Source organism: Enterococcus innesii, assembly GCF_022846515.1.
In the GTDB taxonomy this organism is placed as follows: Bacteria; Bacillota; Bacilli; order Lactobacillales; family Enterococcaceae; genus Enterococcus_D; species Enterococcus_D innesii.
Window position 1 is genome coordinate 581,717 of sequence record NZ_AP025635.1, and the last position, 57,671, is coordinate 639,387.

A 57,671-nucleotide genomic window follows, 5' to 3' on the forward strand; every position below is an offset into this window, starting at 1 on the left:
AGTAAAGCAAGAAAAACTGCGTGCCTTATTTGCCGCTATTACCAAGAAATTTCCTGACCTTGTCCCAGTCATTAAGTGGAATCAGCCGATGTTCACCGCCCATGAGACCTTTATTATCGGTTTCAGCGTTTCAAAACCGCATTTTTCTGTCTCCCCTGAAACCAAGTGTCTTGAACAGTTTACCGATGCCATCGAAAAAGCTGGCTACAGCCATACGGATAACATTTTTCGCATCAAGTGGACTGAGCCAATCGATCAAGCATTGATTGAGAACATGATCGCTTTCAATCTGAAAGACAAAGCGGAGATGACCCGTTTTTGGCGCTGAGCCAATCAAGCCCTCGTAAAAGAAGAGCAACCAAAAAAATCCGCAGAAGCCTGTTCGCTTCTGCGGATTTTCTGACTATTATAAGCCTAATTCTGGTGCCGGATCAAAGAATCCTGACCATAAGCTTGTTGACATCCCTAAATGTAGATGGACGCCGGTTGAATTCCCTGTCGTTCCCATACCGCCAACATATTGTCTGGCAGAGACACTTTGCCCGACCGAAACAGCCGGCAATGTACTAAAGTGCATATAGTAGCTGTAAACGCCATTGGCATGTTTGATGATCACATAGTTACCAGTTGACGGACCATAGCCCGCTTCGACGACTTCGCCGGCTTGGATCGCATAAATCGGCGTTCCGGTACCACCAGTAAAGTCGATGCCATTATGTTGATTTCCTGATGCCCCTGTTGGATCTGTGCGATACCCAAAGCGACTCGAAATATGAACCGAATCGACTGGCATTTGCCATCCACCTGTGCTTGCCTGTTCTTTTGGCTCAGATGCTTGCTCCACAGGTGCAGGAGTAGCTGCCGTTTTTTCTGGCGCCACCGATGTTTCTGGCGCCACTGCGGCTTCCGTCTTCGGTTGTGCCGCTGCCACGGCTGCTTGTTGAACGGCAGAATTTTCAGCAGCTTCAGCTGATTGGGCTTCTGCTGCTTGTTGGCGTTTTGCTGCTTCTTCTGCTTCTTTGCGCGCTTGTGCTTCTTGTGCTTCTTGCTCAGCCAGTTGCTTCAACGCTGCTTCTCGTTGCCGTTTTGCTTCTGCCTGATCTGCTTCTAATTGGTCTTTTTTCTCTTCTTCGGTGTTCAACGCCAGGGCAAGGTCGGCTAGTGCAACTTCTTGATTCAATTTGACATCAGCTAATTCCGCTTGTTTTCCTTGCAATGCGTTTGACTGCTCTTCGATCGCAACCAATTGTTCCTGTAACTTTTTTTCCAATTTCTGACTCGTTGCGATATCTTCTTGCTGTTGTTCGACGATGCTGTTGCTGGCATTCATGATCGTTACTGAAGCGATCGCCCGTTGAATGGCTTCTCCGATGGATTCAGCATCAACGATTTTTTGGAACAAACGATTGGAAGGTTCCGACGTTTGAATGTCGCGCGCTTGATTCGCCAGTACCTCTGTGCGCTTGATGATTTTTTCTTCAAGGAGTTGGATCTCTTGTGCCAAGGCATTGACTTCTTCTTCCGTCGTCGTTTTCTTTTGTAGGATTGCTTGGATTTCTCCTTCAATCGATTGAATCTCTGCCTCTGTGGAACGTTTCAGTGATTCTAATGAGGTGGATTCATTTTTTATGTCATTGATTTTTTCATTTTGCTGCTGGATCTTCTGATCAAAGCTGTCTGCGGATACCGTCACGACAGGCAGCGTCAGCAAAACAAGTGAACTTGCAACCAAAAGTGTCTTTTTCATTTTTTCTCCTTAACTAGATGTGTCTTATCGCTTTCTCTAGCATACCGAAAGATTTCATTCTTGGGGTTGTTTTCACACAAATAACATCTGGCTGCAAGAAATTGACATCTAGCTGAAACAAAATTGTTAGAATATTTCAACGAAAAAGATTGCTTTTCTTCGTCATTTAACCTTCGTTACTTATCAAGCGGTTCGTCTCCTGACCGATTGCCTACGAAAGTGCCGCGATTTGCAGCAATCAATACTGGACCTATGCTATACTGAATAAAAACGGAGGTTCTCATGATACAACAAGTGACCCAATTTACTGATTCTGAATTAGAAACCATCGCCCAGATTTGGCTGCAAAGTAATTTGGATGCCCATGACTTTATTTCGGCTGCCCATTGGCAAGATAACTATGACTTTGTGAAAAAAGCCTTTGCCGATGCCCTTATCTACACCTATTCGGTGGATGATCAGCCCGTCGGCTTCATCGGGATGTTGGATGAGTATATCGCTGGTATTTTCGTTTTGAAAAACTATCGTAGTCACGGCATTGGCAAGCAGCTTTTACAAAAAGTACAAACAGAACACGAGAAGCTGACTCTAAATGTCTACCAAAAAAATACAGCTGCTATTGCGTTTTATCTCAAAAACGGCTTTGCCATCGTTTCTGAACAACTGGATTCTGATACCTATGAAATCGAAAACACCATGGAGTGGCATCGTTGATGCTGCTCTTTTTCCCTATTTTTTTCTACCTGTTAGTTAACGAACCCTTTGGCATCTTAAAAAAATTCTACCGATCAAATAATAAATTTAGAACACATATACAAATTTTGAATGAGTGAAATGATTGCTTGCTTTCTTCTTCATGCAGCCCCTTGTCCACTTAGATTTCCACCGACTGCAATCCTTTTTATTCTAATAACATAAAGCAGTAGACTCTGTGCTGATTGAAGTGATTCATGTAAATAGCCTCCTCCTAAAGTTTAGGAAGAGGCTATTTACAGTTGAAACGAATTTATTCAGAAGGTTCTGCTGGATACTCCCGCAAGCGATACCCGACGCCGATCTCAGTGATCAAATATTCTGGCTGCAGTGTATTGGTTTCGATTTTCTTGCGAATATTTGAAATATTGACTCGTAAGGTTTGTGCATCCGCTGCAAAAGGTCCCCAGACTTCACTGGTCAGGGTATCGTAAGTGACGACTTTGCCTAAATTCTTGAACATTACTGCCATGATACGGTATTCGTTTTTGGTCAAATGGATCTCATTTTGATTCTTGTACAGGATTTTCTTCTCAAAATCGATCGTTAACTCCTTGTTTACGAGAATCGGGCTGCTGCTAAAGGCAGCTGACTCCTTGTGCCGCAATGCCGTGCGGATACGGGCAAATAATTCATTGGTACTGAAGGGCTTTGTTACATAATCATCGGCACCGAGGTCTAATGCTTGCACTTTGTCTTGTTCATCTTTGCGGGCAGAGATCACGATGATCGGTGTGTTCATGCGCTTACGAATGATTTTCAACAGCTCCATACCATCAATGTCCGGTAAGCCCAGATCCAGCAAGATGAAGTCGATAGTTTCTTCCTGCAAGAGCATCAATGCCTCCATGCCCGTGCCAACTGACGTAAAGTTGTAGTGTTCTCTTTGCAAGACGACCTCCATAAAATCAACGATATTCGAATCATCTTCAATCAATAAAAAATGTCGCTGCATGCTCTTCCTCCTTACTGCTTTAAATAAATACGAAAGATGGTACTGCCGGCTTTCGTTTCGATTGCTAATTTGCCTTCATGGGCATGGATGATGGTTTTGACGATACTCAATCCGATGCCTAGTCCATTTTTGGAATCCACCGGCACTTCGGTGTCATTAGTCAAATTCGCTTGGATTTTTTGGTATTGCCCTAAGGGGATCTCCCCTTGGTTTTCGATTTCAATGACTACTTCTTGCTCCTGAAAAACTCGCAAGAAAATCGGTGTATCGGCGGTTCCATGGCGTACGCCATTTTCAATCAGATTAAACAAAGCTTGTTCGATCAAGATTGGATCGACTTTGACAAAAATCAGCTGATCGGGCATCTTCGCGATGATTTTTTGTTGCGGATAGACTTTTTTCAGGTGCGTCAAAACCGCTTCGATAATTTCTTCAATCGGTTCTTCACTGCGCTTGACCGCCATATTTGTCAAGTTGATGCGGGTCACCGACAGTAAGTTTTCGACCATGCGGATCAACCACTGGGATTCACTTTGGATATCCCCTAGCAGTTTTTGTTTCGTTTCCATTTTGATCACGCCTTCGGTTTCACTCAATGTTTCGGCTATACCGGAAATCGTCGTCAGTGGCGTCCGCAAGTCATGAGAAACCGCACGCAGTAGGTTGCTGCGGACTTTTTCCCGTTCGTTTTCTAATTGAATCTGTTCTTTCTCACTCGCCAGAGAGACTTGTTCCAACACGGTCGCGATTTGGGTGATCACAAGGCGCAAGTAATTCAATTGACTATTGGCCAACTGATGCTCCTCGTTGCGTTCTACCCCAAGGGCGCCTAGTGGTTTACCGTTTAAAACGATCGGCAAGTAAAATCCATTGGCACCAATCAGAGTATCTGTGCCGCGACCAGCTTCTTTTTGATTTTTCACGACCCAAAAAGCGACGGCTTTCTCATCCTTGCCAGTCAGTTGAGACAGTGTTTCTCTTGATGAATGCAGACTTCTTAAATGACCTTCTCTGTCATATAACGCCACTTCTCGCTGGAGTAAGCGTGCCAAATAGGTGGTCGTACTTTCATAGATTTCTTGCTCATTCCGTGTTTCCATGTATTGTTTGTTCAGTTCATACAATATCTCCATTTGATGCTCTTTTTCCTTGGCATTTTCTGCTTGGGTCTTCAATCGAACCATCAAGTTACTGATCATCAAGGCAACGATCAGCATGATCACTAATGTGATTGGATAGCCTGCTTTATAGACCGTCAAGGAATACAAAGGTTCGACAAAGAACCAGTTGTAAGAAAGGACACTAATGATCGATGCCATGGCACTCCATAGATAGCCACTCGTGTAACGGGCCACTAAGAGAACAAAAAAGATATAAACCAGCATCAAATTCTGATCGCCGAAATGTAAGTACTGCATGCCTTCTGTCACTATGGTGGCGAGCATGATCAGCCCAAAGGTCAAGGTGAAATCTCGACCACCGCCTTCAAATAATTGCGAAAACGTCAGCCGTGGTCGCTGCATTTTTTCTTTAAAAGGAATCAAATGGATCTCAATATCATCAAGGCGCCGAATCAAGCGGTCTTCTAAATCCTCGACAAACAATTTTTGGAACCACTTCTGAGAAACCTGTTTCCCCATGATAATGTCACTGGCACCCGTCATTTTGGCATACTCTACGATGGTCTCAAAACTGTCATCCGCTTCGATGTTGATGACTTCTGCTCCCAAACGCTCTGCCAATGGCACCTCGGTAGGTGTATCATCTAACGATCGAACTTGGATAACCGTCCATTCGGCACCCACTCCTTGGGCTAAGCGGGCGGTCCAACGAATGCATTTCTCTGCCATTTTCGGCAAGCGATCATCAATGATGGTCAAAAGCTTGCTTTGGACTCGTTTTCGACCGCCGTTCATTTGATTGATATGATTGGAAGCTTTTTGGATCGCTAATCCCCGCAGATGATCAAGTTTTTCTGGCGTAAAAAAGTTTTTTAGCGCTCGTTTGGCATTTTCGTCGGCATAGATTTTTCCTTGTTCTAATCGATCGATCAGTTCGTCTGGTTCAACATCCACCACCCGCAAGCTGGCGTGCTGGAAAAAGGTGTCAGGGACCGTTTCTCTGACTTCCACTTCCGTGACCTTTTCCACGATATCATTCAGACTTTCGATATGCTGGACATTGATGGTCGTGTAGACGGTGATTCCTGCATTCAGTAATTCATCGACATCTTGGTAACGTTTTTTGTTTCGCGCACCAATGGGATTGGTATGTGCCAACTCATCGATCAAGACGATATCTGGTTTTAGTTGGATCAGTCGATCGATATCTGGCTCATAAAGGGTCAATTGCTTGTGCTGGTATTGCTTTAATGGTACTTGTGGTAACCCTTCAAGCAATCGATTGGTATCGGGACGTTTGTGGGGTTCGATATAGCCGATCACCACATTTTTGCCCATGAGTAAACACTCATGGGCTTCTGTTAACATCGTATAGGTTTTTCCAACACCGGCAGCAAAACCGAAAAATACCCGTAGCTTGCCACGTTTAGGTCCAAAGCCCGCTTGCAGCAGCATCTCTTCTGGGATCGTCTGCTGGTTGTTTTCACTCATAGATGCTTCCCCCTATTCTTCGGGTAATTGATCGAGCTGCTGATTCAAGGCCATGATATTGACATATTCTCTCGTGGAGAACAAATCAGCTACTTTATTCCTGTTTATTATATCATGAATTGTTTGTTCATCGATGCCTCTTGTGTCAGCGATCCGCGGCAGTTGAAAAAGTGCCGCTTCGACACTGATATCAGGATCAACGCCACTACCCGAAGCGGTCACGAGATCAATCGGCACACTGGTTTGGGTTGGGTTTTCTGCAAGTAACGCCGCTGTCCGCTCAGCTACAGTCTTTTTTTGGGTCGTATCATAGGGCGACAATTGTGAAACAGTTTGATCACGGCCTTGGAAGTAACCTGCTTGTTCAAAGGGTTGCGCAAGTAGCTCAGACCCTTTGACCGCTCCGTCTTCCACGATTTGACTGCCGTTGGCTTGATGGGCAAAAAAGACTTGTCCGACACCGGTGACCAATAATGTATAGAGACCGCCAAATAGCACGGTACTAAATAGTAAAAATTTGATACTGGCAAAGAGGGTATTCTTCATCATGTTTTCCTCCTAAATGACTCCTTGACGCTGATGGATTTCTCTTATAATAGAACCGCTGATAAAAGCAAATCTACTAGCTTGATGCAAATGAATGGTGCGATGATGCCGCCTAGTCCGTAGACGACAAGATTGTGCCGCAGCATTTGGCTGGCTGGTTTTTCTTGGTATTTGACCCCTTTTAACGCCAAAGGGATCAAGGCGATGATCACGACTGCATTGTAGATGACTGCAGACAAAATCGCCGTTAAGGGACTGCCAAGATTCATGATATTCAGCGCTGCGAGTTCTGGATAAATCGCATAAAACAGGACAGGAATCACTGCGAAATATTTGGCGATATCATTCGCGATACTAAAGGTTGTCAATGCCCCACGGGTCATCAGCAGCTGTTTACCAATTTGGACTACTTGCAGTAATTTGGTTGGGCTGGAATCAAGATCGATCATATTGCCCGCTTCTTTGGCTGCTTGCGTACCGGTGTTCATCGCCATTGCCACATCGGCTTGGGCGAGTGCGGGTGCATCGTTGGTTCCATCCCCCGTCATCGCCACCAAATGCCCTTTTTCCTGATATTCGCGAATCAGGTTCATTTTGTTTTCTGGTGTTGCTTCGGCTAAGAAATCATCGACGCCCGCTTCCGCAGCAATAGCAGCTGCCGTCAAAGGGTTGTCTCCAGTGATCATGATCGTCTTGATGCCCATCTTGCGCATGTCGGCAAATTTTTCTTTGACGCCGTTTTTCACGATGTCTTTTAAATAAACGACCCCGAGTACCTGGCCATTTTTCACTACGACCAATGGGGTCCCACCAGCCTTAGCGACTTTTTCTACGATTTCGTCACACGCAGTGGGATAGGTCTGCCCTTTTGCCGTTACATATTGCTTGATCGTATCCGCAGCTCCTTTACGGATCTCATCGCCACGATAATCGATCCCAGACATCCGTGTTTTGGCACTAAAATCGATCCAATGGACATCGGCTTGCTGAAATTCCCGTTCCCGAATATTGAAGGCTTCTTTGGCTAAAATTACGATACTGCGTCCTTCTGCCGTTTCATCGGCAAAAGATGCCAACTGCGCTGCATCTGCTAACTCTTTGGCGGTGACCCCCGGTACTGGCAAGAACTCACTGGCACGGCGGTTTCCCAGAGTAATGGTTCCAGTTTTATCCAGCAGCAAAACATCCACATCTCCTGCTGCTTCAATCGCGCGGCCACTCATGGCGATGACATTTTCTTTGGTCAAACGACTCATTCCAGCGATCCCAATCGAGGAAATCAAGGCGCCGATCGTGGTCGGGGCGAGACAAATCAATAAAGCGATCACGATCACACTGGAAATCGCCGTTCCCCGACCAGATAACTGACTGCTAAAATCGGTAAAAGGAATCAATGTGATGGAAACTGCCAAGAAGATGATGGTCAGTGTCACTAAGAACAGCTGCAGGCCAATCTCATTGGGTGTTTTTTTCCGCTGTGTCCCTTCCACCATCGCAATCATCTTATCCAAAAAAGAATGACCATTTTCAGCGGTCACTTTGATGACCAAGTAATCGGAAACGACTAAGGTTCCTCCGGTGACTGCACTACGGTCACCACCAGATTCACGAATGACAGGTGCTGATTCTCCTGTGATGGCACTTTCGTCCACCGAAGCAGCACCTTCCACGACATCCCCATCGGCAGGAATTTGTTCGCCAGAAGGAACATAAACCAAGTCGCCTTTTTTCAAATCGGAGGAACGGACTTCGATAAAAGCCTCTTTGGCGACATCTTCCAAGGACATGACTTTGTAGGTCATGATCTCTTTTTTGGCTTGCTTCAAACTATCCGCTTGCGCTTTGCCGCGCCCTTCTGCCACTGCTTCGGCAAAATTGGCAAACAACAAGGTCAACCATAAGAAGACGGTCACACTAATGCTAAACCACAACGGGACTGTTTGTTCTTGAAAACATAAAACGGTTGTCAAGATCGCCCCTAAATAAACCACAAACATCACGGGGTTTTTGATTTGTTGGCGAGGGTCCAATTTCTTAAAGGATTCGCCGATCGCCCATTGATAGATTTTTTTCATTTTTTCTCTCTCCTATTTCGTTGTAAAGAAGTCTGCGATTGGTCCTAAAGCCATCGCTGGTAAAAAGCTCAGTGCACCGATCACGATGATCACAATGATCAGCATCGTGACAAAGACTGGACTCGTGGTTGACAAGGTTCCTTCATTACGAACGGTTTTCTTTTTGGCACCCATGTTTTCTGCCAGATACAAGATGGCTGCGATGGGAACGAAACGTGAAACGAACATCAAGATACTACCCAAACTATTCAGGAAAAAAGTATCTGCGGTCAAGCCGCCAAAGGCACTCCCGTTGTTGTTGCTGAAAGAAGTTGCTGCATACAACAGTTCGCTAAAGCCATGGGCGCCTTGGTTGGTTAGCCAGCTCATGATGTCAGGATGCAAGGTCATCAACATAGCCCCGAAAAGCGTCAGTAGCAATGGCGTCAAAATAACGATACTCGTCATTTTAATGTCAAAGGCTTCGATTTTTTTGCCGATATATTCTGGTGTTCGTCCCACGAGTAAACCAGCGATAAAGACCGTCAATAATAGAAAAGCGATCATGCCATAAAGTCCGCTACCGACACCGCCAAAGATGATTTCCCCCAGCTGCATCAAGAACATCGGGATCGCACCCCCAAGTGGTGTGAAACTATCCAGCATGGCATTGATTGATCCACTGGAAGCAGCGGTGGTACTCACTGCCCAGAGACTCGACCAACCGATACCAAAACGTACTTCTTTGCCTTCTAAATTGGCATTCCCAAGCACTTGACTGAATTGCGGCCCATAGGCTTCACTGATCACTACGCCAATAAAAGCCAGGATCAAAAAGACGGTTGCGGTGATCAAGATCGTACGTCCTTGTTTCCACTCTTTTATCCAAAAGCCAAAGGCAAAAATCAAAGCAGCTGGCAGCAACAAGATCGCTAAGTTTTCTAAAAAATTACTGAGCATCGTTGGGTTTTCAAATGGATGGGCAGAGTTGGCGCCAAAGAAACCGCCGCCGTTGGTCCCTAATTGCTTGATGGCGATTTGACTCGCTACCGGTCCGAGCGCCATCCAAAAGGATTCCCCTTCAAATCCATTGACTTCAACGCCACTGCTCAACGTTTGGACAACGCCTTGAGACAGGAGCAAGATCGCTAAAATCAATGAAAGTGGTAAAAGAATATAGAGCAAAGAACGGGTGATGTCTTGCCAAAAATTTCCTACCGTTCGTTTTTGTTTTTGTTGCAGCCCACGAATCAAGGCACACAGTACGGCTAATCCGACTGCCGCAGATAAGAAATTTTGCACCGTTAATCCTAATGCTTGGGAAAGATTGGTCAGTGATTCTTCCCCAGCGTAAGCTTGCCAGTTCGTGTTCGTCACAAAACTGACGGCTGTGTTCAATGCTAAGTCAAAGGACATATTCTCAACGGCTGCCCCTTGTGGTAACCAGTGCTGGACCATCAATAATCCGGTCAAACCGATGATGGAAAAGACACTGACGACCAAGACTGAAAATAAATAGGTTTTAGCAGTCATTTCTTTTTTGCTGACTGAACCAATCACTCGATAGGTCAACCGTTCAATGGGTTGAATAAAGCGGACAAATCGCGGTGTTTTTCCTTGCATGATTTCTTTGATATACCAGCCCAAAGGAACCGCTGCTGCTAGTAAGATCAGTAAAAATAAAAAGCCTTGCACAAAATAGCTACTCATCGTTCTCCCCCCTCAAACAAATACCAAAAGAGATAGATCATTACGATCACTCCGATTATTCCTAAAACAAGATTCATATTCTTCACTCCTTCATGACGTAAGCATACGCAAAAAGAAATAAAAATAGTGTAAATCTTCTGCTAGAGTCTTTATATCTTCTTTATACGTCTGCTTATCAGACAAGAAAACCGCAACAGTGCAGGTTTTTTTTGAAAATAAACCAAAAACAGCGGCTATCATTAAGGATAGCCGCTGCTAGTGTCATTGCGATTTATTTCGTTTTTCTGCTTTTGTTCGTGTGTTTCTTACGAAAGAAGAAGATCCCCGCTAGTGCCACAAGGCTTGCTCCTGCAATCGAATAGCCTTGAGTGATGGCTGTACCGGTCTTTGGTAACACCCGTTTATCCTTTGCGGTCGCTTTGCTTTGTTTGCCAGGCTGACCTGCATCCGTTGGTTTTTCTTGCCCTTTGTCAGAATCATCTTTCTCTGGTTGCTGATTTTCCTCCTCTGGTTCTTCTGCTTTTTCAATGACTTTGATCGTCGCTGTGGCGGTGACTGCTTCTTGTGAGTCAGTACCAAATAAGCGTGCGAAAAAGTTAGGAGTTGCTGCTTCATCGGTTACGATTGAATAGTTGACTTGATAGGTGCCCGTTTTCTTCGTATCAACCGAACCGTCCACCAGCAGTTGCTCCAACGTAAGTGTCTTACCGTCACGATCTGTAGCGGAGACAAAATTGTCGGCAGCTGTCCAGTTATCACCGACATAAATCACGCTATCTTTCACAGTCACAGAGGTCTGGTCTGCCAACACGGTGATCGTGGCAGTTGCTTCGGCTTTGCCGTTGCGATAGGTTACTTGGTATCTGCCTGGTGTGGTGCTGTCAACTGTACCTACTGTTGTGATATCAGTCAGTTGCACTTCGTTGCCGTCTTTATCTGTTGCCGACACAAAGTTGTCGGCGGCTTGCCAGTCTTCGCCCTCATAAATCGTACTGTCTTTAGCGACTACCGTTTCTTGGTCAGCAACCACGGTAATCATCGCAGTTGCTTTTACATTGCCATTTTGATAAACCACTGGATACTCGCCTGCTTTGGAGGTATCGACTGAGCCACTAACTGTCACTCCTGAAAACGTTAGATTTGCTCCCGTTTTGTCTGTAGCTAAGACAAAGTTGTCGGCAGCTTCCCAATCGTCACCGACGTACAGAGTACTGTCTTTGGCTTTGACACTCGTTTGATCAGCCAATACGGTGATCGTCGCTTTCGCTTCAGCCTTGCCATTGCGATAAATTACTTCATATTTCCCTGGTGTGGCGCTATCGACTGTACCTACTGTTGTGATATCAGCCAGTTTTACTGCGTTACCGTCTTTATCTGTTGCCGACACAAAGTTGTCGGCGGCTTGCCAGTCATCGCCCTCATAAATCGTACTGTCTTTAGCAACTACCGTTTCTTGGTTGGCAACCACGGTAATCGTAGCAATAGCTTCTGTTTTACCATTGCTATAGGTAACTTTGTACTGACCTTCTTTGCTCGTATCAACTGAGCTACTGACGGTCACTGCTGAAAATGGTAGGTTTGCTCCGGTTTTGTCTGTGGCTGAGACAAAGTTATCAACCGCATGCCAGTCATCCCCGACATATAAGGTGCTATCTTTGGCTTTAACTGATGTTTGATCAGCTAACACGGTGATCGTCGCTGTTGCTTCGGCTTTGCCATTGCGATAAATTACTTCATATTTCCCTGGTGTGGCGCTGTCGACTGTACCTACTGTTGTGATATCAGCCAGTTTTACTTCGTTGCCGACTTTGTCTGTTGCCGACACAAAGTTGTCGGCGACTTGCCAGTCATCGCCTTCGTAAATCGTACTATCTTTGGCGACTACCGTTTCTTGGTTGGCAACGACCGTAATCGTCGCCGTTGCTTTTACTTTGCCGTTTTGATAAACCACTGGATATTGACCTTCTTTGGAAGTTTCAACGGCTCCACTAACGGTCACATTTGAAAATGGGACATTCGCTCCGGTTTTGTCTGTAGCTGAGACAAAGTTATCAACCGCATACCAGTCATCCCCAACATATAAGGTACTGTCTTTGGCTTTGACACTCGTTTGATCTGCCAATACAGTGATCGTCGCTGTTGCTTCGGCTTTGCCATTGCGATAGGTTACTTGGTATTCTCCTGGTACTTTCGTATCCACTTCACCACTGGTGGTAAGATCTGCCAGGGTTAGCGCTTGACCAGACTTATCTGTTGCGGACACAAAGTTATCTGCTAGTTCCCATGAATCACCAACATAGAGAGTGCTGTCTTTGGCAACAACGGTCGCTTGGTTGGCAACAACCGTAATTGTTGCGACTGCTTTTTGATTGCCGTTTTGATAAACCACTGGATATTGACCTTCTTTGGAAGTATCAACGGCTCCACTAACGGTCACATTTGAAAATGGGACATTCGCTCCTGTTTTGTCCGTTGCCGAAACAAAGTTATCAGCAGCTTGCCAGTCATCACCGACATATAAGGTACTGTCTTTGGCTTTGACCGAAGTTTGGTCTGCTAAGACCGTGATCGTGGCAGTTGCTTCGACTTTGCCGTTACGATAAATAACTTGGTATTCTCCTGGTGTATCCGTGTCAACTTCACCGATAATGGTCACTTCTGTTAGTGACAAGACGTTTCCATCTTTATCCGTTGCCGATAGAAAATTATCTTCTGCTGTCCATGCATCGCCCACATATAACGTGCTGTCTTTGGCTGCCACCGTTTCTTGGTTGGCAACAACGGTGATTGTCGCTGTATCGCTCACGTTGCCATTCATGTATTTGACTTCATAAGTGCCGACTTTAGATGTGTCGACCTCACCGTTGACGGTAATTTCCGAGAAGGACATCCCATTGCCAGGCTTGTCTGTTGCCGAGACAAAATTATCTGCAGCATGCCACTCGTCTCCCACGTAGATCGTACTATCTTTCGTGACGATCGTTGATAAATCTTCTTCTGGTGTGATGCCTACTGAGAACTGGTTGCCTGTCCGATTCACTTGGATTTCTTTACCACGCTGAAGCTCCTGCGGCACAACGTAGCCTTCTGGGACGGAGGAAACATAAAGCGTATAGGTCCCCGTATAAATATCAGCTAATTGATACTCTCCCTTCTCATCTGTTACGACAGAAATGACATCTCCAGTCAACTGATTCCAAAGCATCAATGTAACGCCTGCAATTTTCTGAGTTGGTTCTTCGGTATTATAAACATCAAGTGACGCACTAGTTTTGTAAATGATCCCGTTTGAGTCACCTGCCGAAAATTGCAGGTTAGTCACCGTCGAAGTAGCCGTCCGTTTGGCTTCCGACAAGGTATCAATCGTATCAGAAACGATCGTTGCTGAAGCTGAGATTTGGCCGGCGTTTTGTGAAAGTACGTTGTAACTGATTTCGATATTTTTCGTTAGAACATAGTTTGAAAAGACAAGCTGTACGTCTCCGTCAACTTCTTTGACTTCGTAGCTGTCATCTGGCACATTCGAAACATTGATTGAGCCTAGATCGATTTCACCATTGGTATTTCCCAATGATTTAAGAAGAATCGTTGGATTGGCTACCTTTTTCGAGCCATCATCGATATTTTTTGTTGTGACCTTGACCTGCGTCATGTTTTTTGTATTATTCACGGTATTTTGCGTAATCCCAATAATATCCGTCGCTGTATTGGAAACGGAAACGGTAGCTGATCCTTGCTGATTATTTGATAACGGCTCTTTTGCAAAACCAGGCACATATATCGTACTCATTTCCTGCCAACCATTGGCGTACTGATAGGAAATGATGTAGCGTCGATTCGTCGTCCCAAAGTCAAAGGTGTAATAGTTGGTTGCCTCATCATGGGTGATCGTCGGATAATTTGGATCGCTTTCTTTCATGGCTTGATTATTATAAGCGCCGCGATCCCAATATTGCGGATAAATGCCGTTTACTTGATCATTGGAAACATCAATGATCGAAAAAACAACCTCCGTGTTTTTCGGGACATGGGTCTCCACAGTCAAATCACTGATGGTATCTTGACGAGCGTTGACCAAAAATTGGTTTTTACTACTTTGAAGCGTACGTTCAGAGTATAGTTTCCTACCGGTATAGACGGAGGTGTGAACCGTGTCAAGTCCCGTCGCGGAAATCGTGATTGGAATTGTATCATTAGGAATTGATTTTGTCGGTGCTAAACTATCTGGCACGTAATTGAAACCAATATCAAATTGAACGGAATAGGTTATGGGCGACGTAAAGGTGACCATCGTTCCGCCTGCTACTTCTTCAATCGTATAATCTTTTCCTAATGTGTAGTAAAAACTGACTTTTGGTACCTTTCTCAAAGAAAGATACTCTGGATGTTCAATAAACATTTGTAAATTTTCGATTGGTTGTGAGGTGCTGCCTTCGATGTTAACGGAGGTATCACTCATGTAAGCACCATTTTGATCATAATTTCCCCAAGCCGTTTCAGCGTTATTGGGATTAAGAACACTGATTGGTTCGACGTAGTTGTCTTCAACGATTTTGAATTCTTTATTAGCAATTAACGGTGTCGAGACATTGAGGATGATATCTTTCTGATCAAAGGGTACGGTTATGTTGGTGGAACCAAGAGTGAGATTGCTGTCTTTTGTGGCGGTCACAATCAGTTTGTCCCCATTATTTTCGACAGAAAAATAATCCGTAAAAGTCACATTTTGATAGAAGGCGTCTCTTGCTGTTAACTGTTTCGCCGTGATCGGCTGTCCGTTTTGACTCGAAAGAATGATTTGTTGGCCTGCTTTCATCTCCGTCGGCATTTGATGAATTGATACATAGTAGTTTCCTTTAGAAAGGCCATTCATAAAACTGGCAGAAGCAACCCCCATATAATACCTAGAATCGACTTCCTTTTCATCTTTGCTGGTTTTTGCGGTAAAGGAAAACCCTCTATTTTGGGCAGCTGTTGATTTTAGCTGAACCGAACCAAATCCGGTCGTCGGATACCCTTTTGAAAAAGAAGCAGAATAATCCGTCAACGCGGTCAAGCTCATGGTGAATTGATAAGAAACCCCATAAGCCTTTTGTTTGTCCATCTGTTTGATTTCAACAGCAGTATTGTAAAGACTATCTGAGGTAATCGTGTAGTCTGTCCCTTCGACTAAGGCTGTTTGTGTTTCTGGCTTGATCTTTCCTTTGATATCCACCTCATAGCTGAAAACTTTTAACGGTTGGGTCTCAATCTTTTTGAACACTGCTCCCGGTGTATCAACCAATCGCAATGAGAGGGTCTCTGTCCCAGACAACATCCGATCAACGTTGTAGTAGACCATTCCTTGCATCCCAAAGACATTTTTTTCTGACACATATTGAATCGGGTCAACTTCTTCATACAAATCAATGGCGTAGCTTGTCTGGTTTTGATCGCCGATCTCAATGGTGAGCTGAGGCTTGTCTTCTGAATAAAGATAACTAGTCAACTCGATCGAAAACGATGCATCATGAATGGATTGGTTAAAGGTGATCGTTAATTGATGGGCGGCACTATCTACTACCCACGAAGCATTGATTGCTTCATTTGATCCTTGCATATCACTAAAACCAAGGCCTTCCGGCAGGTCAAAAACAGCAGTGGTGCCGGCTAAATAGTCTTCGTCATTGATTTCAAAGTCTAATTTCAGTTTCACCGGACTATTGTTTAAAATCCGCGTTTCTTCCGTTTGACTGAACTCCTCACCAGCAATCGTCAGTAATGTGCCTTTTTCTAAAAGCTCTTGTCCATTGATGCGGGTGCTGACACGGGAACTCTTTTCGGCTCCTTTGGTCTCTTTCGATTCAGTTTCTGAAGAACTTGTTTGCGTCGAATCTGTAGTATCTGCTGTATGCGTTGAAGAAGTTGTTGCAGGCGTTTCACTTTGACTCGTTGTTGCTGCATCCGTCTCTGGGGTTGCTTCGCCGCTTTCTTCTGAAGGACGATCCGTTTGAGTAGTTTCAGTTGTTTGCGCATCGCTTGTGTTTGTTTCATTGGCAACGCCGCTAGTTGATTCCAGCAGATGATTTGCGTTATCTAAAGTACGAATGGTTTGTTCCTGTTCCGTGGTTTCCGCAAGCGCCATGACCGGAGTGATCACTTGGGACAGACCTAAAGCGGTAACAACAATGCCATGACGAATTCGTTTATTTCTCTTTTTCATTTTTTTCCTCCACTAAATATATGTAGTTTTAACTAATTGCCTTACGAATTTTTTTCCCGACTTCTAATTCTTCCCCATTAAAAAAGCAAAGAACATTGTTTGTTCGATCAATCATTTTGATTTGTCGCGCATTAATAATGTACGATTTGAATACTTTATAATACTCGGGCAAATCTAGCTGTTTGACGACCTTTAACGAAGTTTCAAGGCACTCAACTGATTTTTTTTGATGGAATACGATTCGGTTTCGCTCTCCTTTGATCGTTGTAATATAGTTGATTGCTTCTGCATCAACCACCATCAACTCTCGTTTACTGACGATTTTTAATAAGTGCTTTTTTCCGAGTAGTGATCGTTTGACTTCGATCGCTTCCGTTAATAAATTTCTTAGCTGCATTGCCACCTCCTTTTCTTCTGTATCGATGATTCCTAAAGGACAGATAAGATTCAGTTTCTTGATTTCGATTTTGGACGCATAGGCACCATAAAAAGCAATTTGACACTTTTTGCACTGCTCCCTCAATCGCCCTGCTAATTGAAAGCTTCGATCAAATCCCATCATTTCAATGGAAAATAAGAAGAGATCGTTCACATCTGTTAGGTATCCGTCAAGAAAAGAAGCTAGTTCGTCCGGTGAAATGATCTCCACCATAGAATAAGGAACATGACTTTCAGTGATCATTTTTTTCATCACATTTCCATTAAAAAAATTGTCATCTACTATATAAACAGCGAAATTGCTCAAATTTGCAGACATCTTAATTCTCCTTTTCACATCATTTCTAATTGTATTCTTAATTAAAAATGCCTGCTTGCACTTTCAAACGGATTAACGAAACGTTTATGCAAAAAAGGTAGTTTAAATTAAAAACAAAGTAAGAAAAGACTTTATAATTGGTCTAAACCTATTATAGTAAAGGAGACCCCGACGTACTGCTTTCTTAACACATTTATAAGTCAGAAAGCGCAAACAACAATAATAACTTATGTTTTTTTAAGTAGTTTAACTCGTTATCTATTCCAAAGCTTACTGACTACTGCCCAAGATTTCTAGTGATTTTCATAAAAATAACTTTCGTTCAAATAAAATATTAATTGTTATTTATTCTTCATTTTTTCGCAAAAAAAAGCTACCCTCCTCTTAGGGCAGTCCGGTCATGGGTAATCAACTGTTTCCTCTGAAGATTTTCCATAAAAATAAAAGTGATCATTAGCTGCTGCAAGATGCAATCAAAAAAAATTTTCTACTTAATTTACCATATCGAATCTTCATGGACACGACAAAAAACCATTTATTTTAAACAATAAATGGCCTGTTTGCTGCTTTTTTTATGCTTCTGATTTACATGCATCCCTTGAATTTTAATTGTTTTCTTTCCTTCTATAATTAGTAAGGAATTTCTTATAAGTGCTCACGGGGTTTTATCATCTGTTTTGTTTAATGCTCGTTTTAGTTTTCGATTATGCCAAATCAAATAGGCGATGATCAGACATAAAACACCACCAATCAACAAATAGAGAAGGATTGGTGAAGAGGTCTCCTCAATACTAACATCTTGCTCATTTCTTTCTTGTGCTTCTTGTCTTGCAACTTGGAAGGTGGGCTCTCCTTGCCATTCTTGATCGGCGGCTTGGAGGGTCGTTTTTATTTTATACTCTCCTGAAAGCAGTTCGTTTCCATCCAGAGGAAGTGCGTAATTCATTAACGCATTGGGCGCTAATTGGACCTCTTTTTCCCCTTTGATGGCGGTTGCTTGCCCATCATGAAATACTTCGTACGTAAGCGTAGCTTTACTGAGATAATCGGCCGCTGTATTTTCCACCGCTATGATGATGACATTACGGCGATTGATCTCTTCCAAATGAGCTTCTTCAATTCGGACCGCTGGCGGGATGTCAGATTCTTTGTTTCGAAGCAATACTGCTACTTCTCTGGCTAATAGGTTTTGAACATTCCCTTGAAACTCTTCACTGCCGGTTTGCTGTACGTATAGTCCCCCTGCCAAAATCCCATCAAAGGATTCAGATGGCATCTGGACTGTCAAGGTGATTTCTTTTTGCTCATTAGGAGCTAACGAAAGGGTTTCATCACTTAAAGTGACGAGTTCTTCGATCGCGTATGGAGCAGAAGGCGTTGCTTCTTCATTTGCCCCAGAGTACTCAACGACGCCAGTCATGTTCGTGACCGCTCGATTAAAGGATAGCTGTAAATTGATTGGTTGCTCGCTTTTATTGGAAACCATGACCGCTAGTTTTTCTTCCGCCTTGGGCTCCAGCAACAAATCATAGTACATCAACTCTTTGTCCCGCTGTGACTCTGGCAATTTGATTTGAACATCGAAGGTATCAAGTGAATCTGCTGCCCCCGTACTACTAGTACCAATGAAAAATAAGACCATTAGAATACTTACTAGCCAATTCTGAATTCCTTTGCCTCGAACTTTCTTCTGATGCATCCTGTCAGATCCTTTCTACACAAAATAGGAAAGAAAAACCAGCTAGCATAAAAAGCAGCCGCTTAGGCAAGCTGCTTTTTTTCTGCTAACTGTGTTGCAATGGCTACAGACCTATGGGGTCGTCGGCGCACTACTGATCGTCCAAACGAGGGTCGTTTGATAGGTTGCTGATTGTTTTTCCGTATTGGCTGGGATCGAAAGGGTAAATTGTTCTAGAGGCATCGACGTTTCACCGATCCCTTCGCCAGCGTTGGCGGTCAAGAAAGCATATTCATTGTTGATCGTCGCAAAATCAAGTTCGCCATTGGCAATATCACTGGTTCCGGTTGGCGGCAAACTTAAGTTGTTGGTCAAGGTACCCATATCTACTGTTAATACCGCACCGTCCAACGTGCTGTCTCCTGCCGTAAATTGGGTTGCTTGCCGTACTTTGATTGCCCAAGAAGAGTTCGCCTGTCCTCGGTTATCGCTGACTGCAACTGCTCCTCTTTGTAGCGTGGATCCATCCCCAGGTAATCCAGTTCCATCCGTTGTTGCCACCCACGTTTCGGCATTTTCTGTTTGGATCTCATGGGCACCAAAATCTAAATTCGTTGGTAGCTGCGTATTGGGATCACTCCCGCCTTTATCCGGGTCAAACACGATGCCACCAGAGGTATATTCTACGACACCGGTCGTGTCGTCCGCTTGCACTGTCGCACCGATGCTAAGTGTCGTCAATATTCCTAATGCCCCCACTACGTATTTCTTTGAAATCATTTTACCGTCCTCCTTTTTTTGATGCTAAAGATCAATGTCAGACTAATGAAGAATCCGCCTATTATGGGCAGCCAAAAGTAATTGGCCTCTGCAAGCTGCGGCAGCGGTTCTTCCGCGTTAGTGACCGTTTCTTGACTGGTCGGTGGTTCAATTTCTTCATCAATTGAATCACTGCTAGATGTTTCCGTTGGTCCTTCATAAAACTCAATGTTGCCGGTCGTCGTATTGGCTACTGCTGATGGAACGATACTGTAGAAACTGCCGATCAGCAAAATCAGAAGTAGCACAAGGGAATTCTTTTTCATTCTGCTTTTCCTTTTCAAGGTGTATCGGAAACGGTCCACACGACTGTGGCGCGATACTGACCTTGAAATTTAGGTGTTTTCTCAGGTATAAATAAATTGAACTGGGAAAAATTAACAGTCAGTCTACCAGTCGATGCCGCATTTTCCAACGTCACCACATTTTTTTCGACATTTTGCTGCAGGGCAATCGTTGCATTATCAGGTAAAACCACTCGACCGTCCGTAAAGGTCGAATTGACAGTTCCAAGCTGAACTCTTAATTCGGCGGCTGGCAATGTGCGTGTACCATTGACCCAATTGGTGGATTGTCTGACCTTCACTTGCCATTTTTTCTGCCGATTGCGGGTATCATTGATCCGTAAAATCCCAGTTGTAGCAATTGCGCTTTGATCGCCGTTGGCGGTTGCCCGCCATGTCTCGCTCTTTTTCGTTTGAATGGCATGTCGGCCAAAATTCAGCTGAGTCGGCAGATTCGTCCGATCCATCGTCAATGCTTCGACCATAAAATAAACCATAGTTTGGCGACTGCTGATATTTAGCGCACTAAAGTTCAAGAGATTGATATCCGTCGGCTTTGCTTTCAACACAGAAGCCGAAAAATTGGCGGTCCAATTTGCGGTCAACTGACCTGGACCTGAAAGTAACGTCGGAATTTGAACATCCGTTGCTCCTAAAACAGCTGCATCCGCCATTTGTTCTTGGACAGTTGCCAAATCATTCAACGCTGAATTCACGCTGCTAAGCAAAGTATTCAGTAACCCTTGCAGCAATGCGCGAACGACGCCGCCAATATCGATGCCGATTACTCGGATCTGGGTATTTTGAATTGCAGTACTTAAATTCCGTAGAATTTGCGGGACATTGGTTCCTAAGACGACACCAAGGTTCGAACTCATATTGGTATACAAAGCTTCTCTTTGGGTGGTGAACTGCAACGGACTGGTTATTTCTACATTCCCGATATTTCCGACAGTCTTTAGTAAAGAAATCTGCTGGTTGATCGCTGTCAAATCGATTTGAACAATCCCAAGGTTGAGATTTAGTGAACTGGTCAAGGAATCAAGTGCCGTTAAGATCGCATTCAGCAGTGGGACATTGGCAATATTGACTGTGGTCGACGTCTTGATGGCTGCTGATCCATTGGCACTGATGCTATTTCTCAATTCTGCTGGGATCGCTAATAAAGCAAATTTATCTTCCCCACTGACATTGACAGAAGCGTTCAACCCGCCGTTGCCTTTGATCGAAAAAGTCACTGGTCGATTTGTCACGCTGCCTGGCCATGGAACGCTTACTGAGGTGCCACTTGTATTGGCACTCGTTAAATTGCTTAAAATCTCCACATCTAAAACATTCACTGCTGCTTCGGCTTTTATTGTCGTTGTTAAAAGATACAAATTGACGAAACTGATGCTGGTCAAAAAGAGAATTAATTGGCTGATCGTCCATTTGTAAAAACGTTTTTCCCTCCTTCTGCTTTCCATACCATTTCTAACCCTTTCTTTACGAAACGATGATCATTGCTTCAAAACTATTATTCACTAGAGATACCAGCGGAGGATGTCCACTCCGCTGGTAAAGTCATGCTATTTTTGTTGGTCTTTTTTCTTTCTTGCTTTGAAGAACAAGCCAATTCCTCCGACAACGAAGACTGCTGCCCCAATCACTGAAGCATACCAAGTTCCTTCTGATCCCGTTTTCGGTAGGTACTTACTTCCCCACCAGCTTTGGTTGTTATTGCTGCCGTTGCCGTTGTTGTTCCCCCAACTGCCCCAGTTGCCCCAAGCGCCGTTGCTTCCGTCCGTGCCATTGGTACCATTAGAACCATTAGTGCCATCCGTTCCATCGGTACCGTCCGTGCCGTCAGTACCATCCGTACCATTGTCACCCGTTGGTACCACGATTGGTGTTGCTGCACTGCGGTATTCTCTGCCACCTGCTGTAACGATAGCCACAACGTTAAGGGTTTCTTCTGGTGAAACATCCTCTGGGTCTAATGTGATGCTGAAGGCACCATTCCCATTGGTCGTTCCAGTTCCGACAACGTCACCCGCTTCATTCAAGATTTCGATCGTCCCATTGGCTGGCCCATTTCCGAAGACTGGATAGCCATCGGTAGGATTGCCAGTGATCGTGGCAACCGGTGCATCAACCGTCAAGGCACCGACTACGGTCGTCGTCGGATCACTTAAGGTTTCGCCTTCGGCTAAGGCAAGAACCGTAACAGTTTCGCCTTCCGTCGCTTCCGCGGATAACTCAACATCCCAGTCACCATTTTGATCGGCGATCGTTGTGATCGGTCCTTCAGCTGCGAAGATAGTCAGTAAGCTACTTGTTAACGGATCACTGATGGTAACGGTGATCGTCGCACCTGGCTCACTCGTTCCGCTGATCGTTGTATCACCAGCCGTGACTGGGTCAATGGTTGGTGTATCAGTTTTGATGCTTTCATCATCGACAGGCACGACGATTGGGGTCGCATTACTGCGGTAGTCATCCCCACCGGCAGTGACGATCGCCACAACCGATAAGTTTTCTTCTGGTGCGACATCTTCGCTAGTCAACGTGATCGTATAGTCACCATTTTCATCGGTAGTGCCTGTTCCAACGACATCCCCTGCTTCATTAAGAATTTCAATCGCTGCATTGGCAGGTCCGTTCCCACTTACTGGATAGCCATCTTGTGAATTCCCAGTAATGGACGCTGAAGGTGCGTTGACCGTGATACCACTGACAACGGTCGTTGCTGGTTCACTGGCGGTTTCTCCTTCACTTTGCGCCACTGCTGTTACGATTTCATCTCGAGAAACTTCCGCAACGTCTACTGACCAATTTCCTGCTTCATCTGCTTGGCTTTCAACCGCTTCTTCGCCCGTTACCGTCACGGTGACCATCGCTCCCGCTACAGCAGTACCAGTGATGGTCATATCACCAGCTGTGACTGGTTCGATGATTGGTGTGGCGGTTTGATCGATCGTATTTTCGACAGGCACGACGATTGGTGTGGCATTACTCCGGTAGTCTTTGCCGCCGGCTGTGATGATCGCAACGACGTTCAATGATTCTTCAGGAGAAACGTCTTCACCAGAGAGCGTGATCGTGTAATTGCCATTTTCATCGGCATTGCCTGATCCAACGACATCCCCCGCTTCATTCAAGATTTCAATCGCCGCATTTGGTGCTGCCATCCCCGTCACTGGGTAACCATCCTCTGGATTGCCGGTGATCGAAGCAGTCGGTGCTGAAACCGTGATGCCATCCACACTCACTGTGATTGGTGCACTAGGATCTTTTTCAGGTGATTGTGCCACAACAGTGACGGTATCACCCTCCGCAACTTCAGGTACCTCAACTGTCCAATTGCCCTCTTCGTCCGTTTCGGTCGTGATTGGTTCATTTTCACCAATCGTTACCGTCACCGTTGAACCTGGTTCGGCAGTCCCGCTGATCGTCGTATCGCCAGCTTTGACTGGATCGATCGTTGGTGTTGCAGTTTGTTGCTCTTCTTGATCCAAAGGTACCACGATCGGTGTCGCATTACTGCGGTATTCCTTGCCGCCAGCTGTTTGAACTGCAACGACGGTTAGGCTTTCCGCTGGTGCAACAGCTGTTGGTTCAAGAGTGATACTGTAGTTCCCTTGCGCGTCTGCGGTTCCTGAACCGACGATTTGTCCATCGCTATTCAAGATTTGTACGGTGGCATTGGCTGGTGCCGTTCCAGTTACTGGATAGCCATCCGTGCTATTGCCTGTGATAGTTGCACTAGGCGCAGTGACTGTCAACGCCCCCACACCAACTGTGACTGGAGCGCTTGGCTCTTTGTCAGGTGATTGAGCCACAACAGTGACCGCATCGCCTTCAGAAACTTCTGGTACTTCTGCTGTCCAATTGCCTTCGTCATCCGTTTCAGCCGTGATTGGTTCCGCATCTGGTACGGTGATCGTCACAGTTGAACCTGGTTCAGCGGTCCCACTGATGCTGGTATCCCCAGCCGTGATTGGATCGATCGTTGGTGCAGCTGTCTGATCCACTACCGTATCTGCTGGTACGATGACCACTGTTGGATTACTGCGATACTCTTTCCCACCAGCTGTTACGATGGCAACGACGTTTAAGATTTCTTCTGGATCGACAGTTTCAGAAGTTAAGTCCACTGTATAGTTGCCGTCTCCATCGGCAGTGCCTGTTCCAACGACTTCATTGGCTGCGTTCAAAATCTCAATCGCTGCATTGGCTGGTGCTGTACCAGTCACTGGGTAACCATCCGTGCTGTTGCCGCTGATGGAAGCTGTTGGTGCTGTGACAGTCACTCCTTCAACAATGACAGTGATCGGATCACTTGGGTCTTTGCCGTCACTGTCTGCGACGACCGTGATGGTATCTCCTTCAGACAATTCAGGCACATCGACACTCCAGTTGCCTTCGTCATCTGTTTCGGTGGTTTCTTCTGTGCCATCAGGTAGTGTTACAGTCACAGTTGATCCAGGTTCGGCCGTTCCGCTAACTGTTTCATCGCCTGCTTTGATTGGATCAACCGTTGGTGCCGTTGTTTGATTTTCACCCGGTTCAGCTGGCACCATGATCGGTGTCGCTGGACTGCGATAATCCTTGCCACCTGCTGTGACCACCGCAACCACCGTCAAGTTTTCTTCAGGAGAGACATCTTCACTAGTCAAAGCGATCGTGTAACCCCCTGCAGCATTGGTCGTACCCGTTCCTACTGTCTCGCCAGCTTCATTCAAGATTTCGATGGTCGCATTCGCTGGTCCTGTTCCAGTCACTGGATAGCCATCGGCTGCATTGCCGCTGATAGACGCACTAGGCGCCGCCACCGTTAATGCCCCGACCGTGATCGTTGCTGGTGTACTTGGTGTTTCATTTTCTACTTCTGCCACTGCCGTAACAGTCGTCCCTTCGGAAAGCTCTGGCACATCAACTTGCCAATTGCCCTCTTCGTCAACTTCAGCGGTGATTGGGTCTTGCTCACCGACCGTCACATTGACTGTTGCTCCCGGCTCGGCTGTCCCGCTGATTTGTGTTGCGCCAGCCACAGCTGGATTGATCGTTGGTGTCGCCGTTTGATCCGCTGGCACCACGACAGCTGTTGGTTGACTACGGAAGTCATCCCCACCTGCTGAAACGATAGCAACGACACGGACCGTTTCGCCCGCTGATACTTCTTCACTGGTCAAGGTAACGGTGAAAACGCCATTCTCATTGGCTGTCCCTGTGCCAATCACTTGATCATCAGCATTTAAGATTTCGATTGCCGCATTGGCTGGTGCTGTACCAGTTACGGGATAACCATCTTCACTATTGCCAGAAATCGTTGCCGTTGGTGCTGCCACGATCAGCCCTTGCACCGTCACTGTTACTGGTAAACTTTCTGTTTTGCCGTCTGCCAAGGCAGTAACTGTCAAGACATCATCCAGAGAAACCGTCGGCACAGTTGCCGTCCACTCACCTTCGTCATTCGCTGCCACTGTAACAGTATCGCCGTTTGGTAGTTCAACCGTTACATCTGCCCCAGGTTCAGCCGTTCCGCTAACGGTTGTAGCCCCAGCAATCACTGGTGCGACAGTCGGTGCCGCTGTTTGGTCTTCTGCGTTATCTTCTGGTACCACGATAGTAGTTGCCGGACTGCGATAGTCTTGACCGCCGGCTGATACGATAGCCACCACGCGCAAGGTTTCTGCTGGTGAAACACCTTCTGTCAAGGTGATCGTATACTCACCGTCTCCATTGGCAGTACCACTGCCTACCACTTCATTGGCAGCATTTAAGATTTCAATGGCTGCGTTGGCTGGTGCTGTCCCTGTAACTGGATAGCCGTCAGTACTGTTGCCCGTGATCGTTGCGGTTGGTGCAGCCACGTTCAAGGCACCGACACCAACACTGATTGGTGCACTTGGGTCTTTGCCTTCAGCTTCCGCAACCACTGTGACCGTGTCGCCTTCTGAAAGTTCTGGTACGGTGACTGTCCAATTGCCTTCCTCATCCGTTTCGGCAGTCACTGGATCTTCTCCAGGAATCGTTACCGTCACCGTTGAACCAGGTTCGGCAGTTCCTCCGATGGATGTATCACCTGCTTGCACTGGATCGATCGTTGGGGTAGTCGTTTGGTCTGCTGGTACCACGATGGAAAGTGGCGCACTGCGGTATTCATCGCCGCCAGCGGTTACCACTGCCACCACCTGAAGCGCTTCTGAAGGATCAACATCGTCGCTGTTCAATGTGATGCTGTAAGCACCTTCCTCATTTGCTTCACCGCTACCAACAACCTCACCGGCTGCATTTAAGATCTCAATCGCTGCATTTGGCGTGGCCGTTCCGGTTACTGGATACCCCTCCGAACTATTGCCGCTGATCGCTGCTGTCGGTGTCGCCACACTGAGTGGATTTACGACGACCGTAGCTGCATCACTTGGTGTTTCCCCATCAAGGGTCGCTACCACAGAAACAATTTCTCCTTGAGAAACCTCGGGCACCGTTGCCGTCCAATTGCCTTCGTCATCTGCGTCGGCAGTGACTGGCTCTGCGTCACCAATCGTTATCGAAACTGTCGCACCAGGTTCAGCCGTTCCGCTGATGGTGTTGTCGCCGGCTGTCACCGTTTCAATCGTTGGGACTGCAGTTTGATCCAATGGTACTGTGATTGGGGCAGCCGCACTGCGGTAATCTTGACCACCGGCTGTGACTACAGCTATCACCCGTAAGGTTTCAGCTGGAGACGCATCCTCACTCGTTAACGTGATCGTATATTGGCCTTCGTCATTGGCGGTGCCAGTACCTACGACCTCGTCATCGGCATTCAAGATTTCGATGGCTGCATTGGCTGGTGCCGTTCCCGTTACTGGGTAACCATCAGTACTATTGCCGCTGATCGTCGCGGTTGGTGTAGCGATCGTCAACCCATTAACCCCAACACTGATTGGTGCACTTGGGTCTTTGTCTGGTGCTTGTGCGACCACTGTGACGGTTTCTCCTTCAGAAACTTCAGGAACGTCAACCGCCCAGTTCCCCTCGTCATCGGCTTCGCCAGTGACCGGAGCTTCTCCTGGGATCGTTACCGTCACCGTTGCGCCTGGTTCTGCCGTTCCGCTGATCGTCGTATCCCCGGCGTTGATTGGGTCGATCGTTGGTGATGCTGTTTGTTCAAGCTCATCTGCTGGGACCGTCACGGGTGTGGCAGGACTGCGGTACTCATCCCCGCCAGCTGTTACGATCGCAACGACAGACAAGGTTTCTTCTGGTGTTGCATCGGCTGGTGCGATAGTTACCGTATAGTTTCCATCCCCATCGGCTGTCCCAGTACCGATCACATCACCTGACTCATTCAACACTTCGATCGCTGCATTCGCTGGAGCAGTCCCCGTGATTGGATACCCATCAGTACTATTTCCGCTAATGATCGCTGTCGGTGCTGCTACGGTCACTCCTGTGACTCCTACGCTGATTGGCGCGCTTGGCTCTTTGCCTTCGGCTTCCGCAACGACTGTGACTGTATCACCACCAGAGACTGCTGGCACTTCTGCAAGCCAGTTTCCTTCGTCATCCGTTTCAGCCGTTACTGGTTCTTGATCGGTGATCGTGACAGTAACCGTCGATCCTGGTTCTGCCGTTCCCCTAATCGTGGTATCACCTGCTGTGACCGGATCGATCGTTGGTGTTCCTGTTTGTTCAATGTCTGCTGGTACCGTGATTGGTGTGGCATTACTGCGGTAGTCTTGACCGCCCGCTGTCACAACTGCCACCACCTGCAAGGCTTCTTCTGGCGCCACATCGGCTGGATCTAAGGTCACGGTATAAACACCCGTGTCATCCGCCGTCGTGCTACCAACGACATCGCCTGCTTCATTCAAAATCTCAATGGCCGCATTCGGTGTCGTTGTTCCGCTGACCGGATAGCCATCCGTACTATTGCCTGTGATGGAAGCGCTCGGTGCACTGACAGTAACGCCATCCACGGTCACGGTAATCGGGGCACTTGGCTCTTTGCCTTCGGCTTCGGCAACGACAGTTACCGTATCGCCTTCTGTTAATTCTGGTACCGTCGCTTCCCAATTGCCTTCATCATCGGCTTCTGCCGTGATCGGATCGCTTTCAGGCAGCGTGATTGTCACAGTTGCTCCTGGTTCAGCCGTTCCGCTGACGGTCGTATCCCCAGCTGTTACTGGGTCGATCGTTGGTGTTTCCGTCAAATTTTCGACATCATCTGCAGGAACTACAAGCGGTGTGCCTGTACTGCGATAGTCTTCACCACCAGCCGTCACGATCGCTTCCACTCGTAAGTTGTCGCCAGCTGTCACCTCTTGAGGATCAAGGGTGATCGTGAAGTTGCCATCCTCATCAGCTGTTCCGCTACCAACAACATCGCCGGCTTCATTCAAAATTTCAATCGCTGCATTGGCAGTTGCCGTTCCCGTTACTGGATACCCGTCTGTGCTATTTCCGGTGATCGTAGCCGTTGGCGCAGCCACGGTTAAACCGTTTACACTCACCGTGATTGGGGCACTCGGATCTTTGCCTTCAGACTCAGCTACGACCGTCACGGAATCGCCTTCTGACAATTCAGGAACCGTTGCTTCCCAGTTGCCTTCCTCATCGGCTTCAGCCGTGATTGGGTCGCCTTCAGGAAGCGTGATCGTTACCGTTGCCCCCGGTTCGGCTGTCCCACTAACGGTCGTATCTCCAGCACTGACTGGATCGATCGTTGGTGTTTCCGTCTGCAAAATATCCGCAGGCACCACAACAGGTGTTGGGCTGCTACGGTAGGTTTCGCCGCCAGCGGTGACAACCGCCGTCACATTGAGGGTTTCTTCCGCGTCAACATCTGCTGGATCTAACGTCACCGTATAAACGCCATTCTCGTTGGCGGTACCTGTTCCGACAATTTCGCCATCCGCATTGGTGATCTCAATGGCCGCATTTGGTGCTGCTGTTCCAGTCACTGGATAGCCCTCTTGACTATTTCCTGTAATCGAAGCCGTCGGTGCATTGACCGTTAAGGCGGACACGGTGGTGCTAGCCGGTTGGCTTGGCGTTTGTCCTGCTAATTCGGCAACAGCTGAAACCGTATCGCCTTCTGACACTTCGGCCACATCAACACGCCAATTGCCCTCTTCATCGGCTTCCGTCACGATCGGATCTGCACCGTTGACGGTCACAGTAATCGAAGCACCTGGCTCAGCAGTTCCGCTGACGCTTGTATCCCCGGCAGTCACCGGTTGAATCGTTGGTGTTCCCGTTTGTTGCTCTGCATCGTCTGCTGGAACGACGATTGGCGTATTGCCACTGCGATAAGTTTGGCCACCGGCAGTGACGATTGCGGCAACATTCAAGTTTTCATTTTCTGCTACATCTGCTGGGTTCAACGTGATACTGTAGTTGCCGTTCTCATTTGCCGTCCCAGAGCCAACGACTTCACCTTCGGCATTGGTGATTTCAATGGCTGCATTTGCTGCGGCTGTCCCCGTCACAGGGTACCCATCGGTACTATTTCCTGTAATCGAAGCCGTTGGTGCATTGACCACTGGTGCTGCTACCGTTGCCGTTGCAGGCTCACTCGCCGATTCGCCGTCAGCTTCCGCTACGGCTGTGACTGTATCGCCTTCCACCAATTCAGGGACATCCGCCGTCCAATTGCCGTCACCATCTGCGGTTGTCGTAATAGGTGCTCCGCCGTTGATCGCCAATGTAATGGCTGCGCCTGGCTCAGCTGTTCCACTGATCGTCGTCTCCCCTGCTGTCAATGGATTGATCGTTGGTGTATCGGTTTGATCTTCTGGTGTATCTGGTGCAAACCAAATCGAGTTATTGCCGTCAGCATCCGTAAACAAATCAATGGTGATCAAATCAAGTTGCGACATCGTTCCTTCGAAGCGGGCTTCGTAAGGATTAGATGGATTCGCCACACCGTTTTCAACCAATTGTGCATAGGTCGGACTGGTGACATTCGTTGGAATGACCACATTGGTTTGACCTAAAACAGATGCAGAAGCGATTTGATCTGCTAAATCTGTCGTTGCATTGAAGACTGTTTGTGCCGTTTCAACTGTTGCGTTCAAAGTAGCTTTCGCTGTATTAACGGTACTTTGTACCAACGTATTGATTTGACCGATCAAGGTACCGATGCCTGGAATCCCACTTGCACCATCCAAAATGCTGACTTGAATCTGGGCTGCTTGTAAATTATCAAGAATTTGATTGATGCGTTGATTGATAACGATAAATAAACCATCATCCACATTGGCAATCAGGGCACGTTCGTTATCGGTTAGTCCAGCTGGAACTTCAAAATTTGCTTGGCCAAATTGTCCAAGTTGATTTAATAAGTCTAACTGGGTAGTGATTTCATCTAAGTTAACAGAAATCACTTGGCTGACATCCACGATTGAAGCTGCCGTATACAACGGATTCGGTAAGCCGCCAACGATTGTTGGCGGAATATCCAGTGCATCAGCTAAATTTTGATTGACGATTCCATCCACCGTGCTGATCAAGGTATTGACTGCTGGTGTGACTGTACCGATCAGCGTTTGCAAGGCTGGGAAATTCCCCAGTTGGAGTATCACATTGGTGGAAATCGATGCATTCCCTGCCGGTTGAACCAACCCAGTAAGGCCTTGAGGAACCCCAACAACCGCGACTTTATCCCCATTCAAGACATCAACCGTTACTGCATTTGATCCAGAAATCGAGAAATTGACTTGGTTCGTTGCACCAGGAGTTGCATAAGGTGCAGACGCACTCGTGCCTGAGTTATTAGATGCTGTGATATCTGAGAAAAGTTCAGCTGAAACCAAAGCAGCTTCAACCGTCATTGGTGCCCATAATAAACTTGCTGGCACGACCACTGTACTCGTCAACAACATCCCACTAACAGTTAAATTCGCAATAATGTTTTTCTTTGTTCGAACGCGTGTGTTTTTCTTTGAATCCATGAGCTTTTTATAATTAACGCCTTTCATTCATTCTCCTCCTGTTCGAAAAAAATTTAACCGACAAAAGATAAAACTGATGATCTCTGGAATCCTTCTTTCCCCCTTTAATACCAGATGAAAATCTATTTCAACCCAACACCCAAAGGCATAGAGAGAAAACAAAAGTAACCGATCGCACCGCGACGTTTTTTCGCATGCTTTCTGAAAAACCCAGTGATTTTTGTTCAAATAGTTTAGCAGCATAGTAGAAATCGCTTGTGAATCATAAAAATAAAATAACTAAACGAACACACTGTGTACCAAAATTCTAGCAAATTTATTTCTTTCCAACAAATTATAAACACGATAAATAATTAAAAAAACACTTAATTTAGCCTCAGAAAACATAAAAGATTTATTTAATAAACAAGCACAAATTATTTATATTTTTCTTATAAAACAGGCTGTTACGATAAAAAAATCTATTTTTTCGTCATTTAACCATTCCTTTTTTTACATTTAATCAATATAATGAATACGATTACATTTGTATACTTATGCATTTATTTAGATAAAAACGACGATTGTGTTTTTTCTTGATTTCACCTTCGTTTTTTACCTCTGCAAATAAAAAAACAAAAAAATATCACCCGATTTTTCACGATATCCTTCAAAATAACTCTTAGTAGCGAAAAAAAGAATCGAAACGTTCACAGAAAGTTCTATGAAAAAAGAATGAAAACTCCCCATTAAAATCGAGTCTACACCATTATGAAATAGAGTTTCTTCAGTCGCCATATCCCACTTTTTTCTTCCCAGAGAATTCCTCAGTATCTTTTTGGTCTTACATTTTGGACTTAACCATTTATTGGGTTCTTTTTGCTTATACTTGTTAATCAGAAGGAAACGTAGCAGCCCAATCGTCTTCTTCTAATACCATTTAAGGAGCAAAAAAACGATGCATTGGCTAGTAATGATTCTTGTATTGATCTGCCTTAGTTTCGTCTAAAAAAAGCGTGAGAATCGAATGTTCTCACGCTTTTCTATTATCCTCTCTGAGGATCCTCTATCACTAAGTTTACCGATCAATTTCTTTCATTAAATCAAGAGAGTCTGAAATATAAGACCTTTTTGATTCCTACACTGGGCTTGTTTTACTATAATGAGGAGACACAATTTCATTAAAGCAATGAGAGCGGAGGGGTTCTTATGTATGGCGAAACGATCAGACAAATCCGATTGAAAAAAGGCTTCACCCAAAAAGAAGTCTATGGCACGATTATTTCAAAATCCTATGCAATTGAATTTGAAAAAGGCAAGCATCAGATTGCTACCAACTTACTCTTGCAAATCTTAGAAAATCTCTCAATGGATATCGATGAATTTCTCTATATCGCTAATGGCTATCGTCTGGATGAGCAAAATAGCTATAATCATCGGTACAATCAGTATTCAAACAAACACGATCTGCCAAATTTACAAAAGCTATTACAGGAACTGCAGCAAACCACTAGCAGACTAAACAATGTCCGTATTGCAGAGGTTCGCTCGCGAATTCGCATGCTGCAAAGCTTGGCAGAGCATGGGGTCTATCGGAAACGTGCTGTTTTGGAATGTGATCGTCAAACGATTATTTCCTATCTCATTGATGTTGAAAGCTGGACATTGCAAGAAATCCAGTTATTCGCCAACACCATCGACCTTTTGGACAACGAGTATAATTTCCTCTTTTTCAAAAAAGTATCCAAGATGCTCGAGTACTACATCGATATGGAAAAAGGTCGGGAAATCTATTGCGCGCTACTGATCAATTTGATTGAATACACATTAAAACACCAGCAATACGATGCAACGGAAGTTCTCGTTATCCAATTGAAACTTTTGGCGACAGACTACAAAGAGTTTTTTCACCAAACCGTCTGCAAATTTTTCCAAGGCGTGTTGCTCTTAAGAACCGGCGATCAAAAAGCGGGGCAAACGATAACTACAAAGATGCTAGCTCTCATGCGAGAACTGGATCAAGAAGCCCTTGCTGATGACTTTGCTTTACTGCTGGATGAAGACTACCTCCAGGCATTTGCCTCAGACGAGTGATAAAGCGGCAACTGCAGTGTTCGTTTAATAAAAAAAGGAAGTGATAGCGATCATCACTTCCTTTTTCAGCTATTAGCTAACGCTACGTTCATCTGTTTCACCAAAATATTGATACATTGGTTTTTGTTTACTATTTAACAACTGATCCACCGTCACAAATTCATAGCCTTGCGCTTTCAGCGTTTGGATAATACCTGGTACAGCTTGAACGGATTTCGGATGAATATCATGAAGCAAAATAATCGATCCATCGTAGACATTGTTTTGTACGACCTTTAGAATCTTATTCGGATCTTTTAGCTTCCAATCCTCGGTATCGACACTCCATTGAATGATCGCTTTTCCTGCTGCTTGGGCGCTTTGTTGGTCGATCGCCCCATACGGTGGACGCAAATTCTTAGGCAAGACCCCAGTTGCCTGATAGATCGCTTTGTCGGTCTTAGTTATTTCCGCTTTGACATCCTCCGGCGACAACGTATTTAATTGCGGGTGTGAATAAGAGTGACTGGCAATTTCATGCCCTTCTTCATGGATTTTTTTCGATACTTCAGGATACTGATCCACCATTTGGCCTAATTCAAAAAACGTTGCCTTCACATTATTGTCTTTCAAGATTTTTAAGAGATCCAATGTCGAGGTATCATTTGGTCCATCATCGAAAGTCAATGCAACATATTTTTTGTTTTCGTCCAATGTCGGTTGTTGCTCTTTCAATTGGTCCGCATTAACAAGTTCCGGATCAATAAACGGTGCAATCTCTTTGTACGCCAACGTGATCTCAGATACGCCAGTTTGATTTTGGGGTAACTGGATCGTTACTTTTTCAGGATCATACGTAAATTTCGACTCATAGGTGATTCGATCCATCGCCAAGACCGCATCAATGACTTTATCTGGTTCCTTGGCTTGGTCTAAAATCTTTTGCTGAATGACTTGCTGGATCCCTAGCAAGCTTCCCTCGTCTGGAACCAAGTCTTTCAAGGATAATTCATTGCCGGTTTTCTCGGAAATAAAAATTGGATCGGCAACCACGCTATCCGCATCTTCAAAGCGACCAGTTTCCCGATTCCAAACATAGCTGTCCGCTTTTAAAGAATAGGTTGACACTTTCGATGCGACTGCTTGTGCTTCAATCCTAGCAATGGTGACTGTCTCTTTGTCGGTGTGTTTTTTGCATAATTTGTTCGCCATGTTCGACAATTTCTTGCTTGCATCCTTGACAGGGATCGCATTCTCCTCTTTTGGTCGGAAAATCAATTCTTTTTTGTCTCCATCAGACAATGTTTCAAGTTTTGCTGGAATTCCCTCTTTGACCTGCTCTTCTTGAATCGATGCCAATAACTTTTCAGCAGCAGCCTCATATTTTTCCCTTGCCAAGGCTTCTTGCTGCTTCAACGTAAAGGCGATATAACCGCCAGTGGCGATAATGACAACTGTCAGCAGCGTCATCAAAGAAAAGAGATACTTGCGATGGGTTGGCTTCTTTTTAGAAACTTGACGATTGGTGGTTTGCGAGCGTCTTGCCGTTCCCGTTGTTTGCTTTTGATGTGATTCGCCCCTTGAAAAAGGTGCTTGTTTTTCAGACATCGCTTCTTTATGTTGTGAATTATTTGAATAATTGCTTGATTTCTTCATAAACATTCTCCCTAAACATAATAACGTAAACAAAATGTAACATAAGCGTAATAATATTTCAACAGTGTTACAGAGATTCTTATAAACTTCTCTTTTTGTTCACCATTTTTGAGAATTGTTCTTAGAAATATTTTATTCTGATACTAATAAATCCTAGCCTGTCAGCCATGATATCGTATTCACTCCTTTTTATTTTCGTTTAAAAATAATGAGAGATATCTTTTTGTACTTTGATGTTTTTTCTGTTTATAATTCAGCGTGTGGCAATTACTTTAAAGGATGTGTTCAAAATGAAACACAAGTCAGCAATGTATTTATTTATTCTCACATTAGTCATCGGTTTAACCTATCAAATGCTTCCCTATACACCCCTAAGCGATTCCGTTTTATCCATCGTTGGTACTGTATGGAATGTGATTTTGGCATTTGGTGCAGGGTACTTCCTCTTACGAAGGACCTTTTTGGAACAATTCAAGCATTTTCGTTTCATTGTTTTATTATGGGGTGTGCCTTTCGTCATTTTGACTGGCGTGTTCTTTTCCTTTATTTATGCCGCTATTTTTGGACAACCGACAACTAATTCGATCAGCGAGACTATCACCGTCCAAATGGTCTTTCTACAAGTTCCCTTCATGCTCATGGGGGAAGAATTGCTTAGCACCAATCTCTTGTTGGCTTTACAGAAAAAAGGACTCTCTTTCTTCTGGTCTTCCGTCATTTGCAGTCTGCTATTCGCTTTGTGGCACATCCCAGCGTACGGTTTTCATCCAGCACAATTATTGATCACCTTGATGCCTGCCAGATTGGCACTCAACTACGTTTGGAAAAAATCCAATAGCGTATGGGTCAGCTGGATCTGCCATTTTCTTTATGATTCCCTTGGGTTCATTTCATTTTTAGGTAAATAAGCAACAAAAAGGACAGCTGAATCGCAGCTGTCCTTTTTTTAGTCAGTGATGCCTTTCCCCAATGGCTTACTTAATCGCTATTTTCGCTTTCTGAAATAAAGCCAGCTTGCCGTGGCGATAAAGCACAAACCAACTATAACTGGGAACAACGTCCCCTGCTCATCGGTTTGCGGCAATCTTTGTGCAGAAGAGCTTTTTTTCGAAGTAACAGTTTGGGCAGGAGCTTTTTCTTTATTATCGGAACTATCAACTGTTGCTGCGTTTTCTTTTGTATAAACGTACGTCACAGTTGCCCCCAGCTTGCCGAATGTTCCTTTCGCATTTTGTGGCAAACGACTTCGATCTAAGACGTAGCCGTTGATTGATACTTGGTATTTTTCTGTGCTAGCATCGTAAGAGTCGCCTACATTTCCTGATAGGATTTGGGAAGCATGAATTTCGTTACCTTCTGTGTCTACATACTCCACCGTTACATCCGCTGCTGGTACCGGATTTTTTGTGTAGATGTAGGTGACTGTTTGCGCTGTTTCGCTAAACACACCTTTACAGTTTTTGGGTAATTGGCTTTCGTTTAGAATATAGCCATCGATTGTTAGTTGATATTTATCTGTACTAGCATCGTAAGAGTCGCCTACGTTTCCACTGATCGTTTGTGAAGAGTGGATTTCTTTGCCTTCTGTATCAATATATTCGACCGTGATATCCGCAGCTGGTACGGCATTTTTTGTGTAGATATATGTGACTGTTTGTGCAGTTTCGCTAAATACACCTTTATTGTTTTCTGGTAATTGACTTTGATCTAAGGTGTATCCGTCGATTTTTAGTTTATATTTTTCTGTACTAGCATCGTATGGGTCGCCTATGTTTCCACTGATCGCTTGAGAGGAGTGAATTTCTTTACCCTCTGTGTCAACGTATTTCACTGTTATATCCACTGCTGGCATGGGATTTTTTGCATACACATATGTGACTGTTTGTGCTGTTTCGCTAAATACACCTTTACTGTTTTCTGGTAATTGGCTTTCATCTAGTTTATAGCCATCGATCGATAGTTTATATTGATCTGTGCTGGCATCGTATAAATCACCTATGTTTCCACAAATGGTTTGGGAGTCATGAATTTCATTGCCCTCTGTGTCAACGTATTTCACTGTTATATCCGCTGCTGGTATCGGATTTTTCGTGTAGATATATGTGACTGTTTGTGCAGTTTCGCTAAATACACCTTTACTGTTTTCTGGTAATTGGCTTTCATCTAGTGTATAGCCATCGATCGATAGTTTATATTGATCTGTGCTGGCATCGTATAAATCACCTATGTTTCCACAAATGGTTTGGGAGTCATGAATTTCATTGCCCTCTGTGTCAACGTATTTCACTGTTATATCCGCTGCTGGTACGAGATTTTTCGTGTAGATATATGTGACTGTTTGTGCAGTTTCGCTAAATACACCTTTAAGATTTTCTGGTAATTGGCTTTCGTCTAAAGTGTAGCCTTCAATCACTAATTGATAGTTCTTTGTGCTGGCATCATAAGAGTCACCCACGTTTCCACTGATCGTTTGAGAAGAGCGAATTTCTTCGCCTTCTGTATCCACATATTTGACCGTGACATCCGCTGCTGGTATCGGATTTTTTGTGTAGATATATGTGACTGTTTGTGCCGTTTCGCTAAATACACCTTTAAGGTTTTCTGGTAATTGGCTTTCATCTAGTGTATAGCCATCGATCGATAATTGATATTGTTCTGTGCTGGCATCATATGAATCACCTATGTTTCCACTAATGGCTTGGGAGTCATGAATTTCATTGCCCTCTGTGTCAACGTATTTCACTGTTATATCCGCTGCTGGTACGAGATTTTTTGTATACACATAAGTGACTGTTTGTACTGTTTCACTAAATACTCCTGTGGTATTTTCTGGCAGTTGGCTTCCATCCTGTGCATAGCCGTCGATCATTAATTGATAGTTCTCTGTACTGGCATCGTATGAATCACCTATGTTTCCACTGATCTTTTGCGAAGGGTGAATTTCTTTGCCTTCTGTATCCACATACTCCACTGTTACATCCGCTGCTGGTAAAGGATTTTTTGTGTAAATGTAGGTAACAGTTTGCGCTGTTTCGTTAAATACACCCATACTGTTTTCTGGTAATTGGCTTTCATCCAGTGTGTAGCCTTCGATTTTTAATTGATATTGTTCTTTGCTAGCATCGTATGGGTCGCCTACGTTTCCACTAATCGTTTGTGAAGGATGAAATTCTTTGCCTTCTGTGTCCACATACTCAACCGTGACATCCGCTGCGGGTATCGGATTTTTTGTGTAGATATATGTGACTGTTTGTGCAGTTTCGTTAAATACACCCATACTGTTTTCTGGTAATTGGCTTTCATCCAGTGTGTAGCCTTCGATTTTTAATTGATATTGTTCTTTGCTAGCATCGTATGGGTCGCCTACGTTTCCACTGATCGTTTGGCTAGCGTGAATTTCGTTGCCTTCTGTATCCACATACTCAACCGTGACATCCGCTGCGGGTATCGGATTTTTTGTGTAGATATATGTGACTGTTTGTGCAGTTTCGCTAAATACACCTTTACTATTTTCTGGTAATTGGCTTTCGTCTAAGGTGTAGCCATCAATCACTAATTGATAGTTCTTTGCGTTGGCATCATAAGACTCGCCTACGTTTCCACTAATCGTTTGTGAAGGATGAATTTCTTTGCCTTCTGTATCCACATACTCCACTGTTACATCCGCTGCAGGGATCGGATTCTTTGTATACACATAGGTGACCGTCTGTGCTGTTTCTCCAAAGACACCTTTACTGTTTTCTGGTAACTTGGTTTCATCTAACGTGTAGCCATCAAATGTTAACTTATAACCTTCAGTGCTGGCATCATATGGTTCACCAATCGTACCGGTCAAGGTCTGCATCTCATGGATTTCTTGCCCTTGACTATCAAGGTATCGGACATTTACCTCTCCAATCTGCTCCGGATCGACAATGACATTGACCACATGTGTGGTATTCACGCTATAGGAGGCTTGTCGAGCCATAAAAATTGCTACATAGGAACCTGGCTTGCTTGGGTCAACATTGGTGTAGTAAGGATAGATTTGCGAGTCAGAAATGCTTTTGTCTATATTGCCACTAAAATTTAGTTTAAACGCCTCAATTCCTAATGCTTTGGTTGAGAAATCAAACGTGCTGTTTACAGGAATATGAATCGTATCAGGACTATCTCCAAAAGCATACTCACCCGCAATTAAACGCTCGTAAAGTTCAAGTGTTTTCGTTTCCCCTGGTTGCAAGTTGATGGAATTTCCAACCGATGTGAATGCATAGTTTAGTCTTTGATTCGTGGTACCAACTTGCTTAATAAAATAGCCACCTGAAGGAAGTTGAATTGTAACCTTTCCTGAACTGTCCGTGACTAACAATGTCACCTCACCTGATGTTGAAGAGGTCAATGTGAAATAAGCTCCTTGGATCGGTTGGTTTGAATTACCATCTAACACTTGAACCGTCAGTTGCCCATTGACAGCTCTTGCAGCTGAAGCATTAACAGATGAAGGGACCTTATCTACAGTGCTTGCAGCAGATTCTTCTTTATTTTCTGATCCATTAATGGCTTCTTCACTGTCACTACTTGCTTGTATTTGCTCGTTCTTAACATCCACACTCGATGAGGTTGTTGTTGTCGGCGTAGCATTTTCTACTTGAGAGGTAGCTTGTCCAGCATCCGCAGAAGCATTCGTATCATCAGATTGGATAGCATTCACTTCTTCCGGATCCCCCTGCTGAGATTCTGAAAACATTTGGCTTTCCGCCATTACCTGAAATGCTGGCGTTACCACCGCAGCACTTAGTAAGATTATTAAAGATAAAATATATTTAAACTTCTTTTTCACAAACTTTCACCTTAACCTTCTTTTTCAAAATTAAAACCTTTTTACCCAACTTATTTTTACGCCTGAAAATCATTATAATTTATTGATTTTTAATTTACAAACATTTTTTTATTTATCGTCTCATCCACTCCTATCAAAAGTTTTTTATGCGGACACATGAAATACCGTTGAGCGTATGTATACCTGATTCACTTGTCATCGCATTGCACCACCTCTTCAGAATTTTATAATTCAAGCACCCTTCCCTTCAAGCAAATCCCGTGCAAATCAGCGCAAATCTTCTTTGCATCCTTGTTTTATCAATGATTTTATTTTCAAAAAAGGAAACTATTTTTTACTTAATCGTGGCTTTCTTTTTTTGAATGACTCGAGTAAGACTATCTTCTACTCTGAATATGTGCTAGCTTTGAACATTTATCACTTCATATATGACAATTGTTACTTATTACAGGTGAAGGATTCAGTGAAAAAAAATCGAGCAATTTCAGGAAATTCTTTAGGAATATCTAAATGAAGCTCATCTTAATTTAATCTTATAAGAACAAAGAAAACTACTTGTGCATTTTTTCTTTAAATCGAGCTTTACAATTGTTTCTTTGAACCGCTTTATGATAGGATATGTCAGAAGGAGCATTGAAATGACTATAGCTGAAAAAATAAAAGAGAGTCGCTTGAAGTTAGGACTCACCCAACAAGAAGTTTCCGAAAAATTATTTGTTACCAGACAAACGATCTCAAATTGGGAAAACAACCGAAGTACCCCAGACATCGACACATTGATCAAATTAAGTGATCTATATCAAATCGATTTAGAGTCACTACTAAAACCAGAACAATTAGCAGACGAACCAGAAAGAATGAGTGAGGAGAAGAAACCAACCTTCCGCTTTCCTCTATACTTGCTCAATTTGACTGCAGTCGTCGCTTGCGTTTTCACCGACTTCTTAACACCTACAGGAGCAATGACCCTATGGACAACTGCTGCACATTTTTTGTTACTAGTTAACTTTGTCCTTTTATTCGGTTTTTTCCTCACAAAAAAAAGACCCCTCCCTGCAAAAACAATTGTCTTTGCATTAGGAAAAGGTCTGCTGATCTTAGCCATTATATTAGGTTTTACTCTTTGGTCGAATAAAGGAGCTTCCGCTGATGCGTTACATCTGATTGGCCACAATTATGGTCATTTTATCTATTTGACGTTTAAAGCAATTGGGGTGATTTATTTGTTTGATTGGCGGAAGTTTGAGATGTAAATCATGAAGGATTATCCAATGAAAGTCATGACCTTATATGCTATTTCAACTTTCCAACTGTTTGGTTTCAGAGTACCACTTTACGGTTTTAATTAGCCCTTCTTCTAGGTTTGTTTTTGGTTTCCAGCCAAGTGATTCTATCTTTGATGTTTCTATGGCATAACGATAATCATGGCCTAATCGATCTTCAACGAATTCAATCCTGCGTTCATCATATGAGCATAAGTGACATAACTTCTTAACTAAAGTAAGATTATCAATTTCTTCATGGGCGCTAACATTATAAATTTCACCCGTTTTTCCGCACTCTAATATGATGAAGATTGCCCTGCAAAAGTCTTCAACATATAGCCAGTCACGTTTATTCAAACCATTGCCATATATCGGCAATGGTTTATTATTGCTTATTTGGTGTAACATCAACGGGATCAATTTTTCTTTATATTGATTTGGACCGTAATTATTTGCTGCCCTAACAATATTGATATTTAAGTCGTAGGTTTTATGATAGGACATAACAAGATGATCTGCAGCAGCCTTCGATGCAGAATATGGCGAACTAGGATTCAAAAATGTATTCTCATCAGCATATCCTTCTGTTAAACTACCATAAACTTCATCCGTCGATATCTGTAAATATCTAATTTTGGATAATCTAGCACATTCTAACAAATTGGCAGTTCCAACTATATTGGTTTGAATAAAGTCTTCCGCATTTTTTATTGAATTATCAACATGAGACTCTGCGGCAAAATTTATTATACAATCAATTTTAAATTTTTGGATGGTCTTCATAACCAACGTACTATCTTTAATATTTCCCTGAATAAAATGGTAATTAGGTAATTGTTGAATTTCTTTTAAATATTCCAGATTTGCAGCATATGTCAATAAGTCTAAATTAACGATCGTACTTTCCGTTTTTTCAATTATAAATCTGATAAAATTACTCCCAATAAATCCAGCACCACCAGTTATCATTATGTTCATATTTGTAACCACCATTATTTATAAAGCAATATAATTATTAATCTTATATCCGATCAAATACTATAATGTAGCAAAAAATTATAATATAATATTTAGCAACCATTGATGATATATTAAATTATAATACATTCATTAACATTTTAGATTTAATCATAACCTCATTATCTTAAATTTTGCTATCAATACTTAAATCTTAATATACCTTTTTACTTTTCGTAATTTCCTCTTTATTCTTTGATCTAAATACAAAACATTGTACATAAATACTAAACTATTCATTCTCTTTATAAAATATTTGTAATCATTCTTTTCGATTGCTTTTTTGAAATAAATAGCTGAATTAACAGAAATAAGTTCACGTAAATCTTGAACCCTTTTTCTTACAAAATTGGGTTGCTTTTTTTGCCCCCATCTCTTCCTAGGAACAAAAGTACCCTTTTTTTCTAATTTAGCCAATCTATAATTCAACTCATCTTGAGTGTGCTTGAAATGTCCCGACTGAGAACTAATAACCTTGTCTTCACCTATTATGTCAACTTTTATTCTTTTATCCAAAGAAGCTTCTTTAATCAAAGCACCTATTAAAGGATTTCTTACGATCAAAATATTATTCCCTAAGCTATCATTAGCATAATCTTGAAGCCAAGCATCCCCTAATGTCAAATCAGCCGTCTCGTTCATTACATCATCCGTGTAATCGGAAGCTCTAACTTTAAAAAAACCTTGCCCCCAGTCATATCCATATAAATCTCTTGTATTTTTCGTTATAGTTTTTATAGCACCATCAACCATGCCTGAAACTTCAATATCGTAACTTGTTGCGGGAAGATTCGCATTTTTTTTCCTATAGTCTATATGCTCGAGTTGATTTGGTTCAATACCACATTGCCATGCCAAAAAATCTGAAAAATAAGCGGACTTTTGATGCCCACAAACTAAACCGATAAAAAAATTGATTCTTTCTTTAAAAACCGGTTCTTTTTCACATAATAATCTTAATTCTGTTATAAAACTAGGAACACCGATTACTGCGTATCTTCCAGGCTTATCTTTAACCACATTTAATACTTCTGACATCTCAACTGGATAATATTTCGTTTTAGATCCCGCTTGAATTTCTTCTAAATTATATGAAATATCATATTTGAAAAGTTTTTCCTTCGTAGGATCCTCTTTCACATGAATAACTGCATCTATATAGTCCTTTTCAAATAATTCTTTAAATATCCAAGTTCCAAATCCGCCAGAACTTGCATTTTTTCTGAAGTCTCCTTCAATCACATGACCAGCAAATAAGTTTAAATAATAGCCAATTCTTTTATTATGTTTAATATTAGGAAATTTTGAAAATAATTTTTCGGCTACTTCGCTTTCATTTTTGTTGCTAAAAACACAACTTGTTTCTTGCAGATTAATCAGCTCTTCACTTGAAAAGTTATGGATTTCCTTTTTAAGTATATTTTCATAAACACCATCATCATTCAATTTAATCTCTATGTTATTATTTACAATAGGCCAAATTCCTGTTCCAAAATCGAAGCTCTGAAATTCTTTTCTGGTAAATAGTGATTCTATATCTGTCATACTATTTTTCCTTTCATTTTTATACTTAAATTGGGTTCTATTTTTTAAAAATTTTTTTTGCTTTTTGGAAAATTAGACTCAAATCAGTGAATCCCATTAGCTTGTTCAATTTTAACAAAATGGAACAAGCTAAAAAGACAACACTTCCCAATAAAACTTGAATAATAGTTGTAGAAACAGATGGTCTTAAATTGTATGTTACTGTATAGACAAACAAAAACATAAAAGCACCTGAGAAAACACTACCAATAATTAATTTCCAATTAAATTTAAAACTTGTTGTTTTTAATAAGACATCAGCTCTCATATAGCAAAGTAATATGTATGACACTAAATATCCTATCACAGCTCCATATATTCCCAAAAGAGGAATAGATATTATGCTGATTACAAAATTAACTATTGCACCAATAATAACAGTAAAGTTATAAGCTTTCATCTGTTTTTTTGGTATTAAATATTGTGCGGCAATAGCGGTTTGTAGAATTTGGAAGACCAATCCAATAGATAACAACGGAACAATTATTTTTAAAATTGTAAAATCTGGACCATAAAACCACGGAATCATTTTATTGTTTATTGTGATGATACCAAAGCTAATTGCTATTGAAAAAAACAGTTGAATGTGAATGGTTTTTTGAAGTAATTCAATCATTTCTTCTTCATTATTGTCATTAAATAAGCTTGACATTCTAGGAATCATGACAGTATTTAGAGAATTTATAATACTACCAGCAACTGCAACTAAATTATATCCATTTGAAAAAAAACCTACATCAGAAAAAGTAGCAAATAATCCTAATAAAGTTAATGAGACATTATAATAAAATTGAAAAGCAATCTTTGCTAGAAAGAAACTTAATGATGGTCTCAGGTGACTTAAGATTTTTTTTCTACTTACTGGAACCCAATCAATATACTTTTTGATTGTAAGCCATATCGACAGTTGTCCTAATAATGTACCTGTTCCCATTATAAAAAAGTATAGAATTAAATCACTTTTATCTTTGATAAAGAAATAAATCGATAAAAATGTTAAAATTTTTATTATAAAATTTCTTAATGTTAGAGTTTTAAAGTCTTCTAACCCACCTAATAGCCAAGAAATATCAAAAACACAACTTATTATTAACATTGATTGAATAAAAAAATAAAAACTATCATTGAAAAAAGGTATAATAAACAAATATATCGATAGTACTAGTATTGAAAATGAAGAGTTGAAAAAAAACAATTCCCAAAATTTTTCTGATAATAATTTTCTATCAGTTCTAACAATTGCAATTTCTCTCACACCATAGTTTTGAATTCCCAAGCCAGCTACAAGTGTAAAATAACTCGTTACTGAAAATACAAATTGATATTTACCAATGCCGTCAGGTCCTAATGCTTTAGAAACAATAGGAATTGTTATTATTGGTAGAACAATTAAGAGAAATTGATAGCTTGCTTGATAGATAAAATTTTTAGCTAGATTTGATTTCATTATTCATCACCCTATATTGGTTTGCCCAAAATATACCTCAGGTATTCCTTACTTTTTTCCCTCTCAATTTCTAATTTTTTTCTTACATCTGAAAAATCAATAGTTTTATATTTATTTAAATTCCCGCCTTGATATATTCTATCCATAAGGTCAAAAGTAGATAATAGTGTACTAATTCTATCATTCATTATTTGTCCGTCAATTCTATTAAACAACAAGAAATTTGTCTCCATTATAATCGAGAATACACCGCAATGAAAAGAATCACTTATAACAAGATCAGCGTTATTAATCAATTTAATAAAGTCAATTGGTCCTACAGCTAAATGATTCTTTTTGTAATAATTTCCCATTATGTTAACTATTTTTAATTCCTTTTCTTTTGCGTAGAGTTTAAGTTTATCGTTCAATTCATTGTTTAGCCCTGCTAATGAATAAACCAAAATGTATTTATCTTTTATTACTAACTCTTGTTTCGGATGACTTTTGATTAATGTTAAATATTGGTCTTTAGATATCAACATCGTTGGATCTAGAACAACTTTCGCTTCTTTACCACTTATTTTCTTAACAAGATCAACACTTTCATTTTCTCTAACAGAGATTTCATTCATTTCTTTTAGATATTTAGGAAGCTTTTTATTATTTGATTTTAAAATATTATCCGTAGCCATACTTGCAGCATATGAAAATCTTTTCTCCTCAGGAGCAAATCTTAACCACTGATCATCTATTAATCGCCAACTAGGATTCCAAACTTGATCGCTTCCAACTATAAAGCGATCAAAATCTTTTAACTCGGATCTATTATCATATTCAACATTGTTCAAATAATTTTCTCTAAACTCATCAAAAGATTTTGACTTCAAATCTATCATCTTCTTGAAGCTTATCTCTTTATCACTATTTCTATTCTTCAAAAATGTTTTTAAAGATTTTAACCTCTGTAAAAAACTAGTTTTTGGTTTCAATATTATCGTTTCCACGTTATATCCTAACGAGTATATTGCCTGCTCAAGAGCATAGTTTTGCAACCTATTACCATAATTATAATTTCCATTTATAGTTATAATTCCTATTTTTTTTCTCATTTTTTCTCCTAACAAAGTAAATTCATCCATTTCATTCTTATCATGTTTATAGAATATTTATCAACACGCTCAAAAGATTTCTTTGAATAATTCAACCTTAAATTACTATCTGAAATCATTTTAATTATCTCTTTAATAAAAATTTCTATATTACCATTTTCTACGAGTATCCCATATTCATTACTTGATCCAATTATTTCTCTTGGGCCTGGCGAATCAAAAGATATTACAGGAAGTCCACAACACATTGCTTCAGTAATAACCAATCCAAATCCCTCAAATCTACTGGTTAATATAAAAAAATCACTTTCAACGTAATGTTTAACTAATTTCTCTTCTTTCAGAATCCCTCTAATTATAACTTTATCTGCTAAATTTTTTTCTTCTACAGAATTTATGAACCGATTAAAATCTTTGCCATCTCCAGCTATACTAACCTTCCAATCAGATGGGATTTCTTCAATAATTCTTAGTAAATAATCTAGCCCTTTGATATTCCAATCCATTCGTCCGACAAATGAAATTGTTTTAAATTTAACTTCCTCATTTAGTTCTTTCTTATTAACTTTAGTCATAGTTAAAGGATTTTCTATTTTGTACACATTATTATGTATACCTTTATATTTAAGTTTATCCTCCTCACTTAGTACTATTAACTTATCAATGTATTTTAGATTTTCTAAAAAATCATGGTAAGTATCTTTAAAATAAATATTTTTATAACTATCGAAGTTACTATGAATCCATCCGATAAGATTACAGCCAGGACTAATACTTTTTATGTTTTTTGCATAGAGAATATCAGCTTCTGACAAAATAATATTCTTATAACTTTCTAAATTCAAATCTTTTTTAATTTTTTTAAAGTTTAATTGTTTTTTTTTATATAAATTATTTTTGTTAAGGGTTCCTAAAACCGAAATTGGGTGAAATAGGTAAAACTTCTTCAAATTTGAAGCTTCCTTATAGGTAAGTAATGGATTTAATGAGTACTGAAACGAGTTCCCTTTTAGACTAAATAAAGTTATATCCATTTCAGAAGACAATGCATTGGCAATACTTACTGTAGCCTTTTCTAGCCCACCTAGTGATAAACTATTCGATATAAACAGTGTTTTTTCTTCCATTAGTACCTCCATAATAGCTTAAAATACAATATATTCTTTCCAAAAAGGTATGTACGGAATGACTCCGCCTTCACTGCCCCGACCTATTAACCACCAGAAAATAAAGAAAAACCAAAATATAATTATTAAATTTATACTCTTTTTATTAATTATCTTCAATTTTTTAGAAATAAATAGAATATATATAGGGATAATAAAATAAGTTAGCCTAGTTAAAGAATAGTTTATTCCTCCTAGCCATCCAAATGACATGGTAATTAAACTTATAAGATATAAAAAATATTCTTCATTATTTTGAATAAACTTTTCCTTAATCAAAATTTTTATTAATAACACTGGAAACAAAAATAAAATAAATCTCATTGGAGAACCGAAGTTGTTCAATTGAATACTCGAAATATTTAAATCATCAATAAGATTATCTATCGTTTCTGGATATCTCGTTAGAATTATTGTTGATAATAATGTAAATAATATCATGAGCAACAATAAGTACCTCTGATTTATTTTTTCTTTAAACTTAGTAATGATATAGCATGTAAATATAATCAGAATGATAAAAACAGCACTTTTATGAATTAACACAGAACCAACAGCTAAAAGAATAGCACTTAAATATTTTCCTTTTGTTAACAAATAATAAACCCAAATTATGATGGCCATAGATAATATTTGTCTTAAAATGCTAAAAGAATACGCTAAAGTTACAACGTTAAAAATAAAGAAAGATAGTGTAGGATCCAATACCGCTCTATACCTTTTAAAAAACAATAAAAAGCTTAGTTCAACAACAAAAGTTGAAACTCCTAAAAAAATATGAATATTTCCTGTAAAAAAAGATACAATATAATTAAATAAAACATACCCCGTATCCGCCCACCTACTGTAATAATCAATTGCCACGGAGGGGCCAAAAGTGGACACTGTCTCAAAAATATTTTTTCCATATGTTGTTATATCAATTCCAACACTTAGGTTTCGTAACCCAGAGAAAACAGAAAGCACCATTACTGAAAGAAAAGTAGAAAAACCTGATAAAAAGAGCTCACCTTTTTTATACGATTTTTCTGACCACAAACATAAAATTGATGCGATGCTTATTATACTTAAATATATTAACATTTGTTCCTCACATTCTGATATCTCATCAAACAATACTACTATCTAAACTTTTTTAACCAATATAAAATTCCAAAAGGAAATGATAGTAACACTATTAAGTGATAATTTGTACCTTTAAAAATATTGGTCTTCTTAAACAAATTATAAGCAAGTATCTGACCTGCCGGTTTAATTACTTGAAGATACATCTTCCTTTTTAAATATAGCTGGATCTGTAAATTTCTGACATAGTAATATCCCTTCGGATTCTTAGCCCAAATCCTTATTATATTTTTACTTAAGCCATCTTGCAGATAATCACCTTCAATTATCGGTTCATGAATATAAACTCTATTCCCCTTCAAAAGCTTAGGAATTTCAATTGCACCTTCTGATATAAAATTTTCTTCTTTAAAAATAGGAAAGCTAATATCCTTGTAAGTATATGGTCTAGATAAAATAGAAATTTCTCTTACATTCAATTTCTTACTTCTCAAATCATATTTTTTAACAAGCTGCTCTTTCCTTGAAATTTTTTTAACATACTGATTTTTAAATTGGTACGGATAAACGATAGAAACAATGTCTTTTGATGTGGAGTACTTCTCAATATCTTCATTTAACTTATAAATAACATCTTCGCTGATTAAATAATCATCACTATCCACACAAATATTCCAATAACTATCAACAATTTTTAAAGCTAAATTTAAAGCAGTATGTTTACCGCCATTCTCTTTTTTTTCATACCTAATATCAATAGTATTCTCATTGATCCATTCTTTCACAATATCATGTGTCTCGTCTGTTGACCCATCATCAATAATTAACCAAAAAAAATTTTTGTTGGTCTGATTGCAAAGCGATTCATATAACCTTTTTAATTCTTGTTTCCTATTGTAAGTCGGCGTATAAATCGCTATCATATCTGTTAAATTCTCCTCAATTCGTTTTTCTATATTCAAATAATTTTAACGACGTCTTCTAAAGATTTTCTGTCAGAAACGGGTACAGTTACTTTATCTTTAAACTGACCTATCGCAATAAATAATATTACTTGCTCACTAGAATCAATTTCTACTATTTTCCTTATCTGCTTTTCACTCTTTGAATCCATCATTGCATTAAGTGTAACACAGGCTAGTCCTTCATATTCTAATCCATAAATTATTGACATGGATAATAATCCACCATCTACAAAAGCTTCATTTCTTTCCACAGGGCTCAGAAATGAGGAATTTGATACACATACTGTTAAAAGTATTTCAGGTAATTTCGGATACCCATTAAACCCTTTCTGGAAGTAAAGAATATCTTTGATAAGTGTTTTATTTTCTGTCAAGTAAACTTTCCATCCTTGTCTGTTGCAGACAGATGGCGTTTTTAAAGCATTTTTTATTGCGGATAAAACTAGTTTTGAATCCACTGCCTCACCAGAAAAATCCCTAACACTTGCTCTATTTTGTGATAACTCATAAAAATTTTTATTCTTGTTATTTTTCTTATCATCTAAAAAGACAGTTTTAACTCCTGCAAATTTAAATTGACTATCTTCTTGTAAAAAAGCAGGGACAATAATTTCAGATAGAAATGAAGTATCTTCATTCATAGCTTTGTGCTTATCAATATAACGTAATATTATTGATCTACCTTGCTTATATGCAAACATATCTTTAGAGTAATTCTGTTCTTCATAAATCAATAAACAATCATTCAGTGTAGAAAGTGCTTTTCTTCCGAAGCCTTTCCTAAAATGATGTTCTCTTGATAGTCCCTTTTCTATTGCGTGAACATTATACATGATTCGAGATGACAATTGATCGAAAGTAGCATCATAAATTGATAACGCAGCCGATTTAGAAAATCTCTTAATATCTTTATGAGCTAGATATCTCAATCTTATCTTTTGTAAACACTTTTTAAAAAATTCCTTACTTTTTGAATTATTGAATTTCAAATTATTACCCTCACTTTAATACTGTTTTCAAATAAGTATAAGTATCATTTCTTTTTTGCTCAAGTATTTCATATACTTGGTCATAATTGATGGTCTCTAAAAAAGATTTCTCCAAACTGATTTCACTTAAATCATATATACCTCTACCAATAAGATTAAAAGTGTTAAGTAAAAAAGTTAATTTTTCTTCATTGCCATAATTTAAACCAGTGCTTTTTCTGATCAGTGTGATAAAATTTTTCTTATTTATCAGAGAAAAGATAGTTCCATGAAAAGTATCCGTAATTATAAAACTCGAATCTCTGAAATATGCTAATAATTCGAATGGTGTACAATCTATAAACTCATCGCAACAGTCTTGAACTCCTCCAAAGCATAAAATTTTCAAGTTTTTTTTGCGAGCAAATTCTTTTATAATATTATTTTCAAGTTTGTTTAACCTCCCAGAATATCCATAAACAATTAAATAGGGAGATTTGTATATAGTTTCTTTGGGTATGAGAGGCTCTTTTTCCATAAAATCATAAGCTAAGACTGGATCCACATGTACCTTAGGTGATCCGATCCCTAAACTCTCAATTATCTTTTTAGAGTTATTATCTCTAACCGATATATGATCAAAACGGGAAAAGTTTTCAAAAATTTCTTGTTTTAAATTATATTTATTTATCTTATCTATGGTTGTATTACCAAATGAACCTGCATATGAAATTAAAGTTTTTGATTTTGAATTTTTACCGAAAAGATCTAGCGAATATCCTACATTTGTATTTGATTGAACACAATTGAACACTTCATCACTGCCAATGATTAAAAGATCTAAATTTGTATCATAGTTCTTATCTTTTGAAATTCCTAGTAGAGGAAAGTACCTTTTTGAATATCTTTTCTTATGATAAAAAAATTTCATCTTATTTTTCAAAGTATTATCGATTGAGTTATACTCTGTAAGTTTTTTTATTACCCGAATAATTCCCTTTGATTTAGAATCTGTTTTTAATAATACCTCACCTGGTTTATAGTCTACAAAAGTAACTTTTATGTCATTATCAATAGACTCCAACATTTTTTTAAGTCCATAGGCTTGCAAAAAAGAGCCATAATTAAAAATTCTTTGCATTGACATGATACCAACTTTTTTCATTATTATTCTCCTAATAATTCTTTAACTAATTTTTCTAGTTTTTTATTAAAATTCTTATTATTTGAAACGAATGACTCTCTATTTTCTTCATTATAATTAACAATTTTTGACCCCAGATCGTGAATATCCTCGACTAGAATAAAATTATAACCTCTATTTTTGATTTCTAGAGAAAAATCTAATTGATGATCATTCACATGTTCCCCATAGCAAAGTCTCCTCGGGACAACTATGGGAATTTTTTTCTTCTCTAACACGCTTAAAAAACTAGCTGGTCCTCCATGTGTTATGACAATTCGAGCAGTGTTAATCTTCTCCTGCATTTCATTGTAACTTAAAAATTCCTTCCATTTACAGTGGGTGGGAATATATGTGGAATAGCCAATTTGAACAAACACTTCATCATTGATAGTTTTATTCTGAACCAAGGTATCAATTTCCTTAATTACCCTATCAAATTGTTGTTCATGTGTCCCAACTGTAACAAAAATCATCAAAAAATACCTCCTAGATTTATTGCCTTTGGATATACCTTTCTCATCTCTTCCCACTGAACAATAAACAAATCTGTAACAGCATAAACTAATTTACCAGTGAGCGTTGGTTTATCAATCCTATCGAACACCTCAATATAAACTGTTTTTATTTTTAAAAGTTTACCTACAAAGAAAAAAGGCACAGCGACTGCAGCACCAGAAGATATAATAATGTCAGGTTTTTCACTCTTTAAAATCTTAAATGCTAAATACGTATTTTTAATAAGGTTTTTAACATTTCGATTTGTAGGAAAGTAACAATTATATTTTCTCTCATTAGCCAAAATATTTTTTGCATCTTCCTTATCAAAAGTTACCCAAAATCGTTCTTTATTTCCCCAAAAAGGTTCCAATAAATGTAAATGTGTCAAATGTCCACCACTTGAGCCTACTAAACAAATCTTCAAGACAATCCTACTTTCTTCAATATGCGCTATTTGGTTTTATCATAATTACTACTGTCTTTAAAATAATCTTCAGATCATATAAAAGACTGCTATTTTTTATATAGTACAAATCTAGTCTCACCATTTCTTGGAACCCAACTTCATTTCTTCCACTTGTTTGCCACAATCCCGTGCAACCTGGTTTAACAAACAGACGTTGAGTATCATACATGCTATATTCATCAACTTCTCTTTGTAACGGAGGTCTAGGACCTACTAGACTCATTTCACCTTTAAGTACATTAAAAAGTTGCGGGAGTTCATCAATGCTAGTTCTTCTTATGAACTTTCCAATTTTGGTTACTCTTGGATCTTCTTTCATTTTAAACATTGCTCCTTGCACTTCATTGTGTTGAAGTAAAAACTCTAATTTCTCCTCGGCATCCACACACATCGAGCGAAATTTATACATTTTAAAAGTTTTTCGATTCTTACCAACTCGCTCCTGTGAAAAGAAAATTGGGCCAGCCGAATCCTCTTTTTTTATTTTATATGCAACAATAAGAAAGAGTGGTGAAAGAACTACCAACCCGATCACACTTCCAAAAATATCAAATATCCTTTTCATAAGTAAATAAAAATATTTTGAATCAATCTCTTCTTTGCTGATTATTATTTCTTCTCCTACTTTTTTTATATCACTATTAAGATTAGATACATTCACTTCGTCCACCCTAATTCCTCCTAGAACAATCCAAACTTTTTCTTTTTAGCTATTATCGATTCTGGATAATCTATTTTGTCTCCATTTATCAAATCTTTTGTGACTTGCTTCATTAAAGAAACTTTTTCTAATCCATACTTGTCTGCTATAGCATCATAAGCGTCTTTTAGATAAAAGGATCTTTTTTTTACTCCATGAGCATCCGAAGCTACCATCTGAACCAGATTATGCTCTACCATTATTTTTGCCGTTTTTTGAATATCTTTACCAAATATCCCGACGTAACTTGGAGCAGTAAGTTGTGCCAAACAACCCATTTCTAAAAATGGAATCAAGTTATTAGGATCCTTTCGAAAATGAGCATTTCGTTCTGGATGAACGATTACAGGAACTTTCCCCATTTGTAATAGTTCAAAAAAAACTTGTTCTGTATATGAAGGAACTTCCATCGTAGGAAATTCTATCAAGATATACGTATCCTCAAGGTCTGTAAATAAAATCTCATCATTTCGTATATCCTCAATTAAATCACCTGTAATTCGAACTTCTTGTCCTTCTAATACAGTTAATGGCAACTTTCGTTTGTCTAATTCTGCCTGTAAAGATGCGACAAGAGAAATGACCTCTGACTTAGGATTTGTATACTTCCCATTATTATGATGTGGTGTACACAAAATATGTGTAATACCTTGACTAACAGCTTGTTCAGCCATGGCAATACTTGCCTCAATATTTTCTGCTCCGTCATCAACACCTGGCAAAATATGACAATGTAAATCAATCATTTCTCCCGTCTCCTTTATATCATTTAGTTTCCATAATAATAGTAATAGCCTGAATCTTTACTATTTTCGGCACCATTATAAACAACCCCTAGAATTCTCGCTTGAACCATAGCTAATAAGTCTTTTGCTTTTATAAGTGAATCCTTTCGGGAAACATTTTCCCGAACAACCAGCAAAGTACCATCTGCTTTAGATGCCATAATTTGAGCATCCGTTACTGCAACCACAGGAGGCATATCGAAAATAACCACATCGTAAATATTTTTCGCTTCTTCAATCACTTGATTCATTCTAGAAGATCCTAACAGTTCGGATGGATTTGGGGGTTTTGGCCCACTAGTTAGCACAGAAAGATTATCGATAACTGTTTTTTGTGATGCTTCTAACACGCTTGTTGTTGTACTTAAAACTGTACTTAAACCAGAAGCGTTGTTTAGATTAAAGGTTTTATAAACCGTAGGCTTACGCATATCGGCATCAACTAACAAAACCCGTTGACCAGATTTTGCAAAGACAACTGCTAAATTCGCAGAAGTCGTAGATTTTCCTTCTCCTGGACCAGAAGATGTGATTACTAATGTTTTGATCTGTTGATCGGCTGAGGACGCAAATTGAATATTCGTTCGTATTGTTCTGTATTGCTCTGAAATAGGTGACGATGGGTCAACCAATGTAATTAAGCTAACCGCATGTGTTTGTGTTCCTTTATGCTCTTTTATCTTCGCCATTCATCTTCCCTCCTTAAACTCTTGTGCGGCTACGGCGTGATTCAGGTGCCTTGTCGCTTGTATTTTTTTTGATCATTGGTGTTACTGGTTTTTTCTGAATGGTCGCGTTTATTTCTTTCGCTGACATTTGTGGAACTGTTCCTAGAATCGTGAAACCTAATGTTTCCGTAACAAATTTATTATCTTTTACAGTCCGATCTAACAGTTCCAATAGAAAAGCAATACCGAAACCAACTAAGATTCCCAAAACTAAGCCAATTGCTAAATTAAGTTTATTGTTTGGTGATACCGGGGAAGAACTTGCTTCTGCGTTGGAGATGATTGAAATTTTATCCACGCTCAATACATCTTTTGCGTTTTCTTGGAAGACTAATGCTGTTGTATTTGCGATGTTTGCAGCATAAACAGAACTTGTATCTGTAGCCCTTATCGAAAACATTAGTGAGTTTTGTGATTGTGTCACTTCGACAGAATCTTTCAATTCTTGCACACTTTTATCGATACCATATTCCGATTCTATTTGGTCTTTCACCTGGTTAATAACTAGATCACCTGTAACTAACTCTTTATAGGTATTGATCATTTGTAAATTCATATTTACATCATTGGCATTTGTTGTTTCAGTTTGTGGCAAAGTCACAATCAATTGCGCTTGAGAACGATAGGTGGGTGTAAGGATAAAAAAGGTAACAATCGCTGCTAACGCCAATCCGACAAACATCGAGATTAATATTGATGTCAGGTGTTTCCGTAATATATCAAATATTTCTTTTAAACTAATAGTCTCTTCCATATTTCTCCACTTTCTTCTAGTTATTGATATCTAACTGGTCTTTAAGGATACTTTGCACACGATTTAACTCTTCATCACTCACACGCTGATAAGAAATTCCATCCTGCATAAATCCTTCACCTTGTAGTTGGTCTTGTTTGATTGTCTGAAAAGCACTTCGGTAATTTAATGCCAATGTCCGCATATCATCAAAACTCATATCAGTTTTCATATTGTTCTCAACTGCATTCAAGATAGTCTGATATTGACTAACCCCATCTAGACTGAGAACTTTTTTTACGATTGCTTCAACCATCTTACGTTGTCGGTCTTGTCGGCCGTAGTCTCCATTGGGATCATCATATCTCATTCTTGAATAAGCGAGTGCTTGTTCCCCGTTTAATTTTGTACGTCCAATTGTAAAATCAAAGCCATCTTTTGAAAAAGTCAAATCATTATCAACTTCAATACCGCCGACTGCATCAACTAACTCTTTCAAGCCTTCCATATTAAGAGATACATAATGATCGATGGGGATATCTAAAAATTTCTCAACCGTGTTCATAGACATGGCTGCCCCTCCAAAGGCATAAGCATGATTGATTTTATCTGTTGTTCCATGTCCTACGATATCAACATAGGTATCGCGAGGAATACTCACCACTGTCGTCTGATTGTCTTGTGGGCTGATAGTCGCAACCATCATGGTATCGGAACGGCCTTGCTCCACTCTCCCCAAATCACCTGTATCGATGCCCATCAATAAAACCGAGAAAGAATCTTGTTGGGATAGGTCCACATCGTTTTCACGTAAGCGATCTTCGCGATCACGTTCGACAGATTCATAGGTTTGTTGCATTGAATTTGATACATCAAAATATAACTTTGCAGCAACACCGACGATTCCGATGACTAATACTGCAACAATTCCAAAGATAATTAAAAAAATCTTTTTTCCTTTTGACATTTGCTTTCCTCCAGTTATCTCTAATTTTCTTCGACCCTTCACTTATGCTAGTAAACGACGTCTGAATTTGGATCGGTCCAAGTGCCGTCTCCTGCGGAAGTATCGTTTGAATAACTTTCTGTCGAGGCAGTGGATGAGTAACTGCTATAACCGGTATATCCCATTTGTGTCGCGACTTTGTCTGCAAGTTCAGTAAATCTTTCTTTTAACTCTTCATTACGGACTTTGCTAATACTATCAACAGCAGTTAGGTATTTTTCCAAGGTCACTTCACTGGTCACTGTATCATCTTTAAGCATTTCATCAAACGTTCCTTGTAATTTTGCAATGCGGTCCAATTGAGTATCCGCATATTCTAGATAGGAAACAACTAACTCTTTCCATTTACTATCTTCAAAAAAGCTCAGATTTTCACGGACATTACCAACATCCGTTTCTTTTAGATCGGCTCTAATGATGACATCATTTTCAGCACTTTGCCAATTTGAAACGCCTTCAGTAAACAAGGCCTCCGTATCCGCCTGTACTTTTATTTTTGCCTCGATGTCTTTTAACTGATCATCAAGGGCGGTTTTTTCTTGTTGGATCTCGACTGACTCACTAGGTAATGCATCATCATCGATCCCATAATCGTCTGCAGATACTTTCACTGCAGAAAGTTTTGCGACTGTTTTAAGAACGTCTTCTTCTTTAAGATCTTTTCTCAAAAACGTTTGATCTTCGTTGCTGTAAAATTCAGCAATTTCATTCGACAACTCATTGATGCGATCTTTTTCGCTGGCAATTGCTGTCTGTGCATATTCGACACGCTGCTGGTACTGTCGCTGGTTATTTTGTCGATACCCCACTAGACAAATCGCAACTGCGCCAATACCAACGGCTAAAACAGTCAAAGTCTTTAATAACGGCTTTCCCATGAACACACTCCCTAATTCAATTGTGCTTGTTTCAACAATTTGCCTTTGTACCGCAAAATAAAGGCAATTCTAGTTTATTATAAGAGAAATGGAAGATTAAATAAAGGAAATTTCCGCTTTTTCTTTTATATATATTTATTTTTCATCATATAATATCCATTATTCGGAATACTTTTAGTTATTTTAATAAAGCATAAAGAACATGTTTCTTCGTTGACAACTATAAAAAACCTTCATTTTAAATATCTAACAAATTAGTTAAAAAGCTTTGTTATCAATGCTTTCAAAACAAATAAGTGAAATCCCAAAAAAAAGGATTCAAAACGCAAGTTATATTTTTTCGTGATCTCTTTATTATAGTCATGCAGCTAACGAAATTAAGAAAAATCAGAAAAATTTTTCAAAAGTTTTTTAACCGCTCCTCTCAATCAGGTCTTCGACCCTTGCTGTAGCCGGATCGAAGCAACAAAAGAAGCTGCATTGTCATCCAATCCTGAATAAAAATTATAAGTTGTAGTTGTGCTCGCTCAAAAATTCTTCTTCATATCAAA

The 57,671-nt window shown here is 40.7% G+C and carries 37 protein-coding genes (1 of these 37 cut by a window edge); 5 read left to right on the top strand and 32 right to left on the bottom strand.

What is annotated here, in order from left to right; all coding sequences use genetic code 11:
- Positions 1-328: the 3' portion of an iron chaperone gene (locus ENLAB_RS02785; RefSeq protein ID WP_081119320.1), read on the top strand. The gene continues 41 nt to the left of window position 1, outside the view; 328 of the gene's 369 nt are visible here — the last part of the coding sequence; its start codon lies beyond the left edge, outside the window; the stop codon is at positions 326-328.
- Positions 329-406: 78 nt separating this feature from the next.
- Here ENLAB_RS02785 and ENLAB_RS02790 read toward each other — a convergent pair whose 3' ends face one another.
- Positions 407-1,747: a peptidoglycan DD-metalloendopeptidase family protein gene (locus tag ENLAB_RS02790; protein ID WP_244352477.1), complete on the bottom strand. Its 1,341-nt coding sequence runs from the start codon at positions 1,745-1,747 to the stop codon at positions 407-409.
- A gap of 282 nt (positions 1,748-2,029) precedes the next feature.
- Between ENLAB_RS02790 and ENLAB_RS02795 the strand changes: the two genes are divergently transcribed.
- A complete protein-coding gene (locus ENLAB_RS02795; RefSeq protein WP_081119322.1) occupies positions 2,030-2,461 on the top strand; it encodes a GNAT family N-acetyltransferase in 432 nt (143 codons plus the stop codon).
- 292 nt (positions 2,462-2,753) lie between these two features.
- On the opposite strand, the gene ENLAB_RS02800 is transcribed toward ENLAB_RS02795, so the two are convergent.
- From ENLAB_RS02800 to ENLAB_RS02855, 12 genes are all read right to left on the bottom strand, one after another.
- On the bottom strand, positions 2,754-3,455 hold the full coding sequence (locus ENLAB_RS02800; protein ID WP_244352479.1) for a response regulator transcription factor: 702 nt from the start codon (positions 3,453-3,455) through the stop codon (positions 2,754-2,756).
- A gap of 11 nt (positions 3,456-3,466) precedes the next feature.
- Positions 3,467-6,067, bottom strand: a complete 2,601-nt coding sequence (locus ENLAB_RS02805) for a DUF4118 domain-containing protein (protein WP_244352481.1) — start codon at positions 6,065-6,067, stop codon at positions 3,467-3,469.
- Positions 6,068-6,079: 12 nt separating this feature from the next.
- Positions 6,080-6,616, bottom strand: a complete 537-nt coding sequence (locus tag ENLAB_RS02810) for a potassium-transporting ATPase subunit C (RefSeq protein ID WP_244352483.1) — start codon at positions 6,614-6,616, stop codon at positions 6,080-6,082.
- A 41-nt stretch (positions 6,617-6,657) separates the two neighbouring features.
- Positions 6,658-8,688: a potassium-transporting ATPase subunit KdpB gene (gene kdpB / locus ENLAB_RS02815; protein WP_244352485.1), complete on the bottom strand. Its 2,031-nt coding sequence runs from the start codon at positions 8,686-8,688 to the stop codon at positions 6,658-6,660.
- A gap of 12 nt (positions 8,689-8,700) precedes the next feature.
- Positions 8,701-10,377 (bottom strand): potassium-transporting ATPase subunit KdpA, encoded by a 1,677-nt coding sequence (gene kdpA, locus ENLAB_RS02820; RefSeq protein ID WP_244352487.1) that lies wholly within the window; start codon positions 10,375-10,377, stop codon positions 8,701-8,703.
- A gap of 271 nt (positions 10,378-10,648) precedes the next feature.
- Positions 10,649-16,579 (bottom strand): bacterial Ig-like domain-containing protein, encoded by a 5,931-nt coding sequence (locus ENLAB_RS02825; RefSeq protein WP_244352489.1) that lies wholly within the window; start codon positions 16,577-16,579, stop codon positions 10,649-10,651.
- A 28-nt stretch (positions 16,580-16,607) separates the two neighbouring features.
- Positions 16,608-17,336: a LytTR family transcriptional regulator DNA-binding domain-containing protein gene (locus tag ENLAB_RS02830; RefSeq protein ID WP_142973825.1), complete on the bottom strand. Its 729-nt coding sequence runs from the start codon at positions 17,334-17,336 to the stop codon at positions 16,608-16,610.
- A gap of 655 nt (positions 17,337-17,991) precedes the next feature.
- Complete coding sequence (locus ENLAB_RS02835) at positions 17,992-19,035, bottom strand: WxLIP family cell surface protein (protein ID WP_244352490.1); 1,044 nt, start codon at positions 19,033-19,035, stop codon at positions 17,992-17,994.
- A 111-nt stretch (positions 19,036-19,146) separates the two neighbouring features.
- Positions 19,147-19,794, bottom strand: coding sequence for a WxL domain-containing protein (locus ENLAB_RS02840; RefSeq protein WP_077454630.1), 648 nt, complete (start codon positions 19,792-19,794; stop codon positions 19,147-19,149).
- A complete protein-coding gene (locus tag ENLAB_RS02845; RefSeq protein WP_077454631.1) occupies positions 19,791-20,099 on the bottom strand; it encodes an LPXTG cell wall anchor domain-containing protein in 309 nt (102 codons plus the stop codon). Before ENLAB_RS02845 ends, ENLAB_RS02840 begins: the two co-directional genes overlap by 4 nt.
- A 14-nt stretch (positions 20,100-20,113) precedes the next feature.
- A complete protein-coding gene (locus ENLAB_RS02850; protein ID WP_244352491.1) occupies positions 20,114-21,583 on the bottom strand; it encodes an adhesive domain-containing protein in 1,470 nt (489 codons plus the stop codon).
- 102 nt (positions 21,584-21,685) lie between these two features.
- A complete protein-coding gene (locus ENLAB_RS02855; protein ID WP_244352492.1) occupies positions 21,686-31,069 on the bottom strand; it encodes an Ig-like domain-containing protein in 9,384 nt (3,127 codons plus the stop codon).
- A 1,161-nt stretch (positions 31,070-32,230) separates the two neighbouring features.
- On the opposite strand from ENLAB_RS02855, the gene ENLAB_RS02860 reads away from it, so the two are divergent.
- Positions 32,231-33,115: a helix-turn-helix domain-containing protein gene (locus ENLAB_RS02860; protein WP_244352493.1), complete on the top strand. Its 885-nt coding sequence runs from the start codon at positions 32,231-32,233 to the stop codon at positions 33,113-33,115.
- Between the two features lie 72 nt (positions 33,116-33,187).
- On the opposite strand, the gene ENLAB_RS02865 is transcribed toward ENLAB_RS02860, so the two are convergent.
- Positions 33,188-34,750 (bottom strand): polysaccharide deacetylase family protein, encoded by a 1,563-nt coding sequence (locus ENLAB_RS02865; RefSeq protein ID WP_244352494.1) that lies wholly within the window; start codon positions 34,748-34,750, stop codon positions 33,188-33,190.
- 233 nt (positions 34,751-34,983) lie between these two features.
- Here ENLAB_RS02865 and ENLAB_RS02870 point away from each other — a divergent pair, with 233 nt between their 5' ends.
- A complete protein-coding gene (locus ENLAB_RS02870) occupies positions 34,984-35,658 on the top strand; it encodes a CPBP family intramembrane glutamic endopeptidase (protein ID WP_244353406.1) in 675 nt (224 codons plus the stop codon).
- 77 nt (positions 35,659-35,735) lie between these two features.
- Here the strand turns inward: ENLAB_RS02870 and ENLAB_RS02875 are convergent, their stop codons facing one another.
- Positions 35,736-39,572, bottom strand: a complete 3,837-nt coding sequence (locus tag ENLAB_RS02875; protein ID WP_244352495.1) for a MucBP domain-containing protein — start codon at positions 39,570-39,572, stop codon at positions 35,736-35,738.
- 638 nt (positions 39,573-40,210) lie between these two features.
- Between ENLAB_RS02875 and ENLAB_RS02880 the strand changes: the two genes are divergently transcribed.
- Positions 40,211-40,825 carry a helix-turn-helix domain-containing protein gene (locus ENLAB_RS02880; protein WP_244352496.1) on the top strand — a complete coding sequence of 205 codons (615 nt, stop codon included), beginning with the start codon at positions 40,211-40,213 and terminating at the stop codon, positions 40,823-40,825.
- A gap of 45 nt (positions 40,826-40,870) precedes the next feature.
- On the opposite strand, the gene rfbB is transcribed toward ENLAB_RS02880, so the two are convergent.
- From rfbB to ENLAB_RS02965, 17 genes are all read right to left on the bottom strand, one after another.
- On the bottom strand, positions 40,871-41,815 hold the full coding sequence (gene rfbB / locus ENLAB_RS02885; RefSeq protein ID WP_244352498.1) for a dTDP-glucose 4,6-dehydratase: 945 nt from the start codon (positions 41,813-41,815) through the stop codon (positions 40,871-40,873).
- Between the two features lie 186 nt (positions 41,816-42,001).
- Positions 42,002-43,399 (bottom strand): Coenzyme F420 hydrogenase/dehydrogenase, beta subunit C-terminal domain, encoded by a 1,398-nt coding sequence (locus tag ENLAB_RS02890; RefSeq protein ID WP_244352499.1) that lies wholly within the window; start codon positions 43,397-43,399, stop codon positions 42,002-42,004.
- A 37-nt stretch (positions 43,400-43,436) separates the two neighbouring features.
- On the bottom strand, positions 43,437-44,885 hold the full coding sequence (locus ENLAB_RS02895) for an oligosaccharide flippase family protein (protein WP_244352501.1): 1,449 nt from the start codon (positions 44,883-44,885) through the stop codon (positions 43,437-43,439).
- Positions 44,886-44,896: 11 nt separating this feature from the next.
- Positions 44,897-46,006, bottom strand: coding sequence for a polysaccharide pyruvyl transferase family protein (locus ENLAB_RS02900; RefSeq protein WP_244352503.1), 1,110 nt, complete (start codon positions 46,004-46,006; stop codon positions 44,897-44,899).
- On the bottom strand, positions 45,985-47,103 hold the full coding sequence (locus ENLAB_RS02905; RefSeq protein ID WP_244352506.1) for a glycosyltransferase: 1,119 nt from the start codon (positions 47,101-47,103) through the stop codon (positions 45,985-45,987). Before ENLAB_RS02905 ends, ENLAB_RS02900 begins: the two co-directional genes overlap by 22 nt.
- 18 nt (positions 47,104-47,121) lie before the next feature.
- Positions 47,122-48,225, bottom strand: a complete 1,104-nt coding sequence (locus tag ENLAB_RS02910; protein WP_244352508.1) for an EpsG family protein — start codon at positions 48,223-48,225, stop codon at positions 47,122-47,124.
- 38 nt (positions 48,226-48,263) lie between these two features.
- Positions 48,264-49,130, bottom strand: coding sequence for a glycosyltransferase family 2 protein (locus ENLAB_RS02915; protein ID WP_244352510.1), 867 nt, complete (start codon positions 49,128-49,130; stop codon positions 48,264-48,266).
- A 35-nt stretch (positions 49,131-49,165) separates the two neighbouring features.
- Positions 49,166-50,161 carry a nitroreductase family protein gene (locus ENLAB_RS02920; RefSeq protein ID WP_244352511.1) on the bottom strand — a complete coding sequence of 332 codons (996 nt, stop codon included), beginning with the start codon at positions 50,159-50,161 and terminating at the stop codon, positions 49,166-49,168.
- Between the two features lie 10 nt (positions 50,162-50,171).
- Positions 50,172-51,305: a polysaccharide pyruvyl transferase family protein gene (locus ENLAB_RS02925; RefSeq protein ID WP_244352512.1), complete on the bottom strand. Its 1,134-nt coding sequence runs from the start codon at positions 51,303-51,305 to the stop codon at positions 50,172-50,174.
- 2 nt (positions 51,306-51,307) lie between these two features.
- Positions 51,308-51,799, bottom strand: coding sequence for a PssE/Cps14G family polysaccharide biosynthesis glycosyltransferase (gene pssE / locus ENLAB_RS02930; protein WP_244352513.1), 492 nt, complete (start codon positions 51,797-51,799; stop codon positions 51,308-51,310).
- The gene (gene pssD / locus ENLAB_RS02935; RefSeq protein ID WP_244352514.1) at positions 51,799-52,248 is read right to left on the bottom strand and encodes a PssD/Cps14F family polysaccharide biosynthesis glycosyltransferase; all 450 of its coding nucleotides are present in this window, start codon (positions 52,246-52,248) and stop codon (positions 51,799-51,801) included. The genes pssE and pssD overlap by 1 nt, the downstream gene beginning before the upstream one ends.
- A 16-nt stretch (positions 52,249-52,264) precedes the next feature.
- A complete protein-coding gene (locus ENLAB_RS02940; protein WP_279612848.1) occupies positions 52,265-52,951 on the bottom strand; it encodes a sugar transferase in 687 nt (228 codons plus the stop codon).
- Positions 52,952-52,971: 20 nt separating this feature from the next.
- On the bottom strand, positions 52,972-53,736 hold the full coding sequence (locus tag ENLAB_RS02945; protein WP_244352515.1) for a tyrosine-protein phosphatase: 765 nt from the start codon (positions 53,734-53,736) through the stop codon (positions 52,972-52,974).
- A gap of 23 nt (positions 53,737-53,759) precedes the next feature.
- Positions 53,760-54,464: a CpsD/CapB family tyrosine-protein kinase gene (locus ENLAB_RS02950; protein WP_244352516.1), complete on the bottom strand. Its 705-nt coding sequence runs from the start codon at positions 54,462-54,464 to the stop codon at positions 53,760-53,762.
- 13 nt (positions 54,465-54,477) lie between these two features.
- Complete coding sequence (locus tag ENLAB_RS02955; protein WP_244352518.1) at positions 54,478-55,257, bottom strand: YveK family protein; 780 nt, start codon at positions 55,255-55,257, stop codon at positions 54,478-54,480.
- 16 nt (positions 55,258-55,273) lie between these two features.
- Positions 55,274-56,203, bottom strand: coding sequence for an LCP family glycopolymer transferase (locus tag ENLAB_RS02960; RefSeq protein ID WP_439711691.1), 930 nt, complete (start codon positions 56,201-56,203; stop codon positions 55,274-55,276).
- A gap of 47 nt (positions 56,204-56,250) precedes the next feature.
- Entirely contained in the window at positions 56,251-57,120 is an 870-nt protein-coding gene (locus ENLAB_RS02965; protein WP_244352520.1) for a hypothetical protein, read from the bottom strand.
- Between the last annotated feature and the right edge of the window lie 551 nt (positions 57,121-57,671).

Excerpts from the sequence above, each read along its gene's own strand:
- ENLAB_RS02790 (WP_244352477.1), bottom strand. The coding sequence starts at position 1,747 with ATGAAAAAGACACTTTTGGTTGCAAGTTCACTTGTTTTGCTGACGCTG.
- ENLAB_RS02795 (WP_081119322.1), top strand. The coding sequence starts at position 2,030 with ATGATACAACAAGTGACCCAATTTACTGATTCTGAATTAGAAACCATC.
- ENLAB_RS02800 (WP_244352479.1), bottom strand. The coding sequence starts at position 3,455 with ATGCAGCGACATTTTTTATTGATTGAAGATGATTCGAATATCGTTGAT.
- ENLAB_RS02805 (WP_244352481.1), bottom strand. The coding sequence starts at position 6,067 with ATGAGTGAAAACAACCAGCAGACGATCCCAGAAGAGATGCTGCTGCAA.
- ENLAB_RS02810 (WP_244352483.1), bottom strand. The coding sequence starts at position 6,616 with ATGATGAAGAATACCCTCTTTGCCAGTATCAAATTTTTACTATTTAGT.
- kdpB (WP_244352485.1), bottom strand. The coding sequence starts at position 8,688 with ATGAAAAAAATCTATCAATGGGCGATCGGCGAATCCTTTAAGAAATTG.
- kdpA (WP_244352487.1), bottom strand. The coding sequence starts at position 10,377 with ATGAGTAGCTATTTTGTGCAAGGCTTTTTATTTTTACTGATCTTACTA.
- ENLAB_RS02825 (WP_244352489.1), bottom strand. The coding sequence starts at position 16,579 with ATGAAAAAGAGAAATAAACGAATTCGTCATGGCATTGTTGTTACCGCT.
- ENLAB_RS02830 (WP_142973825.1), bottom strand. The coding sequence starts at position 17,336 with ATGTCTGCAAATTTGAGCAATTTCGCTGTTTATATAGTAGATGACAAT.
- ENLAB_RS02835 (WP_244352490.1), bottom strand. The coding sequence starts at position 19,035 with ATGCATCAGAAGAAAGTTCGAGGCAAAGGAATTCAGAATTGGCTAGTA.
- ENLAB_RS02840 (WP_077454630.1), bottom strand. The coding sequence starts at position 19,794 with ATGATTTCAAAGAAATACGTAGTGGGGGCATTAGGAATATTGACGACA.
- ENLAB_RS02845 (WP_077454631.1), bottom strand. The coding sequence starts at position 20,099 with ATGAAAAAGAATTCCCTTGTGCTACTTCTGATTTTGCTGATCGGCAGT.
- ENLAB_RS02850 (WP_244352491.1), bottom strand. The coding sequence starts at position 21,583 with ATGGAAAGCAGAAGGAGGGAAAAACGTTTTTACAAATGGACGATCAGC.
- ENLAB_RS02855 (WP_244352492.1), bottom strand. The coding sequence starts at position 31,069 with ATGAAAGGCGTTAATTATAAAAAGCTCATGGATTCAAAGAAAAACACA.
- ENLAB_RS02860 (WP_244352493.1), top strand. The coding sequence starts at position 32,231 with ATGTATGGCGAAACGATCAGACAAATCCGATTGAAAAAAGGCTTCACC.
- ENLAB_RS02865 (WP_244352494.1), bottom strand. The coding sequence starts at position 34,750 with ATGAAGAAATCAAGCAATTATTCAAATAATTCACAACATAAAGAAGCG.
- ENLAB_RS02870 (WP_244353406.1), top strand. The coding sequence starts at position 34,984 with ATGTTTTTTCTGTTTATAATTCAGCGTGTGGCAATTACTTTAAAGGAT.
- ENLAB_RS02880 (WP_244352496.1), top strand. The coding sequence starts at position 40,211 with ATGACTATAGCTGAAAAAATAAAAGAGAGTCGCTTGAAGTTAGGACTC.
- rfbB (WP_244352498.1), bottom strand. The coding sequence starts at position 41,815 with ATGAACATAATGATAACTGGTGGTGCTGGATTTATTGGGAGTAATTTT.
- ENLAB_RS02890 (WP_244352499.1), bottom strand. The coding sequence starts at position 43,399 with ATGACAGATATAGAATCACTATTTACCAGAAAAGAATTTCAGAGCTTC.
- ENLAB_RS02895 (WP_244352501.1), bottom strand. The coding sequence starts at position 44,885 with ATGAAATCAAATCTAGCTAAAAATTTTATCTATCAAGCAAGCTATCAA.
- ENLAB_RS02900 (WP_244352503.1), bottom strand. The coding sequence starts at position 46,006 with ATGGATGAATTTACTTTGTTAGGAGAAAAAATGAGAAAAAAAATAGGA.
- ENLAB_RS02905 (WP_244352506.1), bottom strand. The coding sequence starts at position 47,103 with ATGGAAGAAAAAACACTGTTTATATCGAATAGTTTATCACTAGGTGGG.
- ENLAB_RS02910 (WP_244352508.1), bottom strand. The coding sequence starts at position 48,225 with ATGTTAATATATTTAAGTATAATAAGCATCGCATCAATTTTATGTTTG.
- ENLAB_RS02915 (WP_244352510.1), bottom strand. The coding sequence starts at position 49,130 with ATGATAGCGATTTATACGCCGACTTACAATAGGAAACAAGAATTAAAA.
- ENLAB_RS02925 (WP_244352512.1), bottom strand. The coding sequence starts at position 51,305 with ATGAAAAAAGTTGGTATCATGTCAATGCAAAGAATTTTTAATTATGGC.
- pssE (WP_244352513.1), bottom strand. The coding sequence starts at position 51,799 with ATGATTTTTGTTACAGTTGGGACACATGAACAACAATTTGATAGGGTA.
- ENLAB_RS02945 (WP_244352515.1), bottom strand. The coding sequence starts at position 53,736 with ATGATTGATTTACATTGTCATATTTTGCCAGGTGTTGATGACGGAGCA.
- ENLAB_RS02950 (WP_244352516.1), bottom strand. The coding sequence starts at position 54,464 with ATGGCGAAGATAAAAGAGCATAAAGGAACACAAACACATGCGGTTAGC.
- ENLAB_RS02955 (WP_244352518.1), bottom strand. The coding sequence starts at position 55,257 with ATGGAAGAGACTATTAGTTTAAAAGAAATATTTGATATATTACGGAAA.
- ENLAB_RS02960 (WP_439711691.1), bottom strand. The coding sequence starts at position 56,203 with ATGTCAAAAGGAAAAAAGATTTTTTTAATTATCTTTGGAATTGTTGCA.
- ENLAB_RS02965 (WP_244352520.1), bottom strand. The coding sequence starts at position 57,120 with ATGGGAAAGCCGTTATTAAAGACTTTGACTGTTTTAGCCGTTGGTATT.